Source organism: Rhizobium atlanticum (genome assembly GCF_030182485.1).
Lineage (GTDB): Bacteria > Pseudomonadota > Alphaproteobacteria > Rhizobiales > Rhizobiaceae > Rhizobium.
Genome location: NZ_JAQJCJ010000021.1, coordinates 1 through 57,671 on the forward strand (window position 1 = coordinate 1; position 57,671 = coordinate 57,671).

Annotated in this window: 51 protein-coding genes, 1 tRNA gene and 1 pseudogene (1 of these 53 running past the window's edge); 24 read left to right on the forward strand and 29 right to left on the reverse strand. The window is 59.4% G+C overall.

Annotated elements, in window-relative coordinates:
* Positions 1-205, reverse strand: a 205-nt coding sequence (locus PH551_RS26000; RefSeq protein ID WP_285195592.1) for a leucine zipper domain-containing protein, incomplete at its 3' end; no start/stop codon positions are given.
* A gap of 354 nt (positions 206-559) precedes the next feature.
* The gene (locus PH551_RS26005; protein ID WP_350223862.1) at positions 560-1,429 is read right to left on the reverse strand and encodes a DUF6030 family protein; all 870 of its coding nucleotides are present in this window, start codon (positions 1,427-1,429) and stop codon (positions 560-562) included.
* A gap of 536 nt (positions 1,430-1,965) precedes the next feature.
* Here PH551_RS26005 and PH551_RS26010 point away from each other — a divergent pair.
* From PH551_RS26010 to PH551_RS26040, 7 genes are all read left to right on the forward strand, one after another.
* On the forward strand, positions 1,966-2,598 hold the full coding sequence (locus PH551_RS26010) for a class I SAM-dependent methyltransferase (protein ID WP_285195594.1): 633 nt from the start codon (positions 1,966-1,968) through the stop codon (positions 2,596-2,598).
* A 163-nt stretch (positions 2,599-2,761) separates the two neighbouring features.
* The gene (locus PH551_RS26015; RefSeq protein ID WP_064804372.1) at positions 2,762-3,187 is read left to right on the forward strand and encodes a helix-turn-helix domain-containing protein; all 426 of its coding nucleotides are present in this window, start codon (positions 2,762-2,764) and stop codon (positions 3,185-3,187) included.
* A gap of 9 nt (positions 3,188-3,196) precedes the next feature.
* The gene (locus PH551_RS26020; RefSeq protein WP_285195595.1) at positions 3,197-5,041 is read left to right on the forward strand and encodes a peptide antibiotic resistance protein; all 1,845 of its coding nucleotides are present in this window, start codon (positions 3,197-3,199) and stop codon (positions 5,039-5,041) included.
* A gap of 20 nt (positions 5,042-5,061) precedes the next feature.
* The gene (locus tag PH551_RS26025; RefSeq protein WP_285195596.1) at positions 5,062-5,274 is read left to right on the forward strand and encodes a hypothetical protein; all 213 of its coding nucleotides are present in this window, start codon (positions 5,062-5,064) and stop codon (positions 5,272-5,274) included.
* A 42-nt stretch (positions 5,275-5,316) separates the two neighbouring features.
* Positions 5,317-6,504: a YcaO-like family protein gene (locus PH551_RS26030; RefSeq protein WP_285195669.1), complete on the forward strand. Its 1,188-nt coding sequence runs from the start codon at positions 5,317-5,319 to the stop codon at positions 6,502-6,504.
* Positions 6,501-7,208 carry a TfuA-like protein gene (locus PH551_RS26035; protein WP_285195597.1) on the forward strand — a complete coding sequence of 236 codons (708 nt, stop codon included), beginning with the start codon at positions 6,501-6,503 and terminating at the stop codon, positions 7,206-7,208. Before PH551_RS26030 ends, PH551_RS26035 begins: the two co-directional genes overlap by 4 nt.
* A 102-nt stretch (positions 7,209-7,310) precedes the next feature.
* The gene (locus tag PH551_RS26040) at positions 7,311-7,559 is read left to right on the forward strand and encodes a hypothetical protein (protein ID WP_085780158.1); all 249 of its coding nucleotides are present in this window, start codon (positions 7,311-7,313) and stop codon (positions 7,557-7,559) included.
* Between the two features lie 353 nt (positions 7,560-7,912).
* Here PH551_RS26040 and PH551_RS26045 read toward each other — a convergent pair whose 3' ends face one another.
* Complete coding sequence (locus PH551_RS26045) at positions 7,913-8,119, reverse strand: hypothetical protein (protein ID WP_004676311.1); 207 nt, start codon at positions 8,117-8,119, stop codon at positions 7,913-7,915.
* 1,581 nt (positions 8,120-9,700) lie between these two features.
* Here PH551_RS26045 and PH551_RS26050 point away from each other — a divergent pair.
* Positions 9,701-10,750, forward strand: a complete 1,050-nt coding sequence (locus PH551_RS26050) for a glycosyltransferase family 2 protein (protein WP_285195598.1) — start codon at positions 9,701-9,703, stop codon at positions 10,748-10,750.
* Here PH551_RS26050 and PH551_RS26055 read toward each other — a convergent pair.
* Complete coding sequence (locus PH551_RS26055) at positions 10,739-13,771, reverse strand: trifunctional glycosyltransferase/class I SAM-dependent methyltransferase/polysaccharide deacetylase (RefSeq protein ID WP_285195599.1); 3,033 nt, start codon at positions 13,769-13,771, stop codon at positions 10,739-10,741. The genes PH551_RS26050 and PH551_RS26055 overlap by 12 nt on opposite strands.
* A 116-nt stretch (positions 13,772-13,887) precedes the next feature.
* Between PH551_RS26055 and PH551_RS26060 the strand changes: the two genes are divergently transcribed.
* The 4 genes from PH551_RS26060 to PH551_RS26075 are packed head-to-tail and all read left to right on the forward strand — an operon-like array spanning position 13,888 to position 18,578.
* On the forward strand, positions 13,888-14,736 hold the full coding sequence (locus tag PH551_RS26060) for an ABC transporter permease (protein WP_285195600.1): 849 nt from the start codon (positions 13,888-13,890) through the stop codon (positions 14,734-14,736).
* Complete coding sequence (locus tag PH551_RS26065) at positions 14,733-16,034, forward strand: ABC transporter ATP-binding protein (protein WP_285195601.1); 1,302 nt, start codon at positions 14,733-14,735, stop codon at positions 16,032-16,034. The genes PH551_RS26060 and PH551_RS26065 overlap by 4 nt, the downstream gene beginning before the upstream one ends.
* Positions 16,034-17,218 carry a glycosyltransferase family 2 protein gene (locus PH551_RS26070; RefSeq protein WP_285195602.1) on the forward strand — a complete coding sequence of 395 codons (1,185 nt, stop codon included), beginning with the start codon at positions 16,034-16,036 and terminating at the stop codon, positions 17,216-17,218. The genes PH551_RS26065 and PH551_RS26070 overlap by 1 nt, the downstream gene beginning before the upstream one ends.
* On the forward strand, positions 17,211-18,578 hold the full coding sequence (locus tag PH551_RS26075) for a glycosyltransferase family 2 protein (RefSeq protein ID WP_285195603.1): 1,368 nt from the start codon (positions 17,211-17,213) through the stop codon (positions 18,576-18,578). The genes PH551_RS26070 and PH551_RS26075 overlap by 8 nt, the downstream gene beginning before the upstream one ends.
* 229 nt (positions 18,579-18,807) lie before the next feature.
* Here PH551_RS26075 and PH551_RS26080 read toward each other — a convergent pair whose 3' ends face one another.
* Both PH551_RS26080 and ampC read right to left on the reverse strand, forming a co-directional pair.
* A complete protein-coding gene (locus tag PH551_RS26080) occupies positions 18,808-19,788 on the reverse strand; it encodes an NAD-dependent epimerase/dehydratase family protein (RefSeq protein WP_285195604.1) in 981 nt (326 codons plus the stop codon).
* Between the two features lie 372 nt (positions 19,789-20,160).
* On the reverse strand, positions 20,161-21,315 hold the full coding sequence (gene ampC, locus PH551_RS26085) for a class C beta-lactamase (RefSeq protein ID WP_285195605.1): 1,155 nt from the start codon (positions 21,313-21,315) through the stop codon (positions 20,161-20,163).
* Positions 21,316-21,442: 127 nt separating this feature from the next.
* On the opposite strand from ampC, the gene PH551_RS26090 reads away from it, so the two are divergent.
* Entirely contained in the window at positions 21,443-22,318 is an 876-nt protein-coding gene (locus tag PH551_RS26090; RefSeq protein ID WP_285195606.1) for a LysR family transcriptional regulator, read from the forward strand.
* A 42-nt stretch (positions 22,319-22,360) separates the two neighbouring features.
* Here PH551_RS26090 and PH551_RS26095 read toward each other — a convergent pair whose 3' ends face one another.
* Both PH551_RS26095 and PH551_RS26100 read right to left on the reverse strand, forming a co-directional pair.
* Positions 22,361-23,350, reverse strand: a complete 990-nt coding sequence (locus PH551_RS26095; protein WP_085779087.1) for a sugar-binding protein — start codon at positions 23,348-23,350, stop codon at positions 22,361-22,363.
* Positions 23,351-23,398: 48 nt separating this feature from the next.
* Positions 23,399-24,379 (reverse strand): NAD-dependent epimerase/dehydratase family protein, encoded by a 981-nt coding sequence (locus PH551_RS26100; RefSeq protein WP_285195607.1) that lies wholly within the window; start codon positions 24,377-24,379, stop codon positions 23,399-23,401.
* Positions 24,380-24,685: 306 nt separating this feature from the next.
* On the opposite strand from PH551_RS26100, the gene PH551_RS26105 reads away from it, so the two are divergent.
* The gene (locus PH551_RS26105; protein ID WP_245362101.1) at positions 24,686-25,363 is read left to right on the forward strand and encodes an ATP-binding cassette domain-containing protein; all 678 of its coding nucleotides are present in this window, start codon (positions 24,686-24,688) and stop codon (positions 25,361-25,363) included.
* A gap of 34 nt (positions 25,364-25,397) precedes the next feature.
* Positions 25,398-26,396, forward strand: coding sequence for an ABC transporter permease (locus PH551_RS26110; RefSeq protein ID WP_085779084.1), 999 nt, complete (start codon positions 25,398-25,400; stop codon positions 26,394-26,396).
* 91 nt (positions 26,397-26,487) lie between these two features.
* Here PH551_RS26110 and PH551_RS26115 read toward each other — a convergent pair whose 3' ends face one another.
* The 4 genes from PH551_RS26115 to PH551_RS26130 form a co-directional block, all read right to left on the reverse strand.
* On the reverse strand, positions 26,488-26,814 hold the full coding sequence (locus PH551_RS26115; RefSeq protein ID WP_085779083.1) for a GYD domain-containing protein: 327 nt from the start codon (positions 26,812-26,814) through the stop codon (positions 26,488-26,490).
* A gap of 141 nt (positions 26,815-26,955) precedes the next feature.
* Positions 26,956-27,783 carry a DUF1236 domain-containing protein gene (locus tag PH551_RS26120; RefSeq protein ID WP_285195608.1) on the reverse strand — a complete coding sequence of 276 codons (828 nt, stop codon included), beginning with the start codon at positions 27,781-27,783 and terminating at the stop codon, positions 26,956-26,958.
* Positions 27,784-27,880: 97 nt separating this feature from the next.
* Positions 27,881-28,276 carry a DUF1236 domain-containing protein gene (locus PH551_RS26125; protein WP_285195609.1) on the reverse strand — a complete coding sequence of 132 codons (396 nt, stop codon included), beginning with the start codon at positions 28,274-28,276 and terminating at the stop codon, positions 27,881-27,883.
* Positions 28,277-28,400: 124 nt separating this feature from the next.
* The gene (locus PH551_RS26130; RefSeq protein ID WP_085779081.1) at positions 28,401-28,673 is read right to left on the reverse strand and encodes a BON domain-containing protein; all 273 of its coding nucleotides are present in this window, start codon (positions 28,671-28,673) and stop codon (positions 28,401-28,403) included.
* A gap of 277 nt (positions 28,674-28,950) precedes the next feature.
* Between PH551_RS26130 and PH551_RS26135 the strand changes: the two genes are divergently transcribed.
* On the forward strand, positions 28,951-29,232 hold the full coding sequence (locus PH551_RS26135) for a DUF982 domain-containing protein (protein WP_285195670.1): 282 nt from the start codon (positions 28,951-28,953) through the stop codon (positions 29,230-29,232).
* Positions 29,233-29,847: 615 nt separating this feature from the next.
* Here the strand turns inward: PH551_RS26135 and PH551_RS26140 are convergent.
* The 4 genes from PH551_RS26140 to PH551_RS26155 form a co-directional block, all read right to left on the reverse strand.
* Positions 29,848-31,218 (reverse strand): peptidoglycan L,D-endopeptidase MepK, encoded by a 1,371-nt coding sequence (locus tag PH551_RS26140; protein ID WP_285195610.1) that lies wholly within the window; start codon positions 31,216-31,218, stop codon positions 29,848-29,850.
* A gap of 169 nt (positions 31,219-31,387) precedes the next feature.
* Positions 31,388-33,241: an adenylate/guanylate cyclase domain-containing protein gene (locus PH551_RS26145; protein WP_285195611.1), complete on the reverse strand. Its 1,854-nt coding sequence runs from the start codon at positions 33,239-33,241 to the stop codon at positions 31,388-31,390.
* Between the two features lie 310 nt (positions 33,242-33,551).
* Positions 33,552-35,534 carry an acyltransferase family protein gene (locus PH551_RS26150; RefSeq protein WP_285195612.1) on the reverse strand — a complete coding sequence of 661 codons (1,983 nt, stop codon included), beginning with the start codon at positions 35,532-35,534 and terminating at the stop codon, positions 33,552-33,554.
* A 553-nt stretch (positions 35,535-36,087) separates the two neighbouring features.
* Positions 36,088-36,414: a hypothetical protein gene (locus PH551_RS26155; RefSeq protein WP_285195613.1), complete on the reverse strand. Its 327-nt coding sequence runs from the start codon at positions 36,412-36,414 to the stop codon at positions 36,088-36,090.
* 590 nt (positions 36,415-37,004) lie between these two features.
* On the opposite strand from PH551_RS26155, the gene PH551_RS26160 reads away from it, so the two are divergent.
* The 4 genes and pseudogenes from PH551_RS26160 (at position 37,005) to PH551_RS26175 (ending at position 38,604) form a co-directional block, all read left to right on the forward strand.
* The gene (locus PH551_RS26160; RefSeq protein WP_285195614.1) at positions 37,005-37,346 is read left to right on the forward strand and encodes a DUF7338 family protein; all 342 of its coding nucleotides are present in this window, start codon (positions 37,005-37,007) and stop codon (positions 37,344-37,346) included.
* Positions 37,347-37,672: 326 nt separating this feature from the next.
* Positions 37,673-37,926: pseudogene (locus PH551_RS26165) on the forward strand (DUF7940 domain-containing protein).
* 14 nt (positions 37,927-37,940) lie between these two features.
* The gene (locus tag PH551_RS26170) at positions 37,941-38,216 is read left to right on the forward strand and encodes a hypothetical protein (protein ID WP_285195615.1); all 276 of its coding nucleotides are present in this window, start codon (positions 37,941-37,943) and stop codon (positions 38,214-38,216) included.
* A gap of 256 nt (positions 38,217-38,472) precedes the next feature.
* The gene (locus PH551_RS26175; RefSeq protein ID WP_285195616.1) at positions 38,473-38,604 is read left to right on the forward strand and encodes a hypothetical protein; all 132 of its coding nucleotides are present in this window, start codon (positions 38,473-38,475) and stop codon (positions 38,602-38,604) included.
* Between the two features lie 135 nt (positions 38,605-38,739).
* On the opposite strand, the gene PH551_RS26180 is transcribed toward PH551_RS26175, so the two are convergent.
* The 4 genes from PH551_RS26180 to xylF all read right to left on the reverse strand — a co-directional run bounded on the left by PH551_RS26180 (position 38,740) and on the right by xylF (position 42,433).
* Positions 38,740-38,816: transfer RNA gene (locus PH551_RS26180), tRNA-Arg, on the reverse strand.
* A gap of 205 nt (positions 38,817-39,021) precedes the next feature.
* Positions 39,022-39,804: an ATP-binding cassette domain-containing protein gene (locus PH551_RS26185; RefSeq protein ID WP_088393066.1), complete on the reverse strand. Its 783-nt coding sequence runs from the start codon at positions 39,802-39,804 to the stop codon at positions 39,022-39,024.
* A 14-nt stretch (positions 39,805-39,818) separates the two neighbouring features.
* Positions 39,819-41,132, reverse strand: a complete 1,314-nt coding sequence (locus PH551_RS26190; RefSeq protein WP_085779056.1) for a sugar ABC transporter permease — start codon at positions 41,130-41,132, stop codon at positions 39,819-39,821.
* A gap of 260 nt (positions 41,133-41,392) precedes the next feature.
* Entirely contained in the window at positions 41,393-42,433 is a 1,041-nt protein-coding gene (xylF, locus tag PH551_RS26195; RefSeq protein WP_003581351.1) for a D-xylose ABC transporter substrate-binding protein, read from the reverse strand.
* Positions 42,434-42,706: 273 nt separating this feature from the next.
* Here xylF and PH551_RS26200 point away from each other — a divergent pair, with 273 nt between their 5' ends.
* The gene (locus PH551_RS26200) at positions 42,707-43,930 is read left to right on the forward strand and encodes an ROK family transcriptional regulator (RefSeq protein WP_285195671.1); all 1,224 of its coding nucleotides are present in this window, start codon (positions 42,707-42,709) and stop codon (positions 43,928-43,930) included.
* Positions 43,931-44,350: 420 nt separating this feature from the next.
* On the opposite strand, the gene iolG is transcribed toward PH551_RS26200, so the two are convergent.
* Complete coding sequence (gene iolG, locus PH551_RS26205) at positions 44,351-45,343, reverse strand: inositol 2-dehydrogenase (RefSeq protein ID WP_285195617.1); 993 nt, start codon at positions 45,341-45,343, stop codon at positions 44,351-44,353.
* Positions 45,344-45,499: 156 nt separating this feature from the next.
* Between iolG and PH551_RS26210 the strand changes: the two genes are divergently transcribed.
* Positions 45,500-45,784 (forward strand): hypothetical protein, encoded by a 285-nt coding sequence (locus PH551_RS26210; RefSeq protein WP_097597064.1) that lies wholly within the window; start codon positions 45,500-45,502, stop codon positions 45,782-45,784.
* Between the two features lie 182 nt (positions 45,785-45,966).
* Here PH551_RS26210 and PH551_RS26215 read toward each other — a convergent pair whose 3' ends face one another.
* The 6 genes from PH551_RS26215 to PH551_RS26240 form a co-directional block, all read right to left on the reverse strand.
* Entirely contained in the window at positions 45,967-46,818 is an 852-nt protein-coding gene (locus PH551_RS26215) for a Hint domain-containing protein (RefSeq protein ID WP_285195618.1), read from the reverse strand.
* 544 nt (positions 46,819-47,362) lie between these two features.
* Complete coding sequence (locus tag PH551_RS26220; RefSeq protein WP_285195619.1) at positions 47,363-48,589, reverse strand: HlyD family secretion protein; 1,227 nt, start codon at positions 48,587-48,589, stop codon at positions 47,363-47,365.
* Between the two features lie 2 nt (positions 48,590-48,591).
* Positions 48,592-49,065 (reverse strand): hypothetical protein, encoded by a 474-nt coding sequence (locus PH551_RS26225; protein ID WP_285195620.1) that lies wholly within the window; start codon positions 49,063-49,065, stop codon positions 48,592-48,594.
* A 65-nt stretch (positions 49,066-49,130) separates the two neighbouring features.
* On the reverse strand, positions 49,131-51,281 hold the full coding sequence (locus PH551_RS26230; protein ID WP_285195621.1) for a mechanosensitive ion channel family protein: 2,151 nt from the start codon (positions 51,279-51,281) through the stop codon (positions 49,131-49,133).
* Positions 51,282-51,316: 35 nt separating this feature from the next.
* The gene (locus PH551_RS26235; protein ID WP_483315446.1) at positions 51,317-52,528 is read right to left on the reverse strand and encodes an alpha/beta hydrolase; all 1,212 of its coding nucleotides are present in this window, start codon (positions 52,526-52,528) and stop codon (positions 51,317-51,319) included.
* A 243-nt stretch (positions 52,529-52,771) separates the two neighbouring features.
* The gene (locus PH551_RS26240) at positions 52,772-54,568 is read right to left on the reverse strand and encodes a hypothetical protein (protein WP_285195622.1); all 1,797 of its coding nucleotides are present in this window, start codon (positions 54,566-54,568) and stop codon (positions 52,772-52,774) included.
* A 260-nt stretch (positions 54,569-54,828) separates the two neighbouring features.
* On the opposite strand from PH551_RS26240, the gene PH551_RS26245 reads away from it, so the two are divergent.
* Both PH551_RS26245 and PH551_RS26250 read left to right on the forward strand, forming a co-directional pair.
* Positions 54,829-55,293: a hypothetical protein gene (locus PH551_RS26245; protein ID WP_285195623.1), complete on the forward strand. Its 465-nt coding sequence runs from the start codon at positions 54,829-54,831 to the stop codon at positions 55,291-55,293.
* A gap of 35 nt (positions 55,294-55,328) precedes the next feature.
* Entirely contained in the window at positions 55,329-55,856 is a 528-nt protein-coding gene (locus PH551_RS26250; protein WP_285195624.1) for a CYTH domain-containing protein, read from the forward strand.
* On the opposite strand, the gene PH551_RS26255 is transcribed toward PH551_RS26250, so the two are convergent.
* Positions 55,819-56,757: a DUF2950 family protein gene (locus tag PH551_RS26255; protein ID WP_285195625.1), complete on the reverse strand. Its 939-nt coding sequence runs from the start codon at positions 56,755-56,757 to the stop codon at positions 55,819-55,821. The two genes, PH551_RS26250 and PH551_RS26255, sit on opposite strands and share 38 nt — an antisense overlap.
* A 28-nt stretch (positions 56,758-56,785) precedes the next feature.
* Positions 56,786-57,671: the 3' portion of a DUF3300 domain-containing protein gene (locus PH551_RS26260; protein WP_483315445.1), read on the reverse strand. It continues 554 nt past the right edge of the window; 886 of the gene's 1,440 nt are visible here — the last part of the coding sequence; its start codon lies beyond the right edge, outside the window — the gene reads right to left on this strand; its stop codon occupies positions 56,786-56,788.

The window sequence follows — 57,671 nt, forward strand, 5'->3', positions numbered from 1 at the left end:
GGGGCATGGCATGAGGTCGGGAGGAACGATCGAGCATCGCCTCTCGACCACCGGCCTTGAAACGCTCGACCCAACGGGCGACGATCTTGGCCGCGACGCCATAGGCCTGTGCTGCCTGAGCCTGGGTCAGATGCCCTTCGATAACAGCAAGCGCCATTTGTTCCCGGCGCAACGGCGTCAGTCGGGCATTCTTATGAATGTTCATTCGCGGCGATCCTTCCGACTCGAGGTGTGATAGCTCCAGTCTCCTAAATCCGCTTTGAATGGACAACCTCCCGAAAGCTCACATCTAGAGCCTTTCCGGGTTAGATTGAAGCATTCTGTTGGCTCAATCGAGTCGGATGGTCGACCGGCCGGCGCGCGTCGTAGCCCAGTTCTACGGCCAAGCCGGCCGGTCGATCAGCCGGCCCGTTTCAGCCAACCCGAAGGGCCGGGCATCTTTCCGCCAGGATCAAAGGCGATCGGCTCGGACGTACCTTGGGGTATGCCCGTCGCCAATCGCCTTTGCCCTGACGAAAACCTGCTCCGGCAGAATGCTTCAAGCTAACCTGGAAAGGCTCTAATTGCGATTTACTGCCGGCGGCTCTTGATGGGGAAGTTCCGGCTGCGCGCGGTTGGCCGCAATTGCGGGCTCCGGCGCGGGAAGCCATGTTCTGCCGGAAAAGTAATTCCTCGCCCTTTTCTGGGGGGCTGAGATTGCCTCCAGCGAGAGGGTAAAATTGTAGCGCTCCGGATTGAGCACCTCGTGGGTGAAGGCGATATTGGCTCCGAAGCCGTCTTCCTTGACGTCCTTCAAGTTTTTTATCGCATTCAGGGTCTCATGAAAATCGAGCCATTGCGGTTGAAGCAGCATGGTTTCGAAAACTCGCAGGATCGCCGGATCGAGCTGGCCATTCCGATCCGTTCCGGGATTGACGATCTTCACGCGCATGCTGCTGATCGTGCCGGCGGCATCGCCACGAACAATGACGAAGATGGAATTCGCGAGCTGATCCTTCTCGCGCTTGGCGCTGTGCTCGTAAAAGCACTCGAACGTGTCGGCATTGAAGCTGGCCGCCGCCCATTCGCTGGTCTGAACGCCCGCTTGGCGCAGCGCCGCGCACATTGCAGGCCCTGATATGCGCCATGTGCGCAGAAAAGCCGACGCGGTCTGTGCCATGGGCGCTTCGGTGGCATGCAGAGGAAGCTTGTAGGTCGCCGGCGGCTCCGGTCGGGGAAGCGCTTTGGGCGGCGGCGGCTTATCCTCAGGGGGGAAAAGATCCAAGCCGAAATAATGGCCGATCGCCCTCAGGTGTTTCATGTCGTTGGACAGAAGCACCGTTCCGATGACCAGCGAGAGGGAAATCGTCAGCAGCAACCAGAAGATCACGGGAATCCGCGGTTTTCCTGCCGGCTGTTTGGCATACGCGGGCGACGAATTATCGGGCAAGCTTGTCTTCTCCGGCACGCGAGAAGGGTTTCGTTGGTCTGTCTAGATCCCAGCAGTATACATGATCCGGTTAAATATCTTTTGGCTTCGTGTCTGCAACCGAGCGCTCTTTCATCCGAGCCCTCATGAAAAGCGCGCGATCGGTTCGCCGAGAGCGCTTCAACGGCATTTCAGTCGAGAATTCCAATACAGCATTCGGCAATTCGGCGAGAGATAGCCGCGGATCTTGCCGCTTCTGTGGTCGCATAGGGGCGTTGTCCGAAATGAATTGAAATAAATACGAGTTTTTTGAAAAGATTGTTGAATTGACACAGTTATTTTCAGCTCTCAGTCGAGCATATTGAGATATTTAGTAGCATTGTCAGGCAAGCTGGCTTAATTTCAGCAATTTTTTCGCGCTTAACGTTCATAATTATTTGATGAGTTCTAAATTATTTCGAACATATATTTGTATGCTGACGAATTTAGGCGAATTCGATCAAATTTTCGACGTATTAATCGATAGGGTTTGCGTGCAACAGCAGAAAGGAGAGACCATGTCCATCGAGCTAGACGCAACCACCTATATTCACGCCAAACCGACAACCGCGCACTCCTACATCTTGCCCAAAATCTTCGATGTACTGGAGAATCATTTCGACGGCTCAGCGGAAAATGACGTCTTCGATCTCGGCTGCGGAACCGGCGGGGCTGCGGCGACTCTTGCGAAAGCAGGATATGATGTCGTCGGCGTCGATCCTTCCAGCGACGGGATCAGCAAGGCCAATATCCGTTATCCCGGCCTGGCGCTGAGCGTCGGCTCGGCCTATGACGACCTGTCCCGGGAATATGGCAACTTCAGCGCCGTTATCAGCCTGGAGGTCGTCGAGCATGTCTACGATCCGAAGAGCTTCACCGCGACGATGTTTGATCTCGTCAAGCCCGGCGGCATCGCGGTGATATCGACGCCCTATCACGGCTATCTGAAGAATCTGGCTCTGGCTGCGACGGGAAAAATGGACGATCACTTCATGCCGTTGAGGGATCACGGGCATATCAAGTTCTGGTCGAAAAACACATTGCGCACACTGTTGCTGGAGACCGGCTTCGCTAACGTCCGTTTCGAATATGTTGGAAGAATTCCTGCCTTTGCCAAATCAATGATCGCCGTCGCCGATAAGCCGCTTTAGCCGGGCGGCGCGACATTGCGCGGTTCGCCGCAGTAGTCCAGAGGTTGTTCTACTGCGTGCCGTGATGAAAAAAACCGTTCTGAAATATTTACTTTTAGTTGCATTCTTGCTTAAACTCTCCATTATACAGCCGGCGTATTGATGAAGCGGGAGACTTAAGCAGATGAAGGCCAAATCGCCGAATTCCATCGATGTCTATGTTGGCAACCGCGTGAGAGTTCGGCGAAAGACGCTCGGCATGACCCAGCATGGCTTGGCCGAACTTCTTGGCATCACCTTCCAACAGATTCAAAAATACGAAAAAGGAACGAACCGGATCGGCGCCAGCCGCCTTCAGCGCATTTCCGAGATCCTTCGCGTGCCGGTCGGCTTCTTCTTCGAGAACGGCGGTTCCGGGCCGATCGAAGGCGAGACGAGCGAATTGAACAAGTTTTTGTCCTCGAAGGAAGGGCTCGCGCTCAATAAAGCGTTCATCGCCATCGAAGATCCCAACATCAGGCAGAAGCTGGTGGCCTTGGCCAAAAGTCTGGCGATGACGGGATTGCCCGACGTCGATAGCGACCTGCAGGATCCGGTTGTACACAACTGAGGATGGACCGTGCTTCATCTGCAGACATTTGGCGATCTGCGGCTGACTGAGTCGGATGGCGAGCCGGTTCGCTATCCGATCAAAGGTCTGTTGATGATGGCCCACATCTATGCGGGTGCGAGCCATGAACTCAGCCGTTATGAACTGGCCCAGTTTCTATGGAGCGACGTCGAGCCCGAATTGGCGCGGCTCAATTTGCGCAAAATGCTGTCCCGCATCCGGGAGATGGACGGCGGACGCACGGAAGTAGCCTTCGATTTCACTGCCACGACGGTTTGCCTCAACAAGGAGGTGGTTTCCAGCGATCTGGATGTCTTTCGAGCCGGCGGCTCGCCGCTGGATCGACTACAGGCGATCGCCGAATCGATGCAGCGCGGCTTCATCGGAAATATCAAGCCGGCGACAAAGCAGATAGATGCTTGGATCAGGGCGCAGCGGGACGCCCATGCGCTGCAATTGCGGCAAGCATTGCTGGAGGCGCTGCCCGATGTGCAAAAGCCGGGTGCTGCGCGCATCATCTCCAGCGCCGCCCTACAAATCCTTGAGCGGGATCCGAATGACGAGCAGGTCAGGACATTGCTGCATCGGCTATCCGGCGGCGCATCGTTCGGCGAGAGATTGCCGGAAGGCGGCGGCCAAACAAGGGTGGAGGTGAAGCGTCCCGAGCCCGGCAGCCAGCCGACCGATATCGAACACATGTCGCCGATCCCAAGGATCCTTCCCCGTCTGGTGTTGCTTCCCCCGACGGCGAAGCACGCCGATGCCGGACTTGCACTTGCCAACGCCCTGATCGAAGACGTCACAATCGAACTCTGTGCACTTCGGCATATTTCCATCGTCGCTCCGCATACGGCCGGACAGATCCGCCGCGACTCCGAAAAAGCGGCGGTGGTCGCCAGGCACTCGATTGCCTATCTTCTCGACACCCGGTTTTCCGAAGAGGGATTGTTCGCCCAGCTGATCTATTTCCCCACGGATGAGATCGTCTGGGCCAATCGTTTTAAGATGACCCCCGATATTTTGCCGCGTCAAAGGCGGGTTATCGCCCAGCAGTTGACCGAGTCGGTGGCGCGTGAGCTGGCTGAAAACGAGGAGGAACGGCTACGTTTCGAAGCCAATCCTGAAGCCTATCACGCCTATCTCGTCGGCTCCAGCCTGATGAGCAAGCTGACGCTGCCGCATATCCGCCGGGCAAGGAAGGCGTTCAAGCAGTCGCTGTCGCATAGGTCGGATTTCTCCCCGTCATTTACCGGGCTGGCAAGAACTTTCACCAGCGAGTGGCTCGTGACGGCGCAGGGAAACAATGAACTGCTGCACCTGGCAGAGCAGCATGCGCTTCGCGCAATCGAGCGAGATCCGGGATCGGCGGCGGGCCATCGCGAGCTCGGGGTCACCAGACTTTATCTCGGTGATGTGGATGCCAGCGTCGCAGCCCTTCACCTGGCGGAAGAGCTCAGTCCGCATTTTGCCGATGTCATCTACAGTCATGCCGACACGCTCGTGCATGCATCCCGCCCCGGCGACGCGCTCGCCAAGATCAGAAAGGCAATTTCGCTCAATCCGATCGCACCTGACGCCTATCTCTGGTGTGCCGCTGGAGCCAGTTTCTTTTTGGAACAGTACGAGGAGGCCATCGCCTATGTCGAAGCGATGAAAGACAAAGCGCCGGCCCATCGTATCGCCGCGGCCAGTTGCGCAATGATCGGCGATCGAAAACGGGCACTCTTCCATCGGCAGCGCGCCGAAAGCATCAACCCGGTGTTCGACGTCGAGAAGTGGCTCGCCATCGTTCCCTTCAAGGAGCACTGGCAAAAAGAGCTATATCGGGAGGGCCTGTTGAAGGCTGGTTTTTAACAATAGCTGAGGGGCATTACATGGCGAAAGCTATCATTATAGGAATACCGGGCGAGGAAGGTCTTTGGCTCGCCGATCTCGACGCAGGAACCGTCAAACCGCTCAATCCGACGGGGGAATTGGCGACTGCGAGCAGCCTGCGCAAAGCCGGTGGCATATTCGTGAAGGGCGTCGATTTGGCCGTCGCCGTTTCGTCGGCGCAGGTCGCGCTTTCCGGTCACGTCGACGGCTGAGCCAGCATTCTGACGGACCGGTCCATATATTCCGACAGGATCATATCGCCGCGGGAAACTCTTTCCCGCGTCGAGCCTTTTTTAGCTCGGTTCGGCATTACCAGGATTGCACGACATACCGGGCTTGATGACATCGGAATTCCCGTCTGGTGCTCCTATACCCCGAATTCACGCTCAATCGTGATTGCTCAGGGGAAGGGGCTGACCGATATCGACGCCAAAGTATCCAGCGTCATGGAGGCTGTGGAACGGGCAGTTGCCGGCGAACCTTTCGTTGATCCTGTCCGCAATACCTCGTTCGGTCTGCAGGCGATGGGGCACAAGATCGATACGCTGAGCTGCCTGATCGCCATGCATAAACCCGACCTCAGGCCAGACGAGGAGACGGAATGGGTGGCCGGCATCAACATCCTCACCGGCGAGCCGGTTTATATCCCTTTTGAAGCGGTGCTGCTCGACCGCACGCGCGATGCGCGATACTGGATGTCATCTGATGGCTTGGCATCTGGAAACAATTTCGAGGAGGCCGTTTTCCACGGCGTGCTCGAGCGGATTGAGCGGGATGCGACCGTGCTGTGGCAGGTTGGCGGGGAAAGGGATCGTTATGCCGGCTGCGTCGATCCCCGCGGCTTCAAGGATGAAGCACTGACCGGGTTGATCGACAAGATCGAAAAATCAGGATTGGCGCTCCGGCTCTTCGATATCACAAGCGATCTCGCCATTCCCTGTTTCACCGCCATTCTGGGTCCCAGGGACTCCGTTCCAGGCCAGCCGGATCGCCAAGGCGGCAGGGACATTCGACTCGTCGAGGTGACCGGCGGTACGGGAGCCCATCCGTCTCCCGTGCGCGCGGCCATCCGGGCGGTAACGGAAGCCGCACAATCCAGGCTCACCTATATCAGCGGAGCCAGGGACGATATTTCTCCCGCCACGTTCTCGAGATCCTTGCCGCCGCTCATGCGGCGAGCCTTCGACGCGGTTCCGATCTCGCCGGCTGCCGGTCCTGTCCGCCACCGAACGCCGGGACATCGGGATCTGACGCATTTGTTGCAGCATGTGGTGGAGGCTTTGCGGAACAAAGGGATCAACTCGGTCATCGCCGTACCCCTCAGCGACGACGCGCTTCCCTTTGGCGTCGTCAAGGTCGTTATCCCCGAACTCGAAAATCCGGAGGGGTCGCGTGCTCGCCAGTTTGGAACAAGGGCGCTCGCGAGAGCGATAGGCTTTTGAAGGTCATTTTCGCGGGTCCCAGTCTTCCCGACGCAGGCTCACTTGCCGGCGAGGGGATACGCGTCCTGCCGCCCGCCACGCAGGGCGATGTTTTGGCTGTGGTGGAACAGGGTGCCAATGTCATCGGTCTGATTGATGGCGGTTTCGAATACGCCGCGCCGGTCTGGCATAAGGAAATTCTCCGTGCTCTTTCGCTTGGCGTGACTGTCCTCGGAGCGGCAAGCATGGGCGCGCTGCGCGCTGCGGAATGTCATTCGTTCGGGATGATCGGGATCGGCCGCATTTTCGAAGACTATCGGACGGGTCGGCTGGTCGACGATGCCGCCGTTGCACTCCTGCACGCGCCGAGCGCGCTGGGCGGCAAGCCGCTGACCATACCGCTGGTCAATGTCTGCGCCACGCTTGATGCCATGGAAAGGAATGAGTTGCTCGCAGATGGGCTGCGCCAGGTCATTGAAGACGCCGCGAACGCAATATTCTTCAAGAGGCGGACGTGGCGGGCAATCGTCGAGCAATGCGCTGACGTAGCCGAGCCAGATCGCCCGCACCTTCTGGCCACTCTCGTGTCGCATTCCGTTGACCAAAAACGCATCGATGCATTGGAATTGGTAAAGATGGTGCAGTCGACCGCCGATATTCGCGTGAATGCCGGTTTGTCCTGGAAACTGCGCGAAACCTCGTTCTCCACACGGTCCGCATTGTGAAGCGAAGACGACGATCGTCACCGAGGGTTGTGTCACGCTTTTTTCACGGGCTCGACCACGTCAGCCCGCGTATCATTCCTTCTATTCGTTGGAGAAATGGACATGGGCGTGACATCGACTATTGAACTAGATGGAGATCTAGGGGCGAAAGACGCTCTGGACGAACTGGTCGCATTGGCACGGATGATCGCCTATGCGCGACAGGTTGCTCAGGATGTCAAGCTGCAATTCGCGACGAATTGCCTCGACCTTGCTCTTGAGGCGGTGAAGCAGGAAGTCGGAGAGGGGCTGACCAGAGAGTTGGCCGAATTGAGCTCTCCGGTTCCGCAAGTCAGCGTAAAAAGACATTAGTGCCCGCTTTCATGCTGCAAACTCGGATAGCCCGAAAATCACATCGATTTTGGGGCTATATGCGACTGTGCATATGGGAGGGCCGCAGAAAACCGGCTCCGGTCGGTTGCACAGCAACGGTCTGTCGGGCTGAAACGAGTGCCCTGAGGCCTGTCTATCGGCAATCCATCTGAATTGTGGTTTGGGAGAAGCCTCGGCTTGTCGCGGGCTGGACAACCGCCGCTCATTCGATGGCGTAAAGATAGGTTCAGAACGAATGGTAAGCGGTTTGGCTGGCGTTGTCTCCGGGCAGGGAGGCGGCGGCGATATCGGTTTGCGGTCGTCCGACGATCGGCCGAGCCGGCCGATCATGATCAATGGGTCAAATTGCGCTTCTGGGCCAGCAGTAAAATATAGTCGTCGGCAATGTCCGCGATGGCCATTGCGACTTCCGCCGGATCGCACCCCTCGACCTTCGTGTTTGCAATGAACTGATAAACCGCCTTCTCGATCTGTTTGCGGCAAATCATCACGCGTTCATCATAACCAAATTCCGGAATCTGCGATGCCATATCACTCATCAGGGTGGCTCCTCACTACTTCCAGTGACCATGACACAAATTATAAGTTGAGCAAGCAAATGCTTTACGAACGGTTAATTCGATCACGAGGTGCGACCATTTCGACACAGCTTGACGCGAGAACGGACATTCGAGGCTGTTGTCTGCGGCGATGCGTTTGGTACTCCGGAGCCCTCGTTCCATGCGGGTGACCGCTTAAACGAGGATGGTCGTCTCTTAGCCTGCGGCCTCGCGTGCCCGGGGTCTCGGCTCATCATGCGAATTTGTCATGCCACGTCGAAAGGCGCGCCTTATAATGTCCGACCAGTGGCGTGATGAACGGCGATAACCCTTGATTTACTGGTGTTTCGAAGCTTCATTCGCCTCGAGATCAGCACTCTTTGGTATCGAATTGCGCCGCCACGTCTTCGGTGCCTGTCGGTGCGAAGACTTTCGGGCCGCCCGTCGTACTGCCCGTTCGACAGTACTATATGGTTACAGCACTGCCGAAACGGCACTCAGCAAACTAACGAGAGCGATTCCATATTTCTGGAAGGAATGCATCTCCATTATCTACCGGTCGGAAATTAATAACCCTTAAGGATAGCGTAATACAAATCAAATTATATCAAACGAGGAAAACATTAATTTCACACCATGGTTGTATTTATAAATCTACCGCAAGATGAGTTCGATTATGCTAATGCTGTGAACAAGCTGTGACGAGCGAATGTAATGCGGTAGGATGATCTCTGATCTGACAATAATACCACGTGGCGAATTTGCTGTGCCCGACCCAGGAACCAGCGCCCTGGCTCTGCGTAAACTTTCGAGCTTCTCCGAGCTAGATTGAACGATCCTCTTGGCTCAAGCAGAGTCGGCTGGCGATCAGTCCATCCGGGTGTCTCCAGCCAAAGGCGATCGGCCGGGAGTACCAGGAGGTATGCCCGAGCCGATCGCCTTTGCCCTGACGAAAACCTGCTCCCCAGAATGCTTCAAGCTAACCTTGGAAAGGTCCTAGCAAAGTTGAGGACCCGCCGGGGTGGTGACGGGTCCTCGGGTAAGATTGCCTGCGCAGTACGAAGACATGATTGCCATTAAATTCGATATTGTCACGGATTATTGTTGGGTTGTCGTGTTTTCTCACATTTTATCGCTTTATTGCTGCGATGATATTTGTAGCTTCCTAGATTGTACTTAAAAATGAGAGGCTTTGCCGATGGAGTGGAATCACTGGCTTTCCGGAGCATTTCTTTTTCTCTCGATTGGCGGAGATGTCCTATCTTCGAGGAGACGCAACGGACTTTTCGCCGCACCGCCAACGCGCTGCGCGTCATAGATCCCGACAGGTGTATGGTCCTCGTCGACCCAAGGTCGTTGTGCGCATTAAGGGCACGATCGGCGGGTTTGAGTTCGGCTTCTTGCGAACGGGCATGATTAACGCGGCCCGCGCTAAAGCGTTGTGCGGCCGACAATCTACCGGCTAGGAACAGCTGCTGGGTAGAAATACCTTTTTCGAAGAACCACTACCCCATTATTGACACTCAAGCCTGCATCTTGATGTATCCTATTTGAGATTGTGGAGCCTTCGGAGTTAAGAGCTTGAAGAAATCGGCAAGAAGTGACGTAACTGTTGCTGTTGTAATCCCTGCCTATAACGCGGAACGAACTCTGGCTGAAACAATCAGCAGCGTTCGCAATCAAACACATCATGCGCTCGATATCGTCGTGGTGGACGACGGTTCTAAGGACCATACCCTGGCTATTGCGCAAGCAGTCGCTGAAATAGATCCGCGTGTTCGAGTATTAAAGCAAAGAAATTCCGGCGTCGCCGCTGCTCGAAATGCGGGTTGGCGCTCTACGTCTGCCGACTTGGTGGCATTCCTAGATGCTGATGACATTTGGTCACCTGATAAAATTGAGCGACAATTGGCTGCATTGGAGAGAGGTGGTCCCAATGTCGGCCTAGTCTACACTTGGTATGCAATGATTGACCACAACAACTACATCATCTACCGGAGTGATGAGGTTTCCATCGAGGGAGATGTGCTCGACGAGGTACTTGCGGATAACTTCATTGGAAATGCAAGTTCGCCACTCGTACGGCGGAATATTCTTGACGCGACGGGAGGATTTGACTCCTCACTCCAACAGCGTGACGCGCAGGGGTGTGAAGATCTCCTCTTCTACTGCTTGGCCGCTGAATTCTCACATTTTGTGGTGGTGCCGGATTATCTTGTCGGCTATCGCCAAACGCCAGACAACATGTCATCCAACCTGACGCGAATGCTACGGTCCTGGATTCTGGTCGCGGATGAAATGCTCAAGAGACACCCGGAAAAGCGTTTTGCAGTCCGGGCCGGCCTAAGCCGCTGTGGCCGCTGGCTCGTCCAGAAGGCGGTTGAACAGCGCCGATACCGCGAGCTCATCAGACTTGTCGCAACCATGTCGCGACATGACAAGCCAATTGCAGCCAAGATGCTTGTGGTCGACACGGGATCAAAGGCGATGAGGAGACTGAAAAGAGAGGCCCGATCGTGGCTGAAGCAGAAATCGTATTTCTCTTCAAATCCCGATCACCGATTTGCCTTAGGAACAAAGTACGATGCGGGTTGGACGGTGGCCCCCCCCATTCTTGTCTCAGCCAAATAGCAGATTTGCGAACTCTGATCGGGTGATCCCGCTGAAAACCTCCTGTCTTTTCAATGCGAGCTTATCTGCATTTGCCTGCACCCTGCCACCGACGCAGCTTAGCCCGATCCGGTAGCCACACTGTTCGGCTATCTCCCTGATAGCGGGGTCGAAGTCGCCGTACGGATATGCGACCGCCAGCACTTCTCGACCTAGGCATTTCTCGAGCATAGCCTTGGAGCCAGCAAGCTCTCGCAATAGGCTCTCCGGTGCCAGGGCAGACAAACGCACGTGCCGGGCACCGTGGGCGCCCAGCGTCACGTCGCTGTTCGCGACCGCCGCAAGTTCCTCCCAAGTTAGTAGTGGAGCTGGCGGTCCATAGGCCGAATCCCATATTGCAGAGCTGCCGACCCTATCGGTTGGGACAAAGAGCGAGGATGGGAAGCCATATCGATGTAGCAGGGGGAGGGCATGCGTCATGAAATCGCGTGTAGCGTCGTCGAAGGTCAGAACCAACGTCTTTTCGGGCGGTTTGGCGCCTTCGTCGAAACAAGCAAGCAGCCGATCCAAAGTCATTCCTCGCCATCCGGCGTCGCGCAGGAAGGCCAGTTGGGATTCGAAGGCCTCTGGAGACTGGCGGTATCGAGAAAGCTGTTCCGGGCCATCGTCCGAAACCTGATGGTACATCAAGATCGGGACATCGTTCCAGTCGGCGGCCGATTCCACAACTCGCCCGCCTCTCCAGCGTACTTGGCTGGCGACTTGAAGAGGCAGAGGCTGCGCCGTGTTTACTTCCACGCGTGTAGGGTCTAGGAAGCCCCCGCGCTCTACCTTCTCGAACCTTTGGATTCTATAGAGCGGACTCTTGGCTTCAGCCGAGAGAGTTAAATCCGGATGTTGGTCAAACGTCTCACCTATGCCGATCGCACCGAATTCATGCGGCCACCCAAAGCCTGTCTCATTCGGCCTATCGATCAGGAGGTTGGCGTGAGCGGTAACGAACCAACCACCAGTTCGAAGACTGCCCGCAATCTTATCGACTATCTGCCGGAGCTTTTCTCGGTTCTCCAAGTAGTACAGAACTTCACTGCAGACGATGAGATCGTAAGGCCCTCCCAGCTCGTCCCTCAAAAGATCCAACTGCCGATAGGCCACCGGAGAATCATGGTCCTGAAGCGAGGCCGCTCGAGCGACTGCTGACGCCGAAATGTCGGTTGCCAGCAGGTTGTCGACGCGGGGCGCCAACATCCGTGTAAAGGTTCCTTCCGCGCAGGCCAGCTCAAGGCCGTTTGAAAAGCGGCGATCGTCCAACAACGACAATGTTTGAAGATATTTCACAGTCTCATAGTTATTTCGGTAGTCCCAAGGATCGACCTGGGAAAAAAGCTCCTCCCAGTACGCTTCCGTATCGTACCTCGGCACCTCATCGCCCGCCGGGCCGGTTTTTTTCGACGGCTTCTCATTTAACATCTGCCTCGAGGCTGCAATCGCCCGCTGTCGTTCCTCGTCGACGATTCGGTCGAATTCGGCGCGCCCGGCATGCGCGGTGACCAACATCGAATCGACATGTGTTGGTGTCGGCTCCTCCTTGCGCCACCAACCCGCTACTGTCTTAGCTTTCGCCATGAGGTTCAGCACCCGTTGAGCTACTCGGCGGTGACTTGGCGCTGCCATGCTGGCGGAGGCGACGTGCCCGTCATGCTGATCAGGAAGATTGGCGGAACCATCTTCTGCCGACAAACCCGCTGTTGGGTGCATGAGATCGTCGAACTCAGAGCCGAACTCCATTCTAAGCCGGTTTCGTATAGCATTGGCTTCGATTGCTCCGAAGACAACAAACTCCACTTGCCCGAGCAGACTCGGACCTCGCCAGATGCAACAGCGTAACCGCTCAATGCCGGGCAAGATGAGGTCGACGATAGGGCCATCCAAATCAATTGGCTGTATCCTTGTTGTTCCGATCGTGGTGAGCACGTTGGTCGGTAGTTGGTCAGCCACCTTTCGCTCCAGTGAACGAACCAACAGGGAACCAAAAGTTTCTTGGGGACCATGACGATTAAACCAAGCCTCAAGATCGGGAAGCTTGCCCTGGATCTTCGACCAGAGTCCGGGCCAAATCGGTTCGTCCGGGAAGGCGCCGACCGCAATCCCGTCTACCATTATTGCGCTGAGCGCGTAGGCATCGGCGTCAGGTGGGATTGGCTCAGCCACTCGGTCGAGCAGTTCGCCTGGATGATCGCCTTGACCTATTGAGGCGCCGACGAGCCAGATCGCGAGATACCAGCATGCCGTTCCCAACGCGGCCTGCTTTATCCCCTGGGCGAACGCCGGCACCGGATCGGCGACGCGCGGATCGGAATGGTGGCCGCGCCGGATCACCTTAAGACCAAAATCGAGATGTTTGATCCTGTTCGACGATAGCGAGCCGGCCGTTACGCTTACGTCAGCCATCAGGCCTTCGACCGGCGCAAACTCGGCGCCAGCCCGGGCGAGGCGCTGCCACAGGTCCCAGTCCTCGCACATTTTCATCTCTGGATCGAAGCCGCCGATTTCTGTAAGCCGGGACCGGCGAACCAAGGCTGCGTGGATCGCGAAAGGGCAATAGCGCGCTGTTTCGGCAAACGGATTGTCCATTTTGACCGCGGGGTGAGACTGCCACCAGGGAGCACCATGTTTCAGGCGGCGCCAACCGCAATGCAGAATGTCGGCCTGCGGCAAAGTTCGCGTGTGACCTAGCATGATTTCAAGGTGGGAAAATGCCAAGGTGTCGTCTGAGTCGAGGAAGACGACCCAGTCGCCTTTCGCCTGCGCCAGCCCCGCATTGCGAGCAACTGACACGCCGCTCTGCTCCTGCCGCAGCACACGGAAGCGCGTATCCCGAGCCGCGAAACGGTCCGCGATCTGAGCCGTCTGATCGGTTGAACCATCATCAATGATGATGCATTCCCAGTCAGTATGACTTTGCGCTATCAGGCTCTCCAACGTCGAGGAAAGTGTTGTTTCCGCTCCATGCGCCGGTGTAATGATGGAAACTATAGGCATAATTGCTGCTTCCTGCGATAAAGATCACGCTGGAGTTACCGTGTGAGTTAGGGAGTATGATGATCTTTACTACTTTGAGGCAAGGTGTATCCAACCGATGGCAAAAGTGAGCCGAAATGCCTGAGCATCTCAAGGATCATGCGCTTGATCGCGCGAAGCGACGGGACCAATACAGCCGTCGTGATCAGTGGAAGCCCTTGATTCACATCTGTCTGCAATGGAAAGATCTGCTGTTAGCACTTCTGGCTCGCGATCTGAAGATGAGATATCAAAGGTCCGCAATTGGTCTCGGCTGGTCCTTGATGCGGCCATTGAGCCAGCTGCTGATTTTTTCCCTTATCTTTCGTCACGTCCTTCCCTTAAATATTCCCTACTACACCACTTTTGTCTTTTCCGGCGTGTTGGCCTGGGGCTGGCTCAGCACTGCGGTACCCGCAGCGGCAACTTCCATAACCGGCAGCAGCGAATTGGTGCGCCGGCCGGGCTTTCCGATCGGAATACTTCCTGTTGTCGCAGTCATCACTCAAGCAGTGCACCTTCTGCTCGCTCTGCCACTCCTCTTCATCATCTCGTTTATCGAGACCGGGGGCCTTGCTTTGAGCATCGCGGCACTTCCACTCGTGTTCCTTGCGCAGGCGCTGTTCACGATGGGTCTGTCCTATCTTGTCGCGATTGCACATGTCCATTTCCGCGATACTCAACATTTGGTAGGCGTGTTTTTGATGCTGGGTTTCTACCTGACCCCTGTGTTCTACAGCCCGCTTAAGGCGAGTGAGCCGATGGCGCTAATCCACACCTGGAACCCGATGGCCTGGATTCTCGAGGGCTACCGCGTCATTTTCGTCGAACACGCGTGGCCTCCGGTTGCTATCTATTGGAAGACTGCACTGATTTCCTTGCCGATGCTTTTTATCGGCATTTGGCTGGTCGAGCGTGGCAGCGCGCGCCTGGTGGACGAGCTATGAGGCAAGGCGCCATCATCGTCCACGACGTCGGCAAGCGCTACCGTGCGCAAGGGGGGGCGCGCTCCACCACCTTGAAGGGTTACCTTTTATCCGGGCGGTCCGTGGTACAGTCGAAAAGCTTTTGGGGCCTGCGCCACATCAGCTTTGCGGTTACGCCAGGGCAAGCTGTCGGCGTGGTGGGCCTAAACGGGGCCGGCAAGTCCACTTTGCTGCGTCTGATCGGCGGCGTTGGTCGTCCCGACGAAGGGCAGATCAAGGTGGTGGGTCGAATTGGCGCCTTGCTCGACATCGGGGCGGGCCTGACCGACGATTTGACTGGGCGCGAGAACATCTTTCTGCTGGGGGTTATCGCGGGAATGCGGCGGACCGAGGTTGCCGAGCGGTTTGACGAGATTGTAGCCTTTGCCGAGTTGGAGGCGGCGGTTGAGAACCCCGTTCGTAGTTATAGCACCGGGATGCGCATGCGCCTGGCATTCGCGGTGGCCGTCCACGTGCGCCCGGACGTCTTGCTAATCGATGAGGCCCTCGCCGTAGGCGACCAAGCCTTCCAGCAGAAGTGCATTGCAAGAGTGAAGGAGATAATCAATGGCGGCGCCACCATATTCTTTGTGTCACACGACGTCTCGCAGATAAGAGAAATCTGCGATCACGTGCTATTCCTGAGAGCCGGCCGCGTCGTGGGCTACGGGCCAATCGATGAAATGCTGCCGCTTTATACCTCGGCGGTCGAGGCGAAGGTCGCCAGCGTCCAGCACGAACAGTTCGCCGTTACAAAATTGCCCGTTGAACTCGTGCCGCAGGTCAGCCGGTTCGGCAATGGCGAACTTCAGATCACAGCCGTAGCGTTGCTGAACGAGCAGAGCATGCCGACAAGTACCATCGCTGCGGGCGAACGGCTGTCGATTTCACTGACCTACGTTGGTGCCACCAGAGATCGCAACGCCATTATCGTCATCGGTGTCTACGCTGCGGACGATACGTGCTGTTTCGAGACCGACAGCAACTTGGCCGAATTTGCCCCTGTCGTGGACTCGGACACGGTGCGCATCGAAACAACGCTCTATCGTATCGACCTGGCGCCAGGTGACTATCGCGTAACCGTGGGGCTCTTTTCAGCAGACTGGCAGCAGGTTTACGATTATCATGCCGAAGTCTATCCGCTCGCCGTGACCGGATCCGGCCCAAGAAAAGGTATGCTGAATCCTCCGACACAGTGGCAGCAGGTGCAGCCAGGCCCCATCGCGACATCGCCGGACCACGGCTCATTGGGTCAGCCCAGATCGGATCCGAACTCCTGATGCGCCTTGCCGTTCGAGACATCGACATTCTCGACTTTCCGCCGGATTTTGAACCGACGGGTGACTATCAGGGTGCGCTTGTGCTGATCAGGGTCGCCGGTCGTCCGTGCGGCCAAGCTGTGATCGCCTTCGACACCGATGGCGGTAAGACGCCAATCAAGGACCGGATTCTGTCTGCGGCCGGTTCGTCGGTGTTCGAGGCTTGGTTAAGGCATTGGCTGGCCCTTCCTGACCCGTCGCCGAGTTCAAGTCAGTTGCCGAAAGCTTCCGTCGTGATCTGCACGCGCGATCGTACCGAAGATCTGGAGCGCTGCCTCACCGGGCTTTTGGCTATGCCCGATAAGGCCGATATTCTCGTCGTCGACAATGCTCCATCGAACGATGCCACGCGAGATCTAGTCAGCCGGTTCAATACAGTGAGATATCTGTGCGAACCGCGGCCTGGTCTTGACGTCGCGCGCAATACAGCCCTTCGCAATGCGGCAGCAGACGTCGTCGCCTTCATCGACGACGATGCGATCCCCGACCCGCTATGGCTTAGAACCTTGCTTCGCAATTTTGAGGACCCCCTGGTGCTGGCGGTAACCGGCCTCACAATGGCGGCAGAGCTGGAAACAGATTCGCAGATCGCGTTTCAATATTTGGGCGGTTTTTGCCGTGGTTTCAGGCGCCAAGTCTATGACGCCCACAACCTGGACCCATTCACCGGATGGCATGCGGGTGCCGGTGTCAATATGGCATTGCGCCGAACGATCGTTGACGCGGTAGGATGGTTCGACGAGGCGCTTGACGCTGGAACGCTCAGCCTGGCTGGTGGCGACACAGACATGTTCCGGCGTGTACTGGAAGCCGGGTATCGGATCATCTACGATCCTGAGGCTCTGAACTGGCACCGCCATCGTCGCTCAAGCGAGGAACTGCAGCAGCAGATGTATGGCTACGAGGCTGCATCGTTCGCCATCTTGACCAAGGCGCTCGTGTTCGAGGGAAACCTGCGTGCGCTCCCTCGCATGGTTCGTTCCTACGTCAGGCTTCTTCGGCGAGTGTTTCAACCTCGAAAGACACACCAATTCAGCCTGCCTTACAACGATGCCCTAACCCAGTTCAGAGGGGCTGCGAGCGGTCCGGTTCGTTATCTGCGCGCGCGGGCGCGAGCAGTGAAGGCGGGGCATAAGAATGGTTGACGTCAGCGTTATCATACCAACGCATAATCGTGCCGCCATGCTGAGGTCGCTTCTGGGCAAGCTCGACGCTCAGCGAGATGGGACACCCGCGTTCGAAATCCTGATCGTGGCTGACGGGTGTGAGGACGATACGTCGACAATGCTTGCGTCGCTTCATACCCGCGTTCCCCTTCGAACCCTGTCATTGCCGGGCGTCGGTCCTGCACTCGCCCGTAATGCGGGGGCCCAGGGTGCGAGCGGCCGTTTATTGATCTTCCTTGACGACGACATCGAGCCGGGGGCCAATTTCGTGGCGGCGCATGTCGCTGAACATCAGCGCCACCCCGGGGGCGTAGTGATAGGCCCCTATCCGCCACTCCCGCACATTGCTAAGGACCGCTTCCGCCTCACCGCGCGCGCATGGTGGACGAGGCACTTCGAACGCGTGTCGCTCCCTGGACATCAGTTCGCTTTTACCGATGTCTTGACAGGAAACCTTTCGCTCGATGCGGAACTGTTTCACGCCATGGGCGGGCTCGATCCTCAATTCGCCCGTGCACGAGAAGACTTCGAATTTGGCCTACGTCTGATCAAAAAAGGAGTTCCAATTCGTTTTGCTCCCGAGGCATTCGGCTATCATCTCGAACATCAGACCACGACGCTCGCCGGAAAGATGGTGCGCAGGCGTCATGAGGGGCGCTCCGATGCCTTGATGGCTCGCAAGCACCCCGACATACAGCGGCGGCTCGAGATCCATCGGTTTGTCGGGAGAAAGGGGCGGAAGAAACGTCTGCAAAGGACCATCGCAGCCCGCGTCGGTTCTGTCCTTGACCCCCTCGTCAAGGCTGGCCCCCACGTCCTCCAGATGTTGGAAAAGGCTGGCCTTCGCAGGCTCTATGAGAAGGTAGAGCGACAACTCAACGTATATCATTATCTTCGCGGCGCCGCCGAAGTATTGGGTGAGGACTGGCGGCTCCCGCCGGATCCAACAGCTTCTGCTCACGAAATCGAGGTGCTCTTGATCAATCTGGACCAAGGCCTGGAGGCAGCCGAAGCTATGCTCGCCGAACGCCGGCCCCTCGCTGCCCGTATCGTGAATGGGACGGTACTCGTCGGCGACATGCGTTACCGGATCGGCACCGAACCGTGGGACGCACGGCACCTCCGCCCGTGGTTGAACCGCCAGGCAATACGTGGATATCTTCCTGTCGCGCTTGCCGAATGGCAGGGTCAGCCAGCCAACTTCCCCACGCGTTTGTCCGACTTCACATTGAACTCCCTCAATGACCCCAGGTTCCACGCGCACAGCATCGAACAGCACGTCCAGTGGCTGCGAGCGAAATTGCGTTCAGCACTCTATGATAGTACGAGCAAATCGTAGCGGCCGGACTGCTGCAGCCGAGGCGAGATAGTGAATGGGTACGGGAAAATTCATATCCTTGAGGTCGAACGGAATTGGTACCCGCATCGACACACTCTCGATCGCACCCTTGAGCCGTGCGCATCGAGCCTAAATCGAGATCGATCTTCGAAAAGCACGATGCGCCGGTTCAGAATATCGGCGCCCTTCGCGCGTCCGAAAGGCCGCGAGCCGCCCCAAGCCGTCAGCATCAACGATGCGCGCTGCGCAACTGCGATGATTGCTTCTCGGCCTTCATTTTTTCCCTGAACCATTCGAGCGTCCGGGCCACGCCTTGCTCGTAACTGATCTTACACGACCACTCGGGCATGACGTAGTTCGCATTGCTGAGGTCCGGCCGCCGGTTGGTGGGATCCTGCGGGGGTGACGGCTCGAACACGATGGGCGCGCCGCCGACGAGGCGGGAGACAAATTGCGCCACCTCGAGAACCGAAATCTCGCGATCGTTGCCGATATTCAGCGGCCCCTTATAGTCGGTTTGGTTTATCCAGAAATAGCGGGCGAAACCGTCGACGATATCGTCGACATAGCCCCAGCTGCGGGATTGCAGACCGTCGCCGAACACGGTGATCGGGCGGCCCGAAAGCGCCTGGGTGATGAAGTTGGAGACCGCCCGCCCATCGTCGGCGCGGGTTCTCGGGCCATAAATGTTGAAGGGACGGATGACCTTGACGTCGAGGCCCTGGGTGCGCTGCATCTCGAACAGCAGCGATTCCGTGCAGCGCTTGCTCTCGTCGTATGACGAGCGTGGGCCGGTACAGTCGACCTGGCCCTTGTAGGATTCCGGCTGCGGCGAGACGAGCGGATCGCCATAGACTTCGGAAGACGAGGTAAAGCCGAAACGACCCCCCTTTTTCAGGAGATCGAGAAGCCGCATTGCCCCGAGAAGATTGGCGGAAATCGTCCGCTTCGGCTCCTTCATATACCAGGGGGGCGATGCGGGAGAGGCGAGATGGTAGATTTCGTCGAATTTATCGGAAGTCTGCAAGGTTTCGACATCCGATTTCACGAAGTGAAAACGCGGGTCTTTGATGTGTTCGATGTTTTCGAAAAGTCCGGTCCAAAGATTGTCGACAACAACGAGTTTCTGAACGTCAGTCCGAAGCAGAAGTCGATCGCACAGATGCGATCCGATGAAACCAGCTCCGCCCGAAATCAATACAGTTTTCATTTGCATTGCCCCTGATGACTTCAAGAAAGGTAGTTGTCTATTAGCATTCCCTATGAGGACTGGCAATTGCTTCAAGAAATTCTAGGAAATACTCGCGCATTAATCTTAATTATTAATTTGCATTACTCCCGGTAGTAGCGGCGCCCTGTGTACTGGGGGCGAGATTGCGGTCGTTGGACATGCGCCGCAGCCGGCTCGGCCACAGCATGTCCGGTCGCCAAGGGTCTATCACAAGGGCGCGGTCGCGCATCGGGCTAAAGTCGGACTCGAGACGAGCACGTTGATTCAGAGCGTTGCCCTCCGTGTGCTTCAAGGGTCCGACGGGTGAACAGCCGCTTTGGCGTTCGTCAGGCCGATTGCGCCCATTTCCGATCAGTCGGCCGTAAGTGCGGTCAATATTCGATAGGCCGCGGCAATCCGATCCTCGTTGGGATAGTTTTTATTAGCCAGAATTGCGATTCCAAGGCGCTCCTGCGGAATGAAGGCGACATAGGCGCCGAACCCGTTGGTCGAGCCGGTCTTGTTGATCCAGACGTCGTCACGCGGCTTCATCGGCGGCCGCAGTTCAGAAACCGGAATGGTCTTCAGCATCGCGGGCGAATTGCCTTCGAGCAGGCTCGCCAGCGTGGCGGGATAGGCGTATTGCTCCCAGATCAGATCCTGGGTCATCTTCCCGACGTTGAAATATCCGGTATGGGTACTGGTAATCGCTTGCTGCAGTGTTCCGTCGAGCTTGACCAGGCCCATATTGGCGCCGACGAAGCGGATCATGTCGCCGGCCGTCGATCTCACGCCATAGGCTTCCGAGGAGAGCAGGGCCGGCGTCAGCCGCCCCGGCTCGCCATTGCGCTTATAACCTTGAGCATAATCGGCCAGCCGCGATTTCGGCACATTGATATAAGTGCTCTCTAATCCGAGAGCGGCGAACAGCTTGCCTTCCATAAGGGCGGCGAAATCGCCGCCCATGGCCTTCGCGGTGATATAGCCGAGCATGCCGATGCTCGGATTGGCGTAACTTCTCTGCGTCCCCGCCGCATAAGAGGGCTGCCAGGCGGCGAAATAGGAAAGCAGCTGCTTTTCGGTCTTGACGTCTTCGGGCAGCTGCAGCGGAAATCCGCCGGCGGCATGGGTAGCGAGATTGATAAGCACGACATCGCCGAACGGCTTGCCCTTCATCGCCGGCAGATATGTACTCACCTTGCGGTCAAGCGAAAACCCGCCCTTCGCGTCAGCGTAAGATGCCAGCGTCGCAGTGAAAGTCTTGCTGATCGATCCGAGTTCGAACAGCGTCGTCGGCGCCACCGGCCGGCCGGTCTCCTTCGATTCGACGCCATAAGTGAAGACGTGTTGCTCTCCATCGACGGTGATGCCGACGGCAATGCCCGGGATGGCGTTCTTCTCCATGACCGGCTTGATCGCAGCGTCGGCGATCGCCCTCACTTTCGCGGCATCGGCGGCAAAGCCGCTTGCGCAAGTGAATGCCGAGATCGAAGCGGCCGATAAAATTCCCATCCCCACATTCTTCATATCAATCATCTCCAAATCGCCAGGTCGATGCAGCGCAAAAAATGCGCCGAGGAGGGGATTAGCTGCCCTGTTTTATGACCGCAAACGATGATATCTCGCAACAGCCACAAGAATTTCTAGGGCTCACATGGTTCGGCAATTCCTTCCCCTGAACGGCCTCAGGGCTTTCGAAGCCTCCGCGCGGCATCTGAGCTTCACCCGCGCTGCAATCGAGCTCTGCGTCACCCAGGCGGCCGTCAGCCAGCAGGTCAAGGGCCTGGAGAAGCGGTTGGGGGTGGCGCTGTTCCAGCGCCTTCCCCGCGGCTTGAAGATCACCGCGGAAGGCGAAGCGCTGCTGCCGACGGTCACCGCCTCCTTCGACCAGATGGCGACGACGCTCGACAGGATTGAGGCCGGGCAGGTGCGCGAACTCATGTTCCTCGGTGTCGTCGGAACCTTCGCCGTCGGCTGGCTCCTGCCGCGGCTTGCGGACTTCCAGCGCCGGCATCCCTTCATCGATCTGCGCATTTCCACCAACAACAACCGCGTCGATCCGGCGGCGGAAGGGCTCGATTTCGCCATCCGCTTCGGCAGCGGCTCATGGCACGGCACTGAGGCGCAGCGCCTGTTCGAAGCGCCGCTTTCGCCTCTTTGCACCCCGAAACTGGCCGATGATATCCGATCACCGGCAGACCTTGCCGGAGCGACGCTGCTTCGCAGCTACCGCACGGATGAGTGGAGCACCTGGTTTCAGGCCGCGGGCATCCAGCCGGCCGCCCAGGTCAATGCCGGCATCGTCTTCGATTCCTCCGTCGGCATGATGGAGGCGGCCCTCCAGGGGCTTGGCGTGGCGCTCGCCCCGCCCTCGATGTTTTCAAGGCACCTCTGCTCGGGCGCGATCGTGCAGCCTTTCGCCACCGCCATCTCGCTCGGAAGCTATTGGCTGACGCGCCTGCAGTCGCGGCCGGTCACGGCGGCCATGCGCGCTTTTTCCGACTGGATCTTTTCGGAGATCGAAAGGTAGTCCAGGGGAGCGCCCACCGGAATGGGCGCTCCGAACGCGGCGTCATTTCTGGATGCAGGTGTCGACCGTATCCTTGGTGCACTCGTCCAGCCCGGTAAAGACCGGATCATCGACCTTCTTGCCCGAGATCAGGTCCATCATCACAGTCGGCGCCTTGTAGCCCATTTCGAAAGGCCGCTGGCCGACGAGCGCGGTTACCAGGCCCTCCTTGGCGATCGCCACTTCGTCGCCGATGGTGTCGGCGGCGCCGATGACGAACTCGTTCTTGGCGATCTTGTCGGCCATCGGCTTGAACAGGTCGCGATAGGGCTGCGGAGCGCCGAACAGCGGCCAGCCGCCCATGATACCGAAGGCGTCGAGGTCGGGATTGGCGGCGAGGATGTCGGTCATCGCCTGCACGCCCTTGGCGCCGTCGTCATTGGTAAAGACCGGGCAGCCCGCCACCTCGGTCCAGCCACCTTCACCCTTAAGGGCGTCGAGTCCCTTCTTGCCGCTCAACGTGTCACGCATGCCCTGGGCGCGGCGCAGGATGTTGTCGGCGCCGGGATTGCCTTCGATGGTGCAGATCTTGCCGCCCTTCGGCTTGGCCTTCTTGATGTATTCGCCGATCCGCGCCCCCATCAGATAGTTGTCGGTGCCGAGATAGGTCTTGCGCAGCGCGGAATCTTCCGCGGCAAGATCGGCATCAAGGGTCATGACGGGCACGCTCGGATTGGCGGTCTTCAGCGTCTGGGCGATCAGCTTGGCGTTGGAGGGCGAAATGGCGATTGCCGCCGTATCGGCCTTGCCGAGCATGTCCTGGACAATCTGCGCCTCGCCGGCTTCATCCGAGGTCGATGCCGGGCCGGTATAGAAGCATTCATATTCGGCCGAAGCGTTTTCCTTGTTCCACTTCTGGCAACCCTGGTTGATCGCTTCGAAGAACGGGTTGTCGAGGCCCTTGACGACAATGACCAGCTGCTTCTTGGCGGCAAGGGCCTGACCGGCCGTCAACGCCAGGACTGCAGCTGTAAGCAATAATGCCTTCCTCATAGCTTCCTCCCATTAAAAAGGACGGGCGCTTCTGCACCCGCCGCGTTATCAACCTGGATACCAGACGACCCGAGGCTCCTCCTTCGAACGCTGGTAGTCCCAAGCCGAATTGATCAGCTTTTCCAGATCGTAGACCGGCTTCCAGTCCAGCAGATATCTGGCCTTGCTGTTGTCCATCCAGTTCGAGTGATATTCGCTCGGAATGTCGATGGAGCCGAGCCCGCGCGTGCGGGCGAGATAGGCGGCGACCTCGCCGTAATCGACCGGCCGATCCATCGCGATGTTGAAAAGCTGCCCCACGGCGCGCGGATTGTCGATCGCCGCCAGAATCGCTGAGACGAGATCGTCGACATGGACGAAATTGCGCTTCAGCGGCCGCCCGTCGGCATCGCGCAGCAGCGGCACAGTGCCGTCGCGCGCGTAACGCGCCGCATCGGCCGGCGGCACCAGGCTCTTCCAGTCCGGCCCGCCGAAGACATCGTCGCCGAAGGAGAGCGTATATCTGAAATCGTCCTTCTCCATGATCCAGGGCGCCCGCAGGCAGCAGCTGTTGATGCCATATTGGATGGCGAACTGCTCGAGCATCACCTCTTCCAGCACCTTGGAGAGCGCGTAGCAGCCGGGATAGGCGCGATGCGGCGTCTTTTCGGTCACCGGCCCGTCGTGACGATAGAAGAAATGGCCGATGCCGGCATCGCCGCCGATGAGGATGAACTGCTTCGCCGTCGGGCTGGTGCGGAAGGCCTCGAGCAGCCAGAACAGGCCCTTGACGGTAACATCCATCACATCGTCGGGCGTCTCCTTGCAGGTGGCGAGATGCAGCACATGGGTGACATCCGCCATTGCCGCTGTCACGACGGCGCTGTCGGCGATCGAGCCTTTGATGACCTCGATACGATCGGTTTCTTCAAGCACACGATTGTGACACAGCGCGCGGATGCGCGCTTTGGAAAATCTTGGCTCGTCAAGCAGCTCAGTTATGAAGCGCCGCCCGACCTTGCCCGTAGCCCCGGTGACAAGGATCAGCATGCTCTCTCTCCCAGCAACAGCTAATATCTACCCGTTTCCGGCGTCAATCTGTATTTGCGCGGCGAAGTAGATTTTTGCTTTGGCAGGCGCTTGGCGCGGACAATTGATTGACCATTCTTCAGGCTTTTGCATAAATGAGCATAATCGCTTTCTGGGAGGAGATCGGCAAAGCGAGATCGAGGCGTCTGGCGGCCAGCAGGTCGGGACGGCAGGTCTGCGGCATCAGGGGAGGGTGGTCGGCTGGTAGCGGTTCTCGAGCTCACCAATATTTCTAAGCATTTCGGCGCCATCCAGGCGGTGAACGATGTGTCGTTTACGCTCGAAGCCGGCCAGGTCGTCGGTCTGATGGGCGACAACGGCGCGGGAAAGAGCACGCTGGTCAAGATGATCGCCGGCAACTTTCGGCCGAGCGAGGGCACGATGCGGCTCGACGGCAAGGAGATCGTCATGCACCGGCCGGTCGAGGCGCGCCAGCATGGCATCGAGATCGTCCATCAGGATCTGGCGCTCTGCAACAATCTGACGGCCGCCGCCAATGTCTTCCTCGGCCGGGAGCTCCGCCGCGGCATCGGTCCGTTCCGCGTGCTCGATTACAAGACGATGTACAGGCGCGCCGGCGAGATCTTCAAGGAGCTGAAATCGGAAACCCGCCCGCGTGACCTCGTCAAGCAGATGTCGGGCGGCCAGCGGCAGGCGGTGGCGATCGGCCGCACCATGCTGTCGGAAGCGAAGATCGTGCTGATGGACGAGCCAACCGCTGCGATTTCGGTCCGCCAGGTGGCGGAGGTCTTGAACCTGATCCGCGAGCTGCGTGATCGCGGGATCGCGGTCGTGCTGATCAGTCACCGCATGCCCGACGTCTTTACCGTCGCCGATCGGGTGATCGTCATGCGCCGCGGCCGGAAAGTCGCCGACAAATCGATTGCGGCGAGCTCGCCGGAGGAAGTGACGGGTCTCATAACAGGCGCCATCGAACAGGTTTGAGCGGCGTGGAACTGGGCAGAAAAGAAGGTCAGCAATGGCAGTTACCCTCGATCAGACGATTGCGCAGAGAGAGCGAAGCCGGCTATCGGAGTTCGTCGGCAGTCAGACCTTCTGGGTGCTGATCGCCGTCATCCTCGCCTGCCTCTTCCTGTCCTTTGCCACGGATTCCTTTGCGACGGCGAAGAACCTTTACAACATCACCCGCAACGTCACCTTCGTCGCCATCATCGCGCTCGGCATGACGCTGGTCATCATCACCGGCGGCATCGACCTCTCCGTCGGCTCGGTGCTCTGCCTCTGCAGCATGGTGCTGGCTGTCACCATGCATGCCGGTTACGGCATCGAAATCGGCATAGCGGCCGCAATCGGCACGGCACTTGTCGTCGGCGCTTTCAATGGCGTCATGATCGCCTATCTCGATTTCCCGCCCTTCGTGGTGACGCTTGGCATGCTGTCGGTGGCGCGCAGCCTCGCCATGGTCGCCTCCAACAACACCGTCGTTTTCCAGTTCGGTCCCGATCACGACAAGCTCCTGGCGCTCGGCGGCGGCGCCTGGTTTCTCGGCATCGCCAATCCTGTCCTCTACATGATCATTCTGGCGCTTCTGACCGGCTTCGTGCTGCGCTGGACGCGGTTCGGCCGCTATATCTTCGCCATCGGCGGCAATGAACACGCCGCGACACTGACCGGCGTTCCGGTGCGTCGCATCAAGGTCGCCGTCTACATGATCTCGGCGCTGTCGGCCGGCATTGCCGGCATCGTCCAGACCGGCTGGCTCGGCGCCGTCACCACCAATATCGGGGCCGGCATGGAACTGCAGGTCATCGCCGCCGCCGTCATTGGCGGCGCCAATCTCGCCGGCGGCGTCGGCACCGCCTTCGGCGCCCTGGTCGGTGCGGCTCTGATCGAAGTGATCCGCAACAGCCTCGGTCTGCTCGGCATCAACGCCTTCTGGCAGGGGACTTTTATCGGCGGCGCGATCGTGCTGGCGGTGCTGTTCGATCGGATCCGGAATTTCCGGCAGAGCGAATAGGCTGCGGTTCTTCGACAGCAGCATGCGTAAACAATGAACTGAAGCGCGAGCGGATCCGAAAGGCCTCGGCGCGCTTTGATGCTACCGCAACCTAGGCTGCCGGCGGGCGGTATCGGATCGACTTCGCTCTTTCCAGGGCCTGGATCGTGTCCTCGACTTCGAGCAGCACGGTGGTCTCGATCGAGCTGAGCGCGCCGCCGGCGCCGATCGCAAGCGTGACGGCCGCCATCGATACGTTGTCGGGCGCCTCCCACAAATTCCATCCGTCATGCTCGCCAAAGGCATACCAGAACCCATGGAGTTTGCCGCCTACGGATTCGATGTAGCTGCGTGCCGCCTCGCGGCGATCCTCAGGCTTTTCGATCATGCGCGCCCAGGTTTCGGGCGTATAGCTGAAGCGTGTGAGATACATGGCCATGGTCTGCTTCCTCCGCCAGAGCGATAGAGTAGACGCTCAAGCCGGAAGGAAGGCCAGTCACTCAATGTGCGTATTGGATGGAGGGTGTCGGTGGGCCGCCCGGCGGCGAAAAAGACGCCGCCGGAACCTGCGTGTCAGGCCTTAGGCCTCAATGATATAGACGATCGTCAGCGCATCGGGATCGACGATGACGATCCGGCCATCCGCAAGGATGAAGAAGCGATAGCCTTCATACTGCGGAACGATCTTGACGATGCGCTGCGGCAATGGTTCGAGCCGCACCTTCTTCGGGATTTTCACCCCGACGGAGACCGTGAAGTCCACTTCCTTCACCGGTGCGACATGGACCTCCTTCACCACCGAACGAATTTCAGTCTGCTGTTCGACCGAGATGTTGACGTTGGTGGTGTTCGAAGTCTGCTTGTTCGTCGTCGTGTTGTTGTTGACGTTGGTTTCCGACGAGCTCTTGTTTGTCGTCGTCGCATTCTGATCAGTCGACTGCTTGGTCGCGTCGCCGCTCTGCGTAGTGCTGCCTTTTGTGCCTGTGGTGGCCGAGCCGCTGGTATCGGTCGTGCCGGATTTGGCGGCGGGCTTCTGTTCGGTGGTGGTGGCGCCGCTGGCGTCCGGCGATGCGGGCTTGGTTTCCGTCGAAGCCTTGCCCGAGGTGCTTCCGCTCGTCGAACCGTTGTCGTTGGAAGGCTGTTCAGCGCTCTTTTTCATGTCGGAGCCCTGGCCGGACTTCTGCTGCGTCGTCTGGCCCTTGCCCTGCGGGCAGCCCCCGGAAGCATCGGGGGTGCAGTCGGTCTTGCCGGCCCCGGATTGCGAACCGGAATCCGTGCTCTGAGAACCGGACTGGGTCTGGCCGCTGCTCTTTGTGCTGTCCTGCTGGGCCGCGGCCGGCAGTGTCGCAAGCGGCGATACGCCGAGCGACAGCGCTGCCAGAAGCATGGTGAGATGGTTGCTTTTCATGATCATTCTCCGAAGTTCGAACAGGCGGTGCCGCCCGCATTCTCATGCGTGACATGCGCGCCCTGATTGTTGGAATGGCGGCTTTGCCGCCCGTCTGTCACTTGATGGCCTGGATGACCGTCCGCGAGGAAGGTTCGACGATCACACGCTGATCGTTGACGATCGCATAGGCATATTTCGGATCGTCGGGCATTGGCGTCACGGCGACCGTCTCCGGCAGGGGCTGCCCGACGACGACCTTCTCCTTCACCACGACGCGTTCAGCCGGGGCGGGAGCCTGCTCGACATAGGTCACCACCTTTGGCGGCGGCGGATCGATGACGCTGCCTGCGACGCCGCCGACGATGCCGCCGACAGCAGCACCTACCGGGCCGCCGACGATCGCACCCGTCGCGGCGCCACCGACCGCACCTGTGACCGTCGACTGCTGCGCAAAGGCAGACGTCGATGCCAACAGGAGACCAGCGGCAATTCCTACTGCTTTGATATTCATCAATTTTCCTCCTTTTATGCGGTTGGTTCCGCTGGCGTACCAACCGGATAATGGAGGAACGGTTCCGGAGTTAGGACTTGAGGCCGGGGCTTAGCCGACCTTGGTCCCAGCCGCCCACCCCTCGCTACTGCGTGGAGAAACGGCTCAGCATCCGGTCGTGGACATTCTCCTCACCGACGATCATCGCCGCAAGCGCGATGGCTTTGTCGCGGTCGGCGGGCTTGGTAATATAGCCTTCAAGCAGCACGACAGGACCGAGCATCCTGACCTCGATAGCGCTGCTGTCGATGTCGGGATCAGCGGAAAGGGCTGCTTCGATTGTGGCGACGGTTGCTGCCGAACTGTGGCCTTGCGAAAAGCGCTCTTCGTGGTTGTTGTTATCGGGGCCGAACTTCATCTCCTCCTCCCGTTCCGCCCCTCCACGGACCTACAGGTTACATGACTCTGTTATATGAACAGCCGCCGCCGCCCTTCCAGTCCGACTTAGGTCCGGCTTTTCCCCTGCATCACCTGCCTTAGATGCTTCCCGTCCGATTGAAGGGACATCTCAGGAAGGTTTTGGTCTGTCGCGAAACACCGTCGAGACCTCCTGCCGAAGCGCCAACCTGCCGAACCCGGCGCCTGCGTTTCAGCGGATGGGGAAGGCTTCTTGTGAGGTGAAGGAACGAATGGCAATACAGACGGTCGGAATTGTAGACTGGCACACAAGCGAAGACTTCGCGCCTCTGATGCTTGTGATGGGCGGTCAGGAAAAACACAGGCTGGTCCGGTCGCTCGGTGAGGTCGCAGGCGCGCTTGTCGCCGCCTGGCCGACGGATGACGGCCGGGACTATATAGCGGCTGTAAAGACCTGCCTTGACGCGATCCAAGGCAATATTTCGCCCGATATGGCGCGCGCCGCCCTCATTCGCGCCGCGGAGGAAGCCGGAATACGGGTGATCGCGGTTGTTCACTGAGACAGTGAGATGAGCCGGTGGCATGTGCACAATGCCGTTCGGGCCGCACGAAATGCTGGCGCCGCCGGCGATCATCGATTTACGCGTTGCCTTGCCGCTGTTCGCAATCGGATCTCAGAAAAGTCTCGAGGTAGTGTGGATCGCGCAGAGCATAGGGGTGCGCGCGGAGACAGGAGAGGCTCCCTCTGCGCGATCCGAAGCAAGAAACGCCGGCGGGCCGCAAGAGTTTCCGTACGATGCCGTACAGAGCAAAGTACTTCAGCAAAAAAAGCCCCGCTGGATTGCGGGGCTGTGAAGAGTTGGAAAGGACAAATGCGAAGTCGACTGAGCGACGATCACATCCACACTCTTAACTCACCGGCATTGAAGAAGTTCCTACGACTTATGATCTTGTTGATGCGGCTCAGAAGCGCTGAGCGAGTGATGATATATTTAAAACCTTGCGTTGATATTCTAATCGCTCTGTCGATCCGATCGGGAACGGAGAGAAGAGCATCTCTGCTATTTCAGTGTCGCCATTAGCTCTGCGCCATTGTACCCACAGCACCGGAGCAATTCTCTGACGCAAGCTTAGAAACGACTTCTGGCCCCTATGCATCTATCGTTTTTCGGTGGTCAACCCTCCGGGAGCGACGAAAACCGGCTGGCGTCGAACGGACCTGTGGCGGCGACCGGAACGGTGTTCTCGTCTGAAGCCGCGACATTCGCCTCGCGATGGACCGTGCGTGGGGAAAGGCGAGGCGCGCTCAATCCGATCGCCGCGCCGGGAGAATGCAGCGCCCATTGCATCAGCGCCGCTTCTGACGTCGATCCAAGGAAATCTGCTTCTTCCCAGGAAGCGGTCATCGGCAGGGAGGCGATCATGTCGGCGCCCTGCCTGGAGGTCTGCTGTGCAGCAACGACGGGATGGAAACGCGCGTGAGCCGGCAATGCGGGCAGGCGTCTCTCCGGAAGTGCTGCAATCGGGCCGATCGAGGCAGTCACCAGCCTGTCGTCCGCGCCCGCGTCCTGCGCCAGGGCGAGGGGGCGCATCGCCGGTATCGGAATCGGGAGAGATGAAAGATCGGGAGCGGAGCCTTTGTCATCTCGCTCGACCGTGCCGGTCTGCTGCGCCAGCGCGTTCAAGGCCCGGCTTTTCGGCGTCGGCAGCAGCGCGGTTACCAGCTTGCTGTCTGTGGCGCCGCCGCTTGGCGTGGTGGAGGCTCCCGCGTCTTCGTCTTCTCCGGCGGTGCTGGCGATCTCGATCGAGGTGGAGCTGACGCGTTTCCTGTAGTTCGCAACCGCCTGATTATATCCCGGCAGCGGCCGCCCATCGGCCGGAAGATGCATCGTTTTCCCGTTCGGGAATATGCGCGCGAGTTCCTGCCGGGACATGCGGGGCCACGCCCGGACATTGCCGACGTCGAGATGCACGAAGGGGGAACCCGAGGTCGGATAATAGCCGACACCGCCGACCTGCATCTGCATGGCAATGGCACGCAGCGTCGCAAGCTTCACGCCAGGAACGTAGAAATCCATCGCCTTGCCCAGCATGTGCTGGCTCTTTTTGGCGACGCCAGTGCTGCGCGAACGGTTGCGCAGCATGTTGTTGGTGGCAGGGGAACGATAGGCGGAGACGACGTGGATATAATCCTTGCCGCCGCTCTTCTTATACACCTCCCAGACCAGGTCGAGCAGCCGCGGATCCATCCGGGTCGGCTCATTCCTGCGCCAGTCGCGCAGAAACCGGTTGATTTGGGCAAGGCCCCTGGAATCGAACTTTCCATCCCGCTTGTAGGTGATCGTGGCCCTCTCGCCCGTGTGGGTGAAGAAAAGCTTCAGCGCCCGATCTTCCGCCGAGGCAAGGGATGCAGAACCGGCAAGTGCCGGCAGCGCAAACAAGCCCGGCAGAATGGTCTGCGCTGCAAAGCGTTTTGCACGTGAGAGCAGAGTGGCAATTCCGCCCAAGGCTCCGCCCGACAAACCTTGCAGTGAATACTTCAACACGAACAAACCCGTCTCACACCAAACACTCGACGACGGGCGGGAAATGCCGCATCCATCCGGCTCAGTAAAGCCAGCTTATGGTCAACAAATTGCTAACAGACGGATGCGCGAGCCCAGCAAATTGAGGATGCAAGATCCATGTTCCTGAAGTCTGAATACCATCGACAGCCTATTGCGGCGGAAGGCCGGCGCGCGCGAGATCTGCTGCGGCGCGATCCATAATGGAAGGATCTCGGAAGTTCCAGGTCTGCCGCCACGACTGGATGGTCGCAGTCGGAGCTGACTTGAGCATCTTCTCGACGGCAGCTCGGGCGTCTGCCTCGCGTCCAAGACGCACATAGGCGATGGCCAGTTGCAATGGTGCGTCGGCGAAATCTGTTGTCTTCAGAACCTCAACTGCGTCCTCATTTTTGCCAAGCACGATGTAGATAAAACCTCGCACATAGTTGAAAAACCAAGATAGGGCAGGGTCCCGCGCGGCCGCAGCGTCGGTCAGCTCCAGCGCCTTTTCGGGTTGACCGGCTTGTAGAAAGATACTTCCTGCGTCGGTAAGCGTGAACGCATTATAGGGTGCGGCCGCGATGGCCTTGTTCATTGCCGCAACAGCGCCATCATGGTCCCTTCTAAGGGTCAGGAGCCAAGCGTTGAGCCAGTTTGCCAGTCTTGCTACTTGCGGGCTTAGATTCTTGTCTGCGAGGGCCTGATTGACCAGTCGCTCCGCCTCCCGAAGATCATCCTGCGGGTCCGGACTGTAGAGCAGCGCAGCGTTCAGCCAGTGAGACCATCCCAATTCGACGGTCAAAAGAGGGGAGCCAGGGAATGCCTGCAGCCCCTGTCGTGAAATCTCACCTGATCGTTCGAGACCTTCCTTCGTGTAGAGGTTCAACTGGCTTTCCGCCCGCAAGTAGTAATCGTATTCAGCGAGATTGGTGCTATCCTTACCCCAGGCCAGACTGTAGTCCGCTTTGCGAATGGCTCCGAATTCGCCCGTCATCGCCCCCACGATCTTGCCGGTCAACTCATCCTGAAGCGCCCATGGGTCAGCTCCCGTTTTGTCGAAGCGGTCCGCCCAGACATGGTCTCCGGTTTTGGTGTTGATGAGCTGTGCAACGATGCGCACTCTATCGCCTTCCTTGCGTACGCTGCCCTCGACAACATAGCCGACGCCAAGTTCCTTGCCGATCTGGCGGATGTCGCCTTGCTTACCCTCGTACGCAAACGACGAAGTTCGCGAGACGACCGCAATGTCAGAAAAGCGCGAGAGGATCGCGATGACGTCGTTCGCCAGCCCTTCTCCCATGTACCCCAGGCTCTTGTCGGCACTGAGATCAGCGAAGGGCAATACGGCGACAGAAGGAATCGTGCGAGGGCCTGCAGGAGAGGTCGTGGTCAGCGGGTTCTGTAACGCCATCCATACGGCCACCAAGGCGACGATGGTTGCCGCGGCTCCAATGGCCCACCATCGTCGGCCGATCCTGCGCTTGTGACGAATGCGTCGGCGTGGCGCGGCGTCGATACGCACCTGGTAGACATCGACAAGCTCCTCGATGTTCTTGACCTTCTGCCGCCCGATGGAATCGAAGGTAAATGCAAGTTTGTTCTCGACCTCCTTCGCCACCTTGCCGGAAACGCAGATCCCGGCCGGTGGCGCGAGTTGCTCCAGCCTGGCCGCGACGTTGACGCCTTCGCCATAGCGGTCGTCGCCGTCCACGATCACTTCGCCGATGTTGATACCAATGCGGACATCGAACCTGTCCTCCTCAGGAACAGAGGCGTTGCGCTCGGTCATCCCGCGCTGCAGAGACACGGCACATTCCACGGCGTCGACCACGCTGCCGAATTCCGCGAGGAGGCCGTCGCCCATGAGCTTGAAGATGCGCCCATGATGCTGCGCAATCTCGGGTTCAAAAAGTTCGGTGCGGCGCGCTCGAAGACGGTCAAATGTGCCCGCTTCGTCTTGTTCCATAAGGGCGGAGTATCCGACCACATCGGCGGCTAGAATTGCAGATAATCTGCGCTCCATGTCTCAGTCCCCCGACATGAATTCTCCCCAGACATTATACACGACTTTGCCGCATGTTTCAGTGATGTCTAATAAAGCATCCGTCGGAGCATTCGGCCGGTGGTGCCCGATGCCGCTGCGGCTTTAAAGCCGGAAAGGAACGGACCACTATCGGATCGGAGATCACCCGAATGTACGCCGCTCGATCGAGTTCAGCGACCTCTGCCATTGAAATGGGGAGTGGAACGCGCTCATCGTCTGTTTCCAGTTAATGCGCGATCAGAACAACGCATTGAGACGATGGGAGCCGTCGTTTCCGGCGTATGACCGCCTAATTTGATGGAGAAGCGGAAGAGGCGGGACCAGCGTTCGGCTCAGAACTTGCCGTTCGTTCGGCCTGCCCCGCGTGCGGCGGTACCAGGAAATCGAGGAGACCGTCGCTCCGCAGGTCAGCGGTTTTCTTTTCCAGAATGTCGGAAATCAACGTCGTCAGAAATTCGGCTGTCATATGGTTCCAGTCTGTGATGAATGGAACACCCCTGCTGCTGGTGAGGCATTTCTCCTTGTCGTAATCGCAGTGAAGCTTGACGATATCCACGTAGGTGAACGGAAGACCGGAGGGGAAAAAGGGCAGTTGCTCTAAAGGCTGGTTGGCCGGCGGATAGCTCGCCGATCGCAGGCAGATAGAGGCATCGGATTTTCTCTGAAACATCAGCCCCAGGCACGAGTGCAATTCGTCAAGCTGGAAATAATTTCCGAACACGAAAACGCGCGCATTATCCGAGTGGCTTTTCATCCAGGAAATAAGCTCGAACCTGAACGGGTTGACGGTGTATTCGAAAGGCCGAAGGCTCGTGAGGAAGATCGCTTTCGTTCGGCTGAGCAATGATTTGTCGTTGATATATTTTTCAAAGGGAATGCAGTATTTGTCGTAAATGCTGGCGCGCGACGGGGCCTTCACACTATCGTTCTTGATCTCCACCATGCAGTTCAAATAGCTGAGCGCCACGACTTGATACCGATCGGTATCGACGTAATTTTTCAGCGCAATCGACCAATTTCTGGCGTGCGAGTCCCCAATGATGAAGATAACGGGCTTCTCAGCTTGAATGTTGTCGTTCAAGCTTAGAAAAGTGCTTTCGAGCCGTGCTTCGTTCGCCTGCGCGACAGGTGAATAGACTTCATCCAGCCTATGAGGAAAACCGGCCATCGTGATTGCTGAAAGGACAGCAGCTGCGATGGCTGCAACGGATGAGCTCAGGGTGATCCAGAGAGCGCGGCTTCTCCTGGTGTGGCGAAGCGGCTTTTCAATGACGACAAAGCTGACGACTGAGACCAGCACCGTCACTGCGATGGCGAGAAACTTGTCGCCATTGCCGAAATCCAAACTTGTCAGCCGCCAGAAGGCGAAGACCGGATAATGCCACAAATACAAGGAGTAGGACACCAACCCGGTGAGCGCCGCGGGCCGAGAAGCCAGCAGGCGCCCGGCTGCGTTCTCACGGCTGGCGAATGCGAGCACAAGGCAGGTCCCGACGACGGGGATCACAGTGACCCGGCCAGGGTGAACCGTATCCTTTCCAAACAAGATGAGTGAACCAAAAACGAGGATAAGCCCGGCCGCCGCGAGCAACGGCTGGGGGCGAGGCCGTCCACGCCTGAGCTCGTAATAGGCGAGCAGTGTTCCGGCCAGCAGTTCCCAGGCCCGGGTGAGCGGCGAATAGAAGGCCTGCTGCGGATCGTGCCGTACCGTGACGAAACAGAACACGAAGCTGAGGGCTGCCGCCACCAACACGCATGGCAAAAAGTTCGATTTCAAGTATCGGCGCACGATCAGCAACAAGATCGGAAAGGCGATATAAAACTGCTCTTCGACGCTCAACGACCAGGTGTGCAGAAAAGGCTTGAGAAGGGTGCTGGGCTCTCCGTACTGGGCCGCAGTAAAATAAAAATAGATATTCGATCCAAACAGGAGCGAAGAACCTACGGAGTTGGCGTAGTCCGTGAGTTCCAACGGCAATAAAAAGTAATAGGCGAAAGGCATCGTCGCGAAAATGACTGCGAACAACGCAGGCAGAATTCGGCGCGCACGCCGGGCATAGAATTTAAGGAAATCGATACGCCCCGTCGCTTCGATCTCCGTCAGCAAAATCTGGGAAATCAGGAAGCCGCTGATCACAAAAAATACATCGACGCCGATATACCCACCCGAAAGCAGCGTGTGGCCAGCCACCGTGAACTCGGCGTGATAAAGTATAACCGCGATCACCGATATGGCCCTGAGGCCATCAATCTCTGGTCTGTAAGCCTTCAATGCCCGCGGCCTTCATATCGAGAGCGTACTTGGTCATGCGCAAGATTGGCGCTTTTGGGGCTGCCTAACACAGAGATCTCGGAGGGAGAACAGTACGGCCCGATAAAAGATTTGCGGGCGGGGTCGATTTCAGTCGTTATTTTATGTGCTGTTGTAAATCAGCATTCAGGGGGCTCATTTGTTTTCCCGGTCGACCCGCGCCAGCGGCGATGGAGTCTCTTACTTGAAAAGCGTGGCGGTCGCCGCCTGTTTTCAAGAAGTGCCGCGACGGTATACCTCCGGCGCGGCGCGGGGAATTGTGGGGATTGAAAGCCTTGGCGATCACGAATAACGTCAACGAAATTGAGGGTGAATTCACACTTCCAATCCCCGCCGGGAGGTAAATGGCGTGTTTCTGGAGCAGGCGTCGCACTGTTTTCGGGAGATCGTTTTCCAAGGATTCGCGGACATCTGGACGGGCTTGAGGCCCTGGCCGACCGGTCGCGTCGTCCGGTGCGCATGCAATTCAATTGCCGGAGCCAGTTACGGCGATGGTCGGCTTTAAACAATACCCTCAGAAGTTCGGGCTTTCCTCATAGCCTTCCAACTCAGGGCATCCCCTGATGTTGCCGAAACCGATCGTTCGCCGGTCGCCCGATTCATCCAGGCCTCTGAGCACGATGATATTCTCATCCTGCTGTATGATCTCGCTGCGATAGATGCCGGCCCGAAGCGCACGGTTTTTCGCCTGACTTATATTGCATTGCCCGGGCGGCGGGGTGACATGCCAATATCTCGTGCCTTGCCCATCCGACTGCCATCCGCCGGAAGCGGCAAATCCCGACGCGCTGGATAGCAGCATGGCAGACGACAATATCAGGCTGGCTAGAACCGGTTTCATGTAATCTCCGTAGGCCGTGGCGTTTCCGGGATCGCCACCGTCCATTTGTCCCTGTTGCAACGGACAAACCGTGTTTCGAATAGTGTCGCTATGGTAGGTGATTTACGCTAACACCGTGCTAACGCCGACTGCGGCCGCTGTTCGCCGATATTGAAAATAACGAGCGGATCGTAGCCGGAAATCAGAAAACGACTTGCCCGAAGTGCTCAGCATCGAGGCGCAACAAACGGGAGCCTTGTCTCTGGGTTCGCATCGACAGCCAGGGCGTCCAGTTCAACTGCCATCACTGCGGCTTCCAAGGAGGCGACTATTTTTGACGAACAAGCTATGGGGTTCACGTCGCAGCAGATCGACGGGTTCTTCTCGGCAGCGGCTTCTCTCTAACGGTCAGGGGTCAAATAGCCGGCGTGTATACCGTATCGAATGGCTATCAAAAAAGCGCCCCCGATGCCGACGGCGAGGAGAACTGCCATACGTGCTTCGGCCTTCAGCAATTTTAACTCCACAAAAAAACGAGGAAGGAGGCCTTCCGCGTGTTTTGGAATGAACACTTTCGGTTTTGAGCGCGGGCTTAACGTAGGGGTGAGGCCATGAGCAAGCCAATTCTCCGCTACATCGCCTATCTGCCGGTAAATCTGGCGCTGGTGGGGCTGGCTTATCTCCTGTCGTCATTCCTGGCGGCCTGGTCGATGAAGCACGGCCCAGTTCTTCCCGGCCGCTGGCGCTGGTTCTCGACGCTGAACGCCGATCTGGACGGCGTTGAGGACACTGCTTCTGCCTTCACCGTCAAGCGCAACATTCCGCTGCTCTTTGGCTTCTACCTTCCTGAAACATATCGCCCGTCAGTATCGGGTAAGGGCATACTTGCGTGGATGGCAGACGTTAACAATCTCCGTGTGAGGACGATACGGCGGGCGGTACTCCACCAATAGCTCACCGCACTCGTAAAAGGTCTTCCTGACATATGCCTTTTTGGGGTGGTAAACGACATGGCGCGTAGCCGGTGGAGGGCGATAGCCCTCGATCATGTCAGCTGCAAAAACGGGCTGGCACAGGATAGCTGTGGCACTGACAGCTAGCGAAACGGCTAGTGCTCGAAACATATTTCCCTCCTTGATGGTGTTGAGGAGATATGGCGAAGGGCGAAGATGTCGAGTCTTGGCTACCGCACCTCCATGACATCATTTGATGCGCCGCCACGCTAAAACGCCAAGCCGCCTCCGGGCGGCATTTTCACACTAAAATCGGAGAACTCCCCATGCTCGTCCATAACTGGCGCGAGGTGCTTAAACGCGCCTGGTCGGTGCGCCTGCTTGCCTTTCTGCTCTTCATCATAGCTGTCGAGCCCGTCTATCTGTTCTTCGCTGCGGAATGGGTGGCGAAGGGCTTCTATGTCGGGCTCGGGATGTCGGCGCTTACCGGCATCATCGACGCCGCAGCCCTCGTGGCGCGGTTCTCGTTCAACAGAGACTCTCAGGGGATTTGAATGGCAAACCGCCTTCAGAAGGGTAGCCGGAAACGCCTTCGTGGTGGGCGTCAGGGCATGGGATGATACGGCAAAAGCCTTCGACATCTGGAACCTCGGTAACTGCGTCTCCCAGATTTCCGACTGGATAGGAACGACAAATCCATGGACCGCCCTTAGTGCCGCCACCACCTATTGCGCCGACGCGGATCTGGTCATCATCGACCTGACGATCAACAACGCGCTGTTATCGCCGTCATCCTATAACACCACCTATCCCACGCAGATGCAGTCCATCATCAACGCGGCCAAGGAGGAGGCGCCGACGTATTGCTGATGACCGGCAACCCGTCGCGCATCGACGTCATCGCCGACTCCCTGCAGCAGCAATTCCGCCAGGCGCTGCGGACCATTGCCACGACAAACGATCTGCCCATGATACCATCCCAACGAACTGCAATACACCGATCTGGGTAGCTTTGTAGCAAGCTCACTAAAGACTTGGGCTGTTTAGGGTACGCGGCAAGCGTTCCCACACCCTGCGGCAAACATGGCATGGCCTTCCCCCGAAAGACGAGAAATGACCACATCGAATGACGACATCATGCGCGCCCTTGTCGCCGGAGATCTGCGATACCGAGCTCGACGACGAAAACGACGAGGACGGCGGCGACACCGAGCCAAACGGGGATGAAGTCGACAGTAATTTCACCGAGGATGGATAAAAAACTTGAAGGCGCTGCTAGGCGTCGTCCATTGACGTCTAAAGACTTCCTATCGCCATTGGGGGAAAGAACGAGGGAACGACAAATTCCCCGCGAGGATTTGTTCTGAAGAACAGTAGGTTAGACCTATGGAAATGGCGCACCCGACAGGATTCGAACCTGTGACCTTTGGAATCGGAATCCAACACTCTATCCAGCTGAGCTACGGGTGCATGCCTGAGGCGGTTTGAATCGCCTGTCCGATGGGTGGTTCTTAGCCTAGCTTGCGGCCGGCTTCAATCGCGAAATTCTCGGAAATACCGATGCTTGCGATTTGACGGGCGTTTTTATCCGTCAGCCTGGGGAATGCCACATAAAAAACTCCGCCGGTCTTGCGAGCGGCGGAGCTTGGTTATCCAGGGCAGGGCGCTGGTGGCGTCAGATCTGCATGGCGCCGGGGCCGGGGATGGCTTTTGGGGGCACCTTGCCGAGGATGATCATGCCGAGCACCTCGTCCTTGGTCACATCCTCGGTGCGGGCGTGGCCCACCACCTGGCCGTTCTTCATCACCGAGACGCGGTCGGCGAGGTCGAAGACGTCGTGGATGTCGTGGCTGATGAGGAAGATGCCGATGCCTTCTTTCTTCAGCTGCTTGATCAGCTCGCCCACCTGCGCCGTCTCCTGGGGGCCGAGGGCCGCCGTCGGCTCGTCCATGATCAGGATGCGGGCGTTGAAGAGGATGGCGCGGGCGATCGCCACCGATTGCCGCTGGCCGCCCGAAAGCGCCTTCACCGGCTCCTTGAAGCGCTTGAAGTTGGGGTTCAACCGCCCCATCACCTGGCGGGCCGAGGCTTCCATCGCCACGTCGTCGAGCGTGCCCCAGCGGGTCTTCAGCTCGCGGCCGAGATAGAGGTTGGCGGCGGCGTCGACATTATCGGCCACGGCAAGCGTCTGGTAGATCGTCTCGATGCCGTATTTCTTGGCATCGCGCGGATTGCGGATCTCGGCCGGCTCGCCATTGATCAGGATCTCGCCGCCATCGCGCTTGTAGGCGCCGGAGAGAATCTTGATCAGCGTCGATTTTCCGGCGCCGTTGTGGCCGAGCAGGGCCACCACTTCGCCGGGGTAGAGATCGACCGAGGCGTTGTCCACGGCGTGGATGCCGCCGAAGGAGATCGAGATGTTTTTCAGTTCCACGAGGGGAGTGCGTTGATCAGCCATATCTGGAGCTCCTCTCACTTGGCACGGGCGCGGTAGACGGTGTCGAGCCAGACCGCCACGACAAGGACGGTGCCGACGACGACGCTCTGCAGCGGCGTGTCGACATGCGCCAGCACCATGCCGGATTGCAGAGACTGCATGACGAGCGCACCGAGCATGGCGCCGGCGATGGTGCCGGTGCCGCCTGCGAGCGACGTCCCGCCGATCACGGCGGCGGCGATGGTGTAGAGCTCGTCGAGCGTGCCTTGCGAGTTCGTCGCCGCATTGAGGCGGGCGGTGGAAATCGCCGCCGCAATGGCTGCGAGCACGCCCATCAGCGCGAAGATGCGCACCGTCACCCAACGTGTCTTGATGCCGGCGAGTTCGGCCGCTTCCGGGTTGCCGCCGATCGCGAAGACATAGCGGCCGAAGCGCAGGCGGGTGGCGATGAAGGTCATGATGATGCCGACGACGATGGCGATCAGCACCGGCACGGCGATGCCGTAGGGAATGTCGAGGCCGGTTTCCGGCCAGGGGATATTGTTGGTCTCGGCATATTTCTTGGCGATGTTAACGGGCCAGTAATAGCTGTTGGCGATCGAGACGGCGCCGAGGATCAGCACGCAGCTCAAGGTCGCCAGGAAATATTCCGCCCAGATCGGCCGGCGCGGAAAGCCGAAGCGGCGGCGCTGATGGCGCGAGCCGATGATGCTGGCGATGACGAAGAGGCAGGCGGCGATGCCGACGACCCAGCTCCAGGTGGCGCCGATCGAGCCCTCCGCGCCCCCGCCCATGATGCGGAAGGTCTGGTCCATGGGGGCAACCGTCTGGCCGCTGGTGACGAGCCAGGTCGCGCCGCGCCAGACGAGCAGGCCGCCGAGGGTGACGATGAAGGAGGGAACGTTGAGGAAGGCGATGATCATGCCCTGAAAGGTGCCGATCAGGCCGCCGGCGATGATGCCGATCAGCAGCGTGATCACCCAGGTGAAGGGGCTGTCGAAGCCGATATATTCCGGCAGGATCTTCGCCTGCGTCACGCCCATGATCATGCCGCAGAGGCCGAGCACGGAACCGACGGAAAGGTCGATGTTGCGGGTGACGATGATCAGCACCATGCCCGTCGTCATGATCGCGATGTCGGTCGTCTGGACCGAGAGGTTCCAGAGATTGCGCGGGGTCAGGAACAGGCCGCCGGTGATGATGTGGAAACCGATCCAGATGATGACGAGCGCGCCGATCATGCCGAGCAGGCGGGTGTCGATCTCGGTCGCGCGGAAGAAGCGGGTCACCGGATTGGCTTCCGCCGTTCGCGGCCCGCTTGAAGTCGTTGATTTTAGCATGTCGGCCATGGGTTTGCCGTTCCCCCATTCTTGTTTAGACGGGCGCCTGCGTGCTGGAGCTTGGCCAAAGGCGTCATTCGTCTGTCTTCAACTGACCACCGCGATGCTTCCGGAAGCCGGTCGCGTGGCGTCGCGACGCTCTTCCGGCAGGGAATGCAAGTCTGCGATGGTGTGGCGAGGCGGAGAAAACTTCGTCTGGGAATTCCCGTCCGCATCCGGCGCCGCAGCGGTCTTCGCTGCGGCGCCGGTCATTCTAGTTCAAAGCTGGCTTACTTGCAGGCGGCAACCGTGCCGGCCTTGACGCCCTGGCAGGCTTCAGCCTTGGAAATCCAGCCGGCGTCGATGACGACGTTCAGATTGTCCTTGGTGATCGCAAGCGGCTTCAGGAAGACCGACTGCATTTCCACGCCCTTCGGTCCGCCCTTGAAGGCCTGGGCGCCGTCGATCTTGCTCATGTCCTTGCCGCCGGCGAGGTCGAGAGCGATTTCAGCGGCGCGCTTGCCGAGTTCGCGGCTGTCCTTCCAGACGGAAACCGTCTGCGTGCCGAGCGCGATGCGGTTCAGCGCCGCCTTGTCGCCGTCCTGGCCGGAAACCGGAACGGAGCCGGCGAGGCCCTGGGCGTCGAGCGCTGCGATCGCGCCGCCGGCCGTGCCGTCGTTGGAGGCGACGACGGCGTCAACCTTGTTGTTGTTGGCGGTCAGGAACTGCTCCATGTTGCGCTGAGCATTCTCCGGCAGCCAGCCGTCGGTATAGGCTTCGCCGACATTCTTGATCTTGCCGGCGTCGATCGCAGCCTTCAGCACTTCCTGCTGGCCCGAGAACAGGAAGTCGGCGTTCGGGTCGGAAGAAGAGCCCTTGATGAAGACGTAGTTGCCTTCCGGCTTGGCCTTAAAGACGCCCTCAGCCTGCAGGCGGCCGACTTCCTTGTTATCAAACGTGATGTAGAAGGCAGCCGGGTTTTCGATCAGGCGGTCGTAGCCGACGACCGGAATGCCTTCGGCAGCGGCCTTTTCGATCGCCGGGCCGATAGCGTCGGAGTCCTGGGCGAGAATGATCAGCGCGTTGGCGCCCTGCGAGATCAGCGATTCGACGTCGGTCAGCTGCTTGGCGGCAGAGGACTGCGCGTCAGCGGAAATATACTTGGCGCCCTTGGCTTCCAGAGCCTTCTTGATGGCGGCTTCGTCGGTCTTCCAGCGCTCCTCCTGGAAATTCGACCAGGAAACGCCGACGACGAGATCAGCAGCCATGGCGGCGGTATGCACGGAAACGAGAATGGCAGCCCCTGCCATGAGTTTCAAAATAGACTTCATAAATTGTCCTCCCGAGTGAGTTGCGACCGGCCCAGCCCATGCTTCCTCCGGCCACCGCGAAAGCTGTCGAGATTTTTTTCTCGACAGTCGAGAAATTAACTGTCAGAGATTTTTTCAACTGTCAACTCTGCATCGCCGGCTTAATTCGCTTGCGCAAGAGCGGCCGCAGATGCAGGGGAAGGTGAGGGCGATGAAGGCATGATGCCGAAAACCGTGAGCGGTTTTTCGGGAAACATCATGCTCTCACGAAAGCAGGAGGAGAGGGCGGCATCCATGCTGACCAAGTCGAGCACGGAGCTGGTCCGGCAGAGAAACAGCGTGCTCGTGCTGTCCGTGCTGCGGCGCCACGGTGCGCTCGCCCATACCGAAATATCCGATTTCACCGGCCTTTCCTCGGCCACCATTTCGGCGATAACAGCCGATCTGGAACGCGCTCAGATCATCGAAAAATCCGAGCAGCAGGCGGCAAGCGGCCGCGGCCGGCCGCGTGTGCTTTTGCGCCAGCGGCGCGATTGCGGCTATCTGATCGTCGTCATCATCTCCTCGGATGCCGTGCAATATTCGCTTGTGGATTATGCAGGCAAGCTGATCGACCGTTTCAGCGATGAGCGCTCGCGTGATCCGTCCGGTGCCGCCCGGTTCGTCGCCGGGGTGCAGGCCGGGCTCTTGCGCATTCTTGATCGCTCGAGGATTTCGCAGGAAAGGGTGCTGCTGATCTCGATCAGTTCCAAGGGGCTGGTCCATTCCACCGAGCCGGTGCTTCTGTGGTCGCCGATCTTCGGCAGCGACCAGATCGATTTCGAATCGGCGCTGCGGCCCGCCTGGCAGGCGAAGGTCATTCTCGACAACGAGACGCTGCTCGTCGCCGCCGCGCTCGGCGCCCGTGAGGAGATCGCCAAGGGCGCTGATTTCCGTTCGCTCGCCGCACTTTCGCTCGGCCACAGCATCGGGCTCGGAATCGTCCGGCGCGGCGGCCAGGCCGGCCAGGAGATCTCCGCCCCCAATTTCGGCCACATGCTGCATATGGCGGGTGGCGGTCTCTGCCGTTGCGGCACTCGCGGCTGCATCGAAGCCTATGCCGGCTTCTACGCTATCCTGCGCAGCGCCTTCGAAGTGCCGCTCGATACGATCCCGGCCAAATTCGTGCCGGTCGCCGAACTCGACAAGATCGCCGCCCGCGCCCGCCAGGGCCACCGCACCTCCGCCTTCGCCTTCCGCCAGGCGGGGCTCGCGCTCGGCAACGGCCTGTCGCGCATGCTCAGCCTGACCGAACGCATGCCGATCGCCATCACCGGCCCCGGCACCCGCTATTACGACCTGCTGCGGCAGGGCATCGAAGAGGGCCTCGGCCAGTCGCATATCGTGCGCATGGAAGGCATGCCCGAAATCCGCGTCGTCCCCGACGAACCCATCCTCGTCTTCGAAGGCCACCTCAACCGGGCGCTCTCTGTGATCGACCAGGACATCGTGCTGTCGGGGGGGCAGGGGACGGATTGAGATGGCTTGCGGTGCAGCCCCCTCATGCGCCCTACGGGCACCTTCCCGCTGGGGGGAAGAGGGAATCGAGAGCTTGCGGCATATCCCTTCTCCCCAGCGGGGAGAAGGTGGCCCGAAGGGTCGGATGAGGGGGCCACACGGCACGCCATTCATCACTCTTCGCTGCGCTCAGCGCACGCGCTCGAACGAAAACCCCTCCCCACAAGGGGGAGGGGCTACTACGTGGCGCCCACCTTGGCAGACCTCCACATTTCTGCGGATGAAACCGTGGAGTGGGAAGCAGCGGGGTGCGGCAAGTTAGCCCCTCCCCCTTGTGGGGAGGGGTTGGGGAGGGGTCTTGATCGCGCTCTGCCATCCAACGCAAAACGGCCGGGCAGAGCCCGGCCATCTCATGCACGACTTCCGGTCGGGAGAGGACCGTTAGCCGATCTTGATCAGCTTGCCTTCCTTGACCGACTGGACCGCGGCGTCGGCGAGCGCCAGTGCTGCCAGGCCATCGGCGCCGGAGGGGGTGATCTTCGCGCCCTTTTCGATCGCGGCGATGAAGGCGGCGATCTCGTTGGCATAGGCTTCGGTGTAGCGGGTCATGAAGAAATCATGCAGCGGCGGGCGGGTGTAGCCGTCGCCGTTCGCCACTTCGATCGAGACCGGGCGCTGGTTTTCGGCTGCCGCCATGCCCTTGGAACCGTGCACTTCGATGCGCTGGTCGTAGCCATAGGTGGCGCGGCGGGAGTTGGAGATGACGGCCTGCTTGCCGGATTTGGTCTGCAGGATCACCGAGACGCTGTCATAATCGCCGGCTTCGCCGATCGCCTTGTCCACAAGCACGGCGGCGGTCGCCAGCACCGAGACCGGCTCTTCGCCGAGCAGGAAGCGGGCCATGTCGAAATCGTGGATCGTCATGTCGCGGAAGATGCCGCCCGAACGCTTGATGTAGTCGACAGGCGGGGCGCCGGGATCGCGCGAGGTGATCGTCACCATCTCGACATCACCGATCTTGCCGTCGTCGATCACCTTGCGCACCGCCATGAAATGCGGGTCGAAGCGGCGGTTGAAGCCGACCATCAGCTTGGCGCCGGTTTCTTCCACCACCTTGATGCAGGCCTTGACGCGGGCGACGTCGAGATCGATCGGCTTTTCGCAGAAGATCGCCTTGCCGGCGCGGGCGAAGCGCTCGATCAGGTCGGCATGGGTGTCCGTCGGCGTGCAGACAACGACGGCGTCGATGTCTTTGGCGGCTTCGATCGCCTCGATGGTGCGGACTTCGCAGCCATAGGCCGAAGCGATGGCTTCCGCCGCCTGCGGAAAGGCGTCGGCGACGGCGACCAGCGTCGCATTGGCATCGCCGCTGACGGCCTTGGCGTGAACCTTGCCGATACGGCCGGCGCCGAGCAGACCAAATCTTACAGTCATTTCAATCTCCCTTGAATTCGGAACAAATAAACCGAATTGCCAAAAATCTGGAATTTTCATTCCATCATCTGCGCGTCTCGTCAAGCCCGCGACTCTTTCACATTTGCAAGATTCAAACTAAAGGACAGTGCGACAAAATGCGACCGCGGGACAGACATGCAGCTTATCGATCCGAACCATCCGGCATACCAGCGCCTCTGGGTGCGTGTCGGCATCGTTGCAGTCTGTTTCGGCTGGGCGGCGATCGAGATCATCGGCGGCGATCCCTTCTGGGCGGTGATTTCCGCTGCAGCCGGCGCCTATGCCTTCTATATGCTGTTCTGGACCTTCAAGCCGCAGCCGCAGTCGGCCGAGCCGGTTGCGCAGCCCGACGCCGGGGGAGAGGACGAGGCCGATGAGACATCAGCCGAAAAGCCTTCGAAAGACGGGCAGGCGGAATAGTAGCGGGCGGCTCGCCGATCAAGAGATCGGCGAGCATCATCGGCTTCGTCGCAGCCGAACAATCGAAGCGCGCCGCGCTCTTTCCGATGCGCGCCGCGCTTGACATCTTTGTTCGATATTATCGCAAAACCGGCGCACGGCTTCGCGTGCAGCGAGCCTGATCTATGCGCATTCCCGTCCCGTCAGAGCGACAATTCCCTGGCCTGCGCGTCGATCTTTTCGCAGGCATCGCCGAATGGATCGCTTATCGGTACCAACGGCGAAACGCCGAGCAGGAGAAGCGCTTTCAAGTGTGACCAGCCACCTCCGAGCAACGGCGCAAAGGGTGTCATCATGCTGCGTTCCCCGCCATAGAGACGCTGGTACTCTGCAAAGTTGCAGAAGTTCTCGTGATTGCTGTTCTTCAGATGGAAGGACTCGGCCGCAGCACCTTCGGCTAGGATAACCTCGTGCGCATCGAGCATGACGGCATAATAGTCGATCGAAGCGTCGGGCGCGGGAGCGACCGGTGCGATCGTCGTGCCGTTCACGAGCTCCTTCACCTGGATCAGAATGCCGTTCAGGTACAGCCCATGGCCAGGCGACAGGTAGAGATCCGAATGGGGTGTGTGCCCGTCCAGCGCGTGACGGCAAACCCGGATCGGCACCACGTCTTTCTGCCAGCGTGCGCCGCTCTTCTTGAAGCTTTGGCGGCCGACCCACTTGACCGCACGGGTGCTGCCGTCCGGAAGGGCAACGCGATCGCCGATGCTGAGATCCTCTACGGGCTTCTCACCGCAATTGGTGAGGATCGACGTTCCGCGCAGGAAGCAATTTGCGCCGCTGCCGCCATGGCCACCTCTTCCGCCGGAACCTCCGTGTCCACCGGAGCCGCCCCGCCCCCAGCGCCGACCCATCGCTTTGGCCGGAGAGATTGAAATTGCCGTGGCCATGGCCGCCGCGCCGGCGAGACGAGCGCCGGCGGCCGCAACCACTCCTAGAAAATGTCTGCGCGCAGTGTTGCGCGGCTGCTTCGGATCTTCCGTAGACTGCATGTGGGCGATCTCCTGAAAACATTAAACCGCCCGATGCTACAACATGTTGTATCGCATTCAATTTCGCCAGTTAGCGCTGTGCCTTACTGAAAAGGACGTAGGCATGGGTTAGGCGGTCCCGAAATACGCTATGTCAGATACCAAAAAGCGGGAGGTTTATCTGCTACCCCAACGCGAAAGAATCGAACTGAGTACCTTGGTGGGCGGTTGAATCGCTGGAAAACAGCACATATAGCTTGCGCGGACCAAGCCGGATGGCGGCTCCTCCGTGGCGTCGGAGTGTTTACCCGCGCTCGAGATAGCTTCAGCTATGCGGCAGGCGGCGCATCGCCTCGTCGATCAGCAGATTGGCGATCATCATGCGCCTGTTGGCATTGGCGGAAAGGCGCTGCGACACCATCAGGATAGTTGGCCTTGGCAAAGGCGCGCCGATTCGCTGCGAAGCGACCAAGCGCAACCGTCAAATCTCAACCGCCTGCTATCCGCCAAGTCATGTTTCAGAGTCCCGAGCGAGGGCGGGAAACTGGAGAAGCTGGCTACGAACTCAATGTCCGGCGAATACCAGGGTCTGAACCGGCAGCAACATCGCCTGTATACGCAGGATCATCGCATGCACGACACCCACCGTGTCGACGACATGCAGGAACATCCAGCGCGGCGTGCTGATATTGGGATCGGCGAGCGCATCGTGGTTGTTGGTATAGGCATTGGCAATGCAGCTGCTGCCCGGCGGCACATCAGCGAGGCCGCCGTCGAAGAGCGGCTGAAGGAACACCGTCAGAGTGCCGGGTTTTGCCATCTGCTGAACATCGACCAGCTGGTCGGTGGGGCGCAACTGGCCGGCCGCGATCACGTCCTGCACGTCGGTCACGACGAGCGGGATGATGGTGAACGGCTTGCCGACGCAGACAGCCTCCGCGACCATTCCGGGTTTCATCACCTGCGCCTCGATCTGCCCGAAACCGGCGATCAGCGTGCCGCGGCCCGCTTCGCTCGGCACCAGGATGCCGGCAGGACGCAGCATGGTGTTCAGCACATCACCGGGCCGCAATGTGAATTGCTGGACGGTGCCCGAAACCCCCGCCTTGACGATTGTCTTGTCGAGTTCCACCTGCGCCTCGGCTTGGGCGGCCTCCGCGCTCGCCTTCTGCGCCGGCAGGAGAACGCTGAGCTTGGTTTGCAGCGTCTCTTTCTTAGCGAGCGCGGCGCTCAGGGAGCCTTTGCGACCTTCGACCGTATTGGTGAGGCGGACCACCTCGCGGCGGGCAACGGCATCGTTTTTCAGGAGCTGCGTCTTCATCTCCAGCTCGTCCTCGGCCACTCGCAAGGCGCCTTCGGCCTCCTGAATCTGGCCATCCATGCTCGCAAGCTCGGTCTGTGAGACCCTGGCTTCCGCCTCGGTCTCGGCAATCTTCCGGCGGGCGGTCTCAAGGGCCGCCTTCTGCTGTGAATCGTCGAGCCGGAAGAGCGGCGCGCCGGCGGCGACCTTTTGGTTGACGCCGACAAAGACTTCATCGACCCGGCCGGACGCCTCCGGCAGGATCGTCACGGTGCGGAACACCGCCGTGACGGTTTTCGTCGAGGGATGGAAATAGAAGATCATGGTGATCAGCGAGACGGTCAGGATCAGGCAGGCCGAGATTCCCCAGCGCAGTTCGTACCACATGCTGTAAAGGGTGATCTCCTGGCCGATGCGCTTGCCCTGGGCATAGCGCCGGTAGAGATAGTCCGGGAAGATGGTCAGCATTGAGCAAAGCATCAATTCGAGCATGATCATATCCCCTCTTCGTGCAGTGTCTTGGCGGGCGCCCGGACGGGTGCTTCCGCCACTGGTTCCGGCGCAGGCGGGCGGACCGGTTCCGGGTGATCGGCTGCGACCGGCGCCTCGTCCTCGAGTTCGGCCGGATCGCGGCGGGCAAGCCTGGCAAGCGACCGGGCGATCGAATAAAGGGGCGTCGAAAAATCGGGAAACCGGATGAATGCCAAGAGCAGGCCGAGGATCCAGTAGAGATGATTGTGGGTGAAGAGCGAGATCAGCGCCAGAACCGCGACGATCTCCATCTGCACCTTGTTCGTGTGATGGGCGATGCGTTCGGGAACGGCGTGCAGCTGGAAGTACAGGTTGCCGACCACAAGGATCATCACGATCAGAAAAATGATGACGCCGACGAACAAATAGTCGGTCTGGCCCGGCGCGGTGATGAAGCCGGGCACGTGATCGGTGAGAGCGAAGTGATAGTCTTCCATCGAAATCTCCTTTCCTGAACGCCATAGTAGCCAGGCCCGCCAGCCGGCAGGCCAAATCGATCATGTCAGCTGGCGGCAGCCGCCAAGGCCTGTTTCTGCGCAGTCAGTGCCTGCTGGGCAGCCGCGGCCGGGTCAGCAACCTTGTCGCCGGCGACCTGGACAGTCGGCACGGCTATGCGGATGCCATTTTCATTAAAGGCCTGATGGATCATTCGCAGCGCCCGGCGCTTCAGCGTGAACTGCTCTCCGGGAAGCGTCATGACCTTCATGCGCAGCAGCAATCCGGAGTCGCCCAGGCTGTCGATACCCTGCATCTTCAACGGCTCGATCGTAATGGGCTTGAACTCGGGGTCAGCGAAGAGTTCCTGGCCGATCTTCTTGATGATCTTGCGGGCCTTTTCGACATCGGCATCATAGGCCACGGTGATCGTCATCTTCTCGATCACCCAGTCGCGGCTCATGTTCTGGATCGCGCCGAGTTCGCTGAAGGGCACGATGTAGACGGCGCCGCGGTGATGCCTGAGCTTCACCGACCGAAGGCTGAAGGATTCGACGCTTCCCTTGTAGTTGCCGCTCTGAATGTATTCGCCGACGCGGAAGGCGTCGTCGAGCAGATAAAACACGCCGCTGATGATATCCTTGACGACGGTCTGGGCGCCAAAGCCGATCGCAACGCCGACGACGCCGGCGCCGGCGATCAGCGGCCCGATCTCGACGCCGAGCGAAGACAGCGCCATCATCACCGCGATTGCGGCAAACAGGATCATCAGCACGTTGCGCAGGATCGGCAGCAGCGTCCGGATCCGGGCCCGGCGGCGCGCCCCGTCGCTGCCGGCCTCTTGGGGCGTATCGGTCTCGCCAAGCTTGCGGTCGATGACGACACGCACGAGGCTCCAGGCCAGATCAATGACGAGAAGGATGATGCCGGCGCTGAGCATGCCCCTGACGATGCGCAGCATCGGGGTGTCCTGCATCGTCATGCGGGTCAACTCGACATCGAGAGCCCGGGCAAGCAGGAGGATGGCCCCGACGATGACGGCTGCCCGCACACCGCGCTCCACCAGTACGGAGGCAATGCTTGCCTGCTCGGCCTTTTTCTCGCCGACAGGAGAGGACAGAATATTGGCGATGGAGACGCGGGTGAGCGCGAGGACGGCCGGCAAGGCGGCGCATACTGCGACGATCCAGAAGAGCCTCATCGCACTGACCACCCAGAGAGCCCAGAGACCGATGAAATAGGCGGTCCATAGCCAGTTGCGGATCGTCCGGCCGATGCGGGGCGTCCGACTCTCGACCGGCTCGTCCACCGGCCGGCGCCACAGGCTTTCGATTGTGATCGCCAACAGCACGGCACCCAGCGTATAGGCGACGAGGAGGCGTGAGGCGGGGGGAAGGCCGAGCGTTGCAAGCAGCCGCACCGTCACCCAGCCGAAGGCGAACCAGCCGCAGAGATAGGCGAGGCGGCGCGCCCAATGGGCCGCGGCCAAATCGCTGACGGGGACCACGCGAAATCCTGGCTGCGCCGCGGCGGGGGGCGCGAGCCAAGCGCGCAGCAGCGCGGCCGCGAGGCGGAAGGCGACGAAGGCGAAGAGGAAGCCCACGACGACTTCGCGTACGAGCGGCGGCCAGTCGAAGATGAGGAAGAAGCCGATGCTGCCGAGCGCGAAAGCGAGCACATGGCATGCTTCCCAGAGAAGCTTGGCGCCGAGAAGGACAAGCCGCTCCCGCACGGTCGAAAAGGGCGCCTGCTCCATCCAGGCGTGCCAGCCGCCGCTGATCCGCCGGAAAAACCACTGGGCGGCAAAACCTGCTGCCATGAAGGCGATCAAGAGCACCACCGGCCGGGTACCGCCGTTCGCCTGGATATCACGCTCGAGCACGGCCGCAGCCGCCATCATCTGCGATGGAAACGAGGTTGCAGCGTTCATCAGATCGGAAGAATGCCGGCGGAATCGGGTGGCGAATTCGGCGAAAGAGGGATCGGTAGGCTTTGCCCCGTCTGGTTCGGCAGCCGCTTTTGCCGCCGCCTGCTGCTTCAGCCAGTCCTGCACCGCCGGATCGGTGGACAAGGCTATGAACTGCTCGATCCTTTCGGCCGGCACTCCGGCCGGCGGCGTCTGCGACATCACGGGCATGGCCGTCAGTGCGGCGGCGAGGAAGGCCATCACCGCCAGGAGCAGCGTGCGAAGACCATTCCTTGATGATACTATCGGCATGATCCCTCCCAATCCCGCGTATCGAATACGGCGCCCTATGGCCGGCATTCCGTCCTGAACGCATTGCCACATGCCGGTTTCGACTTGCCGCCGGGCCCGGCAACCGCGCTGACATCGGCGGCATAGGCGTCGCGTGTGTCCTGATCGACGACGGCGGCAGGCGCCGCCAGTACCAGGCCCGCAGCATTGCCCGCGGCGGCCGCCGTTTCAGTCGTCGCCGCAAGAATTCTCTCGCCGAGGCCGACGCGGCCGTCGGTCAGCGTCTGTCCTTCCGAAATCCGGGCGCCGATCAGCTGGACGATCGCGGGCGAGGCTGCGAATTTGGCGTGGTTGAGCCGGTCGTTGGTCTTCACCTTCGTCAGGTCGATGACATTGATGTCGTATTCCTCGAGCTCCTGCTTGTAAGGCGCCTGTTCCGGATCGATTGAGCCGAGACGGGCGACATCGCCCCAGACCCTTCGGGAGACGGCGAGCGCCTTATCGTCACGCGATACGAAGAGGGTGAATTGGGGGTGCTGCTTTCCCATGTCGGCGATCTGCTGGCGGAACACGTCGACATCGACGTCGGGAGCCGCGAGCATGACATTCTTGAATTTCGCTGGCAGGCGGCCATTGCGGATCGCCATCTGCCGCAGGCCTTCCATGGCAAGCCAATTGCCCATCGAATGGGCAAGGATCGAGACCTCCTTGATCTCCGGATCATGGTAGAGATACTGAAACAGCTTCTCCAGCGCATTGCGGGTGTAATTGGTACTCTCCCGATCATAACCATAGGCGAGCAGCCGCCCGCGCGAGGGCCATGTCACCAGCACCGGCGCACTGTGCACGCCGGAATCATGAACGATCTGGGCAAAACGGTAGACGGAGTCCTCGAAGCGGGTGTTGTAGCCGTGGATGAAGACGAAAACGCTCCTGTCGGGGCTTTTACGCACGCTGGCGCTGAGCCAGGCCTTTGCGGCGTCGACATCCAACTCCGTTGCCTTGAGCGTCGCAAAATCGGTCTTGGGGTTGGACGGCAACTTCTTCGGCCAGGCGACTTCGCCGGCTTTGCGGCCAGGCGGAATCGATACGGTGATATCGGCAAAGGTGGGCTGGCGGGCGCGCTCGCCGCTGAACATCTCTCCGGGAACAGGCGAGCGGCTGCGCGTCGTGGCGACCAGCATGTCAACGCGATCGGCGCGAGGAGCAGTCTCCGCGACCGGGGTCAGCACGCCTTTCGGATGCCCGCCGCAGCCTGACAGGCACATCATCGCAACGCAGATCAGAAGCCGTCGCAGCGTCTGCCGAAAAGCGGCCTGACTGCCGCGCATGTTGCTTATGTTCACACTGCTCCCCACCCTGACGCATGCTGCCGGGGGCTGACCCGGTCCTGCATGGAAGAGATTGGGCCAAAGACGAAGCCGCAGGCATGTATGATCCTGTATGTTACAGGTAACAGCACCCTGCGCTTCGTTTGGCCGATGGCGAGGACAGCCGGTCGCACACCGTCGTCAATTCGCCGGCCGGTCGTTTGGAACGGGCAGGCCGGCAGCCTCCAATCCGGCAAAAAAACGTTCCTGGTCCTCGATCCTTGCCAGCCGCCGGACGACCTCACGCCGGACATTAAGGATCAAGGCGGGCGAGCGGGCCTCGATCCAGTCGATTTGCTCCTTTGCCTCCGCCGATTTTCCGAGGGTGCCGAGGATCGAAAGCAGGACGAGGCGATGCATCGGATTGTAGTTGAGGTCCGACATGCGGGACCATAATTCGGCAGCCTGGGTATCGCCCCGCATGAAGGCACAAAGCGCCATCCCAACTTCATAATATCCCTGCGGTCCCGCATTCTTGCTGACCGCCTGCGAAATCAGCTCGCAGCCCCTTTCCCAATTCCCCGACATTGCCAGGCGCAGGCCGTATTCGCCGGCAACTTCCGTGTCGTTCGAATTGCTGGCGTAGGCCGCTTCACCGGCGCGGAGGGCCTCGGTCGGGTCATTGCCGAAAAAATTGGCAAGCATCAACGCCTGCAGAGCTCGGGCATTCTTCGGATCGAGCCGCACGGCTCGTTCGGCTAGCTCCTTGGCAGTTGCCAGCGTCACAGCGGTCGGTTTCGTGTCCAGCTGATATGGAAAGCGGAATTCGTCGAGATAGGTGAGCGAAAGAAAAGCCGCGATATTGGAATCATCGGGCATCTTTTCGGCAGCATGCTTCAGGCAGGATTTTGCCGTTTCCTGCGCCTGCGGGGTCATTTCGCTCCGGTAGCTGTAGTAGGACAGGATGCAGGAAAACGCGTCTGTGTTTCCTGCGATTCTGGCGGTGTCCGCCTGAAATATCACGCCGAACGGGCGCGCAACCGCCGTCGCAATGTCCTCGGCAAGACTTGCCTGCGTTTGCAGGAGACCCTGGACTTTCATGTCGGCGTCGTAATTATTGGCCCAGATGACGGTCCCATCGGCTCGCCGCACAAGCCGGGCCGTCGAGCGCAGCGTTTCGCCTTCCAGCCTGATACTGCCCTGCAAGGCATAGATCGGTTGCGATGACAACTGACCATCGCGATTGCGCGGCAGAACGGCGGCGACGACGATATCGTTGAAGGGAACCAGTTTTTCGATGATGTCGTCGGTGATGCCCTGGGAGATGTCGGATGCTACCCCGCTGCCGGAGGCGCTTTCGAAGCGCTCGACGACGATGATTGGGCGGCCGACAGCTCCGGACGGCATCTCTTTCCCGGTATCGAACAGCCTCACATGCTGAAGCGCCGCGGCAGCGGCGGCAAACACGACCACCGCGCCTGCGGCGAGCCAATATCGGGGCCATGACACACGCCGGTCCGCCTTGTCCCGGCGGCGCCCATCCGCTGCCGGAGGGACCTGCTGCGCATAGTCTGGGGAGGGCCGCAGCTCAGCGGACTGTCCCGTTTGCGGCCTTTCTGCAGGCTCGGCTCCTCGCCTTACCTCGAAGATGGGCGCATAGCCGCCTCTGGGAATTGTGATAATAACCCGGTCGCTGGCTCCGGCGGTCAGGTAATAATGTTCCAGTTCCCTGCGCAGTCGTCCTGCTTCGATACGGACACACGGATCCTGCTGAGCATCGAAACTTGCATCTCGGCCGAAAACGGTCTGTGCGATGGTAAATGCCTTCAGGTAGTCGCGATGGCCGGCAAGCGTCTCGGTCACCACGAATTCAAGGAATCTTCCTGCCCGCTCCGGAAGACGAAACTCCGGACTGGACAGAATACGCTCAAGTTGCTGCTGCACCTCTTCGGGTGAAGAAATGTCGCTGCCTGCCCTGTCAGCGCCTGCATTTTGCATCGGCTCCCCCAAGACTCCGATTGCGAACAACCTGCAGTATTAGTCATCGACGATAGACCCGAGTCGGCATAACGGCAACACGATTTGAAAGAATGCGCTAATTAAGGATCATCTTATTCGCTGGTCGCCAATAGCCAATGCAGGCCAGTATAATCCGGATCGGCGTAGGATACCGTATCCTACCGGGGCGGACATGTATTTTACTGCCTTCGTCACTCCGTGCGCTCTATCATCGCCTAAACATTCTGGAGGAGGCGGCGATGACATCACCTGAAACGTCCACATCATCCATGACGAGCGCCGAGGAGTTGCGCAAACGCGCTTTGGAACTCCAGCTTCTGGAAATGGAGCGCAGCGAAAAGATCAAGGCGCGTGAAGCGAAGAAGCATGCTGATTTCGTGGAGGATTTCTTCCGCAAGCAGATCGGAGAAGCGGAACGCGCCGTCATCAAACGGCTAGTGATGAAAGCGGCCGCGGATGGCAAATACGAGGCGCTGATCTACAGCTTTCCATCGACCTTCTGCACCGATAGCGGCCGGGCCATCAACAATAACCTTCCTGGGTGGCAGAAGACGCTACAGGGAAAGGCGAAGGAGCTGCATGCGCTGTTCGAGGAGGTCGCCAAGCCGCAAGGCTACGGGCTCAAGGCGATGATCATCAATTTCCCCGACGGCATGCCGGGAGATGTCGGCTTCTTCCTCACCTGGGAACCCCCCGTCGAGTAACGGCAAAGAGCAGGCATGAGCAAGGAAATATCCTATTGAAAGCGATAGAGATCGAGCGAAAGTTCCTGGTCCGGGACGACAGTTGGCGCGCTTGCGCCGGCGAGCCGCACGTTCTGCAGCAGGCCTATCTCTGCCTCGATCAGAACTGCATACGCGTCCGCCTGATCGACGGGCATTCCGCGCGACTGACAATCAAATTTCGCTCGCCAGGCCTCGCTCGCGAGGAATTTGAGTATGACATTCCGGTCGAGGAGGCACGCGACCTCCTGCTCCATGCAGGTCATGTCCTTGAAAAGACGCGATACCGAGTCCTGCATGACGGCCGGAGTTGGGAGGTGGACGTATTCGCCGGCGCTTACCAGGGATTAACGCTCGCCGATATCGAAATGGCGAGCGAGGATGACCGGTTCAACCTGCCGCAATGGCTGGGGCGCGAGGTCACGGGCGAGAAGCGATACTCAAACCGCGCCATGGCAGCTGCTCCCCGCACTCAGCTGGCGGCGCAGGGCACTGCTGGCTGGCCTCTCAATCCTTTACCACAGTCCAGTTTGCGTCCGGATTGAAATCCTTGATCGCCGCGGCACGCTCTTCCGTTGTCGGACCCAGATCGCGCTGGTAGATGACGCTCATCCCGTTCACCATGAACGTCTGCACGCCGGTGACCCTATATTTGACCGGCCAGGCGATCAGTGCAAAGCCGCCGGTCATATAGCCGTTGATGATATAACTTTGCTTGCCGCCAAGCACGTTGTCTCCCTGGGAAGTCAGGATCCGGTAGCGATATCCGTAATAGCCCTCGCCGCGTTTGGCGGCTCCGAAAGCGGCCGTTTCGACCAGCCCGCTTGCCGGGCTTTCCTCGGGGTAGACGCTGGGATCCCAGTAAAGGCCATCAAGCTTGCCGGGGCTGCTGATCAATTTCTTTGCGAACTCAAAGATGCCGTCGCCGTCGCGGTCTTCGGATGCGAACTGGTACTGGGCCGCTACATATTCATGCATGGTGTCGATGGTGGCGAGTTCGTTCTCGCCGATGCGGCGATTGATGATTTCTTCAAGGCCACGCTGAGTGTCGAAGAACCATTTGCCATCCTTGTCTTCGGTCAGCGGAAACGGCAGCGGCCAAAGCCGATCGCCGATCGCCGCGACTTTTAGATTGCCGAAATCCTTCAGAACCACCTGGCGCTCCGCGCCCTCCCTGATCAATCCGTACGCGATCATCGCCTCGTTGCTGGAGCGTAGCTTGTCGGCCTTGAGGCCGAGCAGGGCGGCAAGATCGTCAATGTTGTTGGAAGCCAGCACCGACTTCAGTTTGTCGATCGCAAGCTGCGCACTGTCGAACTTGGGCGAGGACGTCGCCGCCTTGTAGGCGGAGAGATCCGCCTGCGCCAGTGAGAGCGTCGGCGTTGCCGAAAAAGTGCAGAGCGCTGCTGCGAACATGAGCGAAATTACAGTCGATTGGCGTCTCATGATGTCACTCCCTGAGCTGAAACAGGTGTTACCGCCGTCCACCGCCGCCACGGCCACCGCCGCCACGACCACCGCCACCGCCACCGCGGCCACCGCCGCCGCCTGGCGGGCGGCGATACTGAGGTGGACGGGCCGAAGGACGCTGGCCCATGCTCTGCGAGCCGCGGTGTGAGGAGACGGCCTCCCGGCGACCCGACTGCGGGTTGCCGAGAGCGCTTGGCTGGCGTCCGCGATTGTCTGGTCTCGCAGCCATTTGCGGCTTGTTGGCTTTCTTGACGGATTTCTGGGCCGGTTTGGCGGGGCGATTGGCGGCCTTCTGAGGACGGGCCTCAGGCCTCGACGCTCCCTGCCGATCGCTTGCCGCCGGTCGATTGGCGGCGGGCTTGGCCTTCAAACCTTGCGCCGTGTTTCTGCGGATGTCTTCAGCGCGTGCGGCGTTACCGCGATTGCCGGGCCTCTGGCTTGCCTGGATATCGTTGGCCCTGTTGCGCAGCTGGTTGCGATTGTCGCTCTGGAGACTGGATTTTATCGACGACCGGTCCAGCTTCGCGAACTGGTCCTTGCCTATGCTCAGTTTGCTGCGATCGACATTGCTCCAGTCGACGTCGTTAAACTTGAGCTTTCCATTGAAATTGCGATCGTTCAGGCAATTGTTGCAGTCGATGTCGATATCGCCGTCCCAGCGGCCGCCCCAGACGCCCCAGTCGTCCCAGTTGACGATAGCTGCCCAGGTCAAACCCGTGACGGCAGCGGCAAAAAAACCCGCCCCCGGGTAATAATAGCTGTCGTAATAATCCGGATAGTAGGAGATCGGCTCCGAGGCATAACCCGGTTCGTAGAGCATTTCCGGTGGATATTGCGGGATATAGATCTTCTCGGGATCGGTCGGCCGGATGATGATATTCTCGTTCTCG

Coding starts and splice junctions, on each gene's coding strand:
- PH551_RS26010 (WP_285195594.1), top strand. CDS start 1,966: ATGTCCATCGAGCTAGACGCAACCACCTATATTCACGCCAAACCGACA.
- PH551_RS26015 (WP_064804372.1), top strand. CDS start 2,762: ATGAAGGCCAAATCGCCGAATTCCATCGATGTCTATGTTGGCAACCGC.
- PH551_RS26025 (WP_285195596.1), top strand. CDS start 5,062: ATGGCGAAAGCTATCATTATAGGAATACCGGGCGAGGAAGGTCTTTGG.
- PH551_RS26040 (WP_085780158.1), top strand. CDS start 7,311: ATGGGCGTGACATCGACTATTGAACTAGATGGAGATCTAGGGGCGAAA.
- PH551_RS26045 (WP_004676311.1), bottom strand. CDS start 8,119: ATGAGTGATATGGCATCGCAGATTCCGGAATTTGGTTATGATGAACGC.
- PH551_RS26055 (WP_285195599.1), bottom strand. CDS start 13,771: ATGCCTATAGTTTCCATCATTACACCGGCGCATGGAGCGGAAACAACA.
- PH551_RS26060 (WP_285195600.1), top strand. CDS start 13,888: ATGCCTGAGCATCTCAAGGATCATGCGCTTGATCGCGCGAAGCGACGG.
- PH551_RS26065 (WP_285195601.1), top strand. CDS start 14,733: ATGAGGCAAGGCGCCATCATCGTCCACGACGTCGGCAAGCGCTACCGT.
- PH551_RS26070 (WP_285195602.1), top strand. CDS start 16,034: ATGCGCCTTGCCGTTCGAGACATCGACATTCTCGACTTTCCGCCGGAT.
- PH551_RS26075 (WP_285195603.1), top strand. CDS start 17,211: ATGGTTGACGTCAGCGTTATCATACCAACGCATAATCGTGCCGCCATG.
- PH551_RS26080 (WP_285195604.1), bottom strand. CDS start 19,788: ATGAAAACTGTATTGATTTCGGGCGGAGCTGGTTTCATCGGATCGCAT.
- ampC (WP_285195605.1), bottom strand. CDS start 21,315: ATGAAGAATGTGGGGATGGGAATTTTATCGGCCGCTTCGATCTCGGCA.
- PH551_RS26090 (WP_285195606.1), top strand. CDS start 21,443: ATGGTTCGGCAATTCCTTCCCCTGAACGGCCTCAGGGCTTTCGAAGCC.
- PH551_RS26095 (WP_085779087.1), bottom strand. CDS start 23,350: ATGAGGAAGGCATTATTGCTTACAGCTGCAGTCCTGGCGTTGACGGCC.
- PH551_RS26100 (WP_285195607.1), bottom strand. CDS start 24,379: ATGCTGATCCTTGTCACCGGGGCTACGGGCAAGGTCGGGCGGCGCTTC.
- PH551_RS26110 (WP_085779084.1), top strand. CDS start 25,398: ATGGCAGTTACCCTCGATCAGACGATTGCGCAGAGAGAGCGAAGCCGG.
- PH551_RS26115 (WP_085779083.1), bottom strand. CDS start 26,814: ATGGCCATGTATCTCACACGCTTCAGCTATACGCCCGAAACCTGGGCG.
- PH551_RS26120 (WP_285195608.1), bottom strand. CDS start 27,783: ATGAAAAGCAACCATCTCACCATGCTTCTGGCAGCGCTGTCGCTCGGC.
- PH551_RS26125 (WP_285195609.1), bottom strand. CDS start 28,276: ATGAATATCAAAGCAGTAGGAATTGCCGCTGGTCTCCTGTTGGCATCG.
- PH551_RS26130 (WP_085779081.1), bottom strand. CDS start 28,673: ATGAAGTTCGGCCCCGATAACAACAACCACGAAGAGCGCTTTTCGCAA.
- PH551_RS26145 (WP_285195611.1), bottom strand. CDS start 33,241: ATGGAGCGCAGATTATCTGCAATTCTAGCCGCCGATGTGGTCGGATAC.
- PH551_RS26155 (WP_285195613.1), bottom strand. CDS start 36,414: ATGAAACCGGTTCTAGCCAGCCTGATATTGTCGTCTGCCATGCTGCTA.
- PH551_RS26160 (WP_285195614.1), top strand. CDS start 37,005: ATGAGCAAGCCAATTCTCCGCTACATCGCCTATCTGCCGGTAAATCTG.
- PH551_RS26175 (WP_285195616.1), top strand. CDS start 38,473: ATGACGACATCATGCGCGCCCTTGTCGCCGGAGATCTGCGATACCGAG.
- PH551_RS26185 (WP_088393066.1), bottom strand. CDS start 39,804: ATGGCTGATCAACGCACTCCCCTCGTGGAACTGAAAAACATCTCGATC.
- PH551_RS26190 (WP_085779056.1), bottom strand. CDS start 41,132: ATGGCCGACATGCTAAAATCAACGACTTCAAGCGGGCCGCGAACGGCG.
- xylF (WP_003581351.1), bottom strand. CDS start 42,433: ATGAAGTCTATTTTGAAACTCATGGCAGGGGCTGCCATTCTCGTTTCC.
- PH551_RS26200 (WP_285195671.1), top strand. CDS start 42,707: ATGCTGACCAAGTCGAGCACGGAGCTGGTCCGGCAGAGAAACAGCGTG.
- iolG (WP_285195617.1), bottom strand. CDS start 45,343: ATGACTGTAAGATTTGGTCTGCTCGGCGCCGGCCGTATCGGCAAGGTT.
- PH551_RS26210 (WP_097597064.1), top strand. CDS start 45,500: ATGCAGCTTATCGATCCGAACCATCCGGCATACCAGCGCCTCTGGGTG.
- PH551_RS26215 (WP_285195618.1), bottom strand. CDS start 46,818: ATGCAGTCTACGGAAGATCCGAAGCAGCCGCGCAACACTGCGCGCAGA.
- PH551_RS26220 (WP_285195619.1), bottom strand. CDS start 48,589: ATGCTCGAATTGATGCTTTGCTCAATGCTGACCATCTTCCCGGACTAT.
- PH551_RS26225 (WP_285195620.1), bottom strand. CDS start 49,065: ATGGAAGACTATCACTTCGCTCTCACCGATCACGTGCCCGGCTTCATC.
- PH551_RS26230 (WP_285195621.1), bottom strand. CDS start 51,281: ATGCCGATAGTATCATCAAGGAATGGTCTTCGCACGCTGCTCCTGGCG.
- PH551_RS26235 (WP_483315446.1), bottom strand. CDS start 52,528: ATGTGCCTGTCAGGCTGCGGCGGGCATCCGAAAGGCGTGCTGACCCCG.
- PH551_RS26240 (WP_285195622.1), bottom strand. CDS start 54,568: ATGCAAAATGCAGGCGCTGACAGGGCAGGCAGCGACATTTCTTCACCC.
- PH551_RS26245 (WP_285195623.1), top strand. CDS start 54,829: ATGACATCACCTGAAACGTCCACATCATCCATGACGAGCGCCGAGGAG.
- PH551_RS26255 (WP_285195625.1), bottom strand. CDS start 56,757: ATGAGACGCCAATCGACTGTAATTTCGCTCATGTTCGCAGCAGCGCTC.